This is a genomic window from Lelliottia nimipressuralis (genome assembly GCF_004115925.1).
GTDB lineage: Bacteria > Pseudomonadota > Gammaproteobacteria > Enterobacterales > Enterobacteriaceae > Enterobacter > Enterobacter nimipressuralis.
Genome location: NZ_SDDX01000033.1, coordinates 1 through 57671, shown reverse-complemented (window position 1 = coordinate 57671; position 57671 = coordinate 1). Strand labels below are relative to the sequence as shown.

Genomic DNA, 57671 nt, shown 5'->3' with positions numbered 1-57671 from the left:
TTGGCCGTAAGGGTAGGTTTTAGATTTAATCAAAAGAGAGAAAAACAGGCAGAGTAAGAAGAGGGGAAAAACTGTCGGGAGCGAATCCCCCGACAGTATGGCGAGAATGCAGTTACTCGACAGTCATCACACGCGTGGTGTTCGTTGAGCCGATGGTGCTCATTACATCGCCCTGGGTGACAATCACGATATCACCAGAGACCAGATAGCCTTTATCGCGCAGCAGATTGACGGCATCGTTGGCGGCGGCAACGCCGTCATTGGTGCTGTCGAAGTACACAGGCGTCACGCCACGGTACAGGGCTGTCAGGTTCAGAGTGCGCTCATGACGTGACATCGCGAAGATGGGCAGGCCGGAGCTGATACGGGATGTCATCAGCGCGGTGCGGCCAGATTCGGTCATGGTGATGATCGCGGTGACACCTTTCAGGTGGTTCGCCGCATACATGGCAGACATGGAAATCGCTTCTTCCACGTTATCGAACTGAATGTCCAGACGATGTTTAGAGACGTTAATGCTTGGGATCTTCTCAGCGCCCAGACACACGCGCGCCATCGCCGCGACGGTTTCAGCAGGATATTGGCCCGCTGCCGTTTCAGCAGAGAGCATTACCGCATCGGTACCGTCCAGCACGGCGTTTGCCACGTCCATCACTTCCGCACGGGTTGGCATTGGGTTGGTGATCATCGACTCCATCATCTGAGTCGCAGTGATCACGGAGCGGTTCAGCTGACGTGCACGACGGATCAGCGCTTTCTGGATACCGACCAGTTCTGGGTCACCGATTTCAACGCCCAGATCGCCACGGGCGACCATCACCACATCAGACGCGAGAATCACATCGTCCATCGCTTCCTGGCTGCAGACGGCCTCTGCACGCTCAACTTTCGCGACAATGCTCGCGTCGCAGCCTGCATCACGGGCCAGACGGCGAGCGTAGTTGAGGTCTTCGCCGCAGCGCGGGAAGGAGACAGCCAGATAGTCGACGCCAATCTGTGCGGCAGTGATGATGTCGGCTTTGTCTTTTTCGGTCAGGGCTTCAGCGGAGAGGCCACCGCCAAGTTTATTGATGCCTTTATTGTTGGAGAGCGGGCCGCCAACGGTCACTTCGGTGAACACTTTCATGCCCTGAACTTCAAGCACTTTCAGCTGTACGCGACCATCATCAAGCAGCAGGATATCGCCCGTTACAACGTCAGCAGGCAGACCTTTATAGTCAATACCCACACGCTCTTTATCGCCTTCGCCTTTACCCAGGTTGGCATCGAGGAGGAATTTATCACCGATGTTAAGGAAAACTTTGCCTTCTTTAAACGTCGAGACGCGGATCTTAGGACCCTGCAGGTCGCCGAGGATAGCCACGTGACGTCCCAGTTTTGCCGCGATCTCACGGACCTTGTCTGCACGTAATTTGTGATCTTCTGGCGTCCCGTGAGAGAAGTTCATGCGTACCACGTTGGCGCCCGCGGCGATAATTTTCTCGAGGTTATTATCGCGGTCAGTAGCCGGACCTAAGGTGGTAACGATCTTGGTTCTGCGAAGCCTTCTGGACATGTAATACTCCGTTGACTGAAACAACTTTGGTGTTGCGTGAACATAGATTCGGTGCTGTGTAGAAATTACCGAATACCGAAAAAAGTAACAACCTTATAACAACATTTAGGGTACATCGCCCTTAATGAGCAATTCTTTATCAAAACGCGATTCCTTGAGCGCTTCTTTGACACGCTTCAAGTTATCTCTGAATTTCGCGCCACGACGCAGCGTAAAACCCGTGGCCAGCACGTCGATGACGGTTAATTGCGCAAGCCGCGACACCATCGGCATATACATGTCGGTATCTTCCGGCACATCCAGCGTGATAGCGAGCGTTGATTCTCGTGCCAGCGGCGTGCCAGCGGTGGTGATCGCAATCACCATGGCATCGTTTTCACGCGCCAGCTGCGCCAGTTCCACCAGGCTTTTGGTCCGACCGGTGTGAGAGATCAGCACTACCACGTCATCTTCGTTACAATTCATACAGCTCATGCGTTGCAGCACTATGTCATCAGAGTAGATGACCGGGACATTGAAGCGGAAAAATTTGTTCATCGCATCGTGGGCAACCGCGGCGGAAGAACCCAGCCCGAAGAAGGCGATTTTTTTCGCCTGGGTCAGCAAATCGACAGCGCGATTGAGTGATGCTTTATCCAGCGATTGCCGCACATGGTCGAGCGTCGCCATTGCCGATTCAAAAATTTTGCCGGTATAGGCCTCTACGCTGTCGTCTTCATCGACATTGCGATTTACATAGGGCGTGCCGTTTGCCAGACTCTGGGCCAGATGCAGTTTAAAATCGGGAAAACCGCGCGTCTCAAGACTGCGACAGAACCGGTTGACGGTAGGTTCACTTACCCCCGACTCCTGCGCCAGAGCGGCGATGCTGGAATGGATGGCCTGAGTGGGCGAGGCGAGAATTACTTCAGCCACTTTACGCTCGGATTTGCTAAGGTGTTCCAGTTGAAACTGGATTTTTTCCAGCATGTTCATGATGACAAGACACTCATGGGTGGAAGCGATTTCATAAATTGATGAAATCGTGATTCGAATTAGGAAGAATATACCCCTCTGACCTGGTCAAAGGGTAATGAACAACAGCAAATGTTGTTGTTTTTTTTCATTACTTGATCGCGGTCGGGTTTTGGCAACGACCCGACGACACAAAGAATCATCGAATTTGTGGTCATTGCTGTCACTGAAGCGTGCAATCATCGAAAAATCGCGTTATCGCACGCGACGTTAAGCGCTAATGGTTTCGGGAATGACGTAAAAGCAGTACAGTGCATTGTAATAAAATTACAACGATATTCTGGCAAAAGCACCAGGATATCCAACTGAGGAGAATGACATGGCGGTAACGCAAACAGCCCAGGCATGTGACCTGTCATTTTCGGCGCGAAAGGCGATCTTGCACGCCGTAAATTGCTGCCTTCCCTGTATCAACTGGAAAAAGCAGGCCAGATCCACCCGGACACTCGCATCCTGGGTGTGGGCCGCGCTGACTGGGATAAAGACGGCTACACCAAAGTGGTGCGTGAAGCGCTCGAAACATTCATGAAAGAGAAAATTGATGAAAGTTTGTGGGATGCGCTGAGCGGTCGTCTTGATTTCTGCAACCTGGATGTCAACGACACCTCTGCGTTTGGTCGTCTCGGCGAGATGCTGGACCAGAAAAACCGTGTGACCATTAACTATTTCGCGATGCCGCCAAGCACCTTCGGCGCCATCTGTAAGGGCCTGGGCGAAGCCAAACTCAACGCCAAACCGGCGCGCGTAGTGATGGAAAAGCCGCTGGGCACCTCGCTTGCGACCTCTCGCGAAATTAACGACCAGGTGGGCGAATACTTCGAAGAGTGCCAGGTCTACCGTATCGACCACTATCTCGGTAAAGAGACGGTACTGAACCTGCTGGCGCTGCGTTTTGCGAACTCCCTGTTTGCCAACAACTGGGACAACCGCACCATCGATCACGTGGAAATTACCGTGGCCGAGGAAGTGGGCATCGAAGGCCGCTGGGGTTACTTTGACCAGGCCGGTCAGATGCGCGACATGATCCAGAACCACCTGCTGCAAATTCTCTGCATGATCGCCATGTCTCCGCCGTCTGACCTCTCAGCGGATAACATACGCGACGAGAAAGTGAAAGTGCTGAAATCTCTGCGCCGTATCGATCGCTCGAATGTGCGTGAGAAAACCGTCCGCGGTCAGTACACCTCCGGTTTCGCACAGGGCAAAAAAGTCCCTGGCTATCTGGAAGAAGAGGGCGCGAACAAGTCCAGTAACACCGAGACTTTCGTGGCGATCCGTGTCGATATCGACAACTGGCGCTGGGCGGGTGTGCCGTTCTATCTGCGCACCGGTAAACGTCTGCCGACCAAATGCTCTGAAGTTGTGGTCTATTTCAAGAACCCGGAACTGAACCTGTTTAAAGAGTCCTGGCAGGAGCTGCCGCAGAACAAGCTGACGATCCGTCTGCAGCCTGACGAGGGCGTGGATATTCAGGTGCTGAATAAAGTGCCGGGCCTGGATCACAAGCACAACCTGCAAACCACCAAACTGGATCTGAGCTACTCCGAAACCTTCAACGAAACGCACCTGGCCGATGCTTACGAGCGTCTGCTGCTGGAAACCATGCGTGGGATTCAGGCGCTGTTCGTGCGCCGCGATGAAGTGGAAGAAGCCTGGAAGTGGGTCGACTCCATTACTGAAGCCTGGGCTGCCGATCAGGATGCGCCAAAACCGTATCAGGCAGGCACCTGGGGACCGGTTGCGTCCGTGGCGATGATCACCCGCGACGGCCGTTCCTGGAACGAGTTCGAGTAAACCGGAAGCTAATCCAAACGGGTTATTTTACCGGTAACATGATCTAACACAGATTGTGGCACAATTTTTAATCATTTAAGCTCCACGTGGATTCACCCGTGGAGCTTTTTTTATTACACTGGCTGAAGCGATTTTGCCCCCGAGCTACGGACTGCAAGCGTTTCAGCCTTGTTAATACAAGCGATTCATCTTGTTAACTCCCGAGCCTGGACAGATAAATTAGAGGAGCTTTTATGAATCCTGTATTGTTACGCGTAACACAGCGCATTGTTGAGCGCTCAAAAGAGACACGTTCTGCCTACCTCGCCCGCATCCAGCAGGCGAAGACCGACACGGTACATCGTTCGCAGCTCGCCTGCGGTAACCTGGCCCACGGTTTCGCCGCCTGCCAGCCGGACGACAAAGCCTCGCTGAAAAGCATGCTGCGTAACAATATTGCGATCATCACCTCCTACAACGACATGCTCTCCGCTCACCAGCCGTACGAACACTACCCGGAAATTATTCGCAAAGCGCTGCACAGCGCTAACGCGGTCGGGCAGGTGGCGGGTGGCGTACCCGCCATGTGCGACGGCGTAACCCAGGGTCAGGATGGTATGGAACTCTCCCTGCTGAGCCGCGAAGTGATCGCCATGTCTGCGGCAGTAGGCCTGTCCCATAACATGTTTGACGGCGCCCTGTACCTTGGCGTGTGTGACAAAATTGTCCCGGGCCTGGCGATGGCTGCGCTCTCCTTTGGTCATCTGCCCGCGATTTTTGTGCCATCAGGCCCAATGGCGAGCGGTCTGCCAAATAAAGAAAAAGTCCGTATTCGCCAGCTGTATGCCGAAGGCAAAGTGGATCGTATTGCCCTGCTGGAAGCCGAAGCCGCGTCGTATCACGCCGCGGGAACCTGTACCTTCTACGGCACCGCCAACACCAATCAGATGGTGGTGGAATTCATGGGCATGCAACTTCCGGGTTCCTCTTTCGTACAGCCAGATGCTCCACTGCGCCAGGCGCTGACCGAAGCCGCTGCGCGTCAGGTCACGCGTTTGACCGGCAACGGCAACGAGTGGATGCCGCTCGGCAAAATGGTGGACGAAAAAGTGGTGGTGAACGGGATTGTTGCCCTGCTGGCAACCGGCGGTTCAACTAACCACACCATGCACCTGGTGGCGATGGCACGTGCGGCCGGTATTCTGATTAACTGGGATGATTTCTCTGAGCTGTCTGAGATTGTGCCGCTGATGGCGCGTCTCTATCCGAACGGCCCGGCGGATATCAACCACTTCCAGGCGGCGGGCGGTGTGCCCGTGCTTATCCGCGAGCTGCTAAAAGGCGGCCTGCTGCACGAAGACGTCAACACCGTAGCCGGTTTTGGCCTGCAGCGTTACACCCTGGAGCCATGGCTGAACGACGGCCAGCTCGACTGGCGCGAAGGCGCGCAGAGTTCTCTCGACGCACAGGTTATCGCCACGTTTGCGAAGCCATTCTCACATCACGGCGGCACCAAAGTGCTGAGCGGCAACCTGGGTCGCGCGGTGATGAAAACCTCCGCTGTGCCTGTTGAAAACCAGATTGTAGAAGCCCCTGCGGTGATTTTTGAAAGCCAGCACGACGTGCTGCCTGCGTTCGAGGCTGGCCTGCTGGACAAAGACTGCGTCGTCGTGGTTCGTCATCAGGGACCAAAAGCGAACGGCATGCCAGAATTACATAAACTTATGCCACCACTTGGTGTATTATTGGACCGCTGTTTCAAAATTGCGTTGGTCACCGATGGACGACTCTCTGGCGCATCAGGTAAAGTGCCATCAGCGATTCACGTCACCCCCGAAGCCTATGACGGTGGGTTACTGGCGAAAGTACGCGATGGCGATATCATCCGCGTCAATGGCCAGACAGGCGAGCTGACCCTGCTGGTGGATGAAGCCGAACTGGAAGCCCGTAAGCCGCATATTCCTGACCTGAGCGCGTCGCGTGTGGGAACAGGGCGCGAAATGTTCAGTGCACTGCGCGAGAAACTCTCCGGTGCTGAGCAGGGCGCAACCTGTATTACGTTTTAAGACGACAAGAATTATCGATCTGGCGAGAGAAAAACACTGATGAAAAACTGGAAAACAAGTGCAGAAGCAATCCTGACAACTGGCCCGGTAGTGCCGGTTATCGTGGTGAATAAACTGGAGCACGCTGTCCCAATGGCGAAAGCGCTGGTTGCAGGTGGTGTTCGTGTGCTGGAAGTGACGCTGCGTACCGCCTGCGCGATGGACGCGATCCGCGCTATCGCAAAAGAAGTGCCGGAAGCGATTATCGGTGCCGGTACCGTGCTGAACCCGCAGCAGCTGGCGGAAGTGACTGAAGCGGGTGCACAGTTCGCAATCAGCCCAGGCCTGACTGAGCCACTGCTGAAAGCGGCAACCGAAGGCACCATTCCGTTAATCCCGGGTATCAGCACCGTGTCTGAACTGATGCTGGGTATGGATTACGGCCTGAAAGAGTTCAAATTCTTCCCGGCTGAAGCTAACGGCGGCACCAAAGCTCTGCAGGCGATTGCAGGTCCGTTCTCTCAGGTGCGTTTCTGCCCGACTGGCGGCATCTCTCCGGCGAACTACCGTGACTATCTGGCCCTGAAAAGCGTGCTGTGTATCGGTGGTTCGTGGCTGGTTCCGGCCGATGCGCTGGAAGCGGGCGACTGGGATCGCATTACTAAGCTGGCGCGCGAAGCTGTGGAAGGCGCGAAGTAATTTTTGCAGTGGCGGGTGTGAACCCGCCCGACAAAACCGAAAATACTGGCCGGGCAAACACGTGTTGCCCGGCTTTTTTTATGCTTTCACACTCACGGCTTGCGCCGCATTGACCGCCCGCTCAACCGCTGTTTCCACGCTATCGCCGGTGGCTAACGCCACGCCCAGGCGACGAGTTCCGTCGATTTCGGGTTTACCAAACAGACGCAGCTGCAGACCCGCGCCGACGGCGGCATCCACATTACCAAACGTGACATTCTGGCTGGTCAGCCGGGGCAAGATCACCGCAGAGGCCGCCGGGCCATACTGACGAATCCCGCCCACCGGCAGCCCCAGAAACGCGCGAACGTGCAGGGCGAACTCCGAGAGATCCTGGGATATCAGCGTCACCATTCCGGTATCGTGAGGACGCGGAGAGACTTCGCTGAAAATCACCTCATCGCCGCAGACGAACAGTTCCACGCCAAACAGACCGTAACCGCCCAGCGCCAGCACCACTTTGCGGGCAATCTCCTGCGCGCGCTCCAGCGCCAGCGCGCTCATCTGCTGCGGCTGCCAGGATTCACGGTAATCACCGTCTTCCTGACGATGGCCAATGGGATCGCAGAAGTGAACACCGTCAACGGCGCTGACCGTCAGCAGGGTGATTTCGAAATCAAACTTCACAACGCCTTCGACAATGACCCGCCCGGCGCCCGCGCGGCCACCCTGTTGAGCATAGTCCCACGCCTTATCAAGCGTGGTTTCGTCGCGGATAAAGCTCTGGCCTTTACCGGAGGAGCTCATCACCGGCTTAATGATGCACGGGTAGCCAATTTGTTCGACGGCTTGCAGGAAATCCTTTTTTCCATCGGCAAAACGATAGCTGGAAGTCGGTAGCGCCAGCTCTTCGGCCGCCAGGCGACGAATGCCTTCGCGGTTCATGGTCAGTTTGGCTGCGCGGGCACAGGGCACCACACGCTGACCTTCCTGCTCAAGGGCAATAAGCGTGTCGGTGGCAATCGCTTCGATTTCCGGGACCACAAAGTCAGGCTTTTCCTGTGCAATCAGCGCGCGAAGTGCGTCGCCATCGAGCATATTGATGACATGCGCGCGGTGCGCGACGTGCATTGCCGGTGCATTCGCATAACGATCAACGGCAATCACTTCAATGCCGAGACGCTGGCACTCAATGGCCACTTCTTTTCCCAGCTCGCCAGAACCCAGCAGCATGACGCGCGTCGCAGATGGACGCAAAGCAGTTCCTAAAAGAGTCATCATATTCCCCCTAAAAAAGTTGCGCGCAGTATAAACGAAAACGTTTGCGTCTGTCTTCCACCAGGCGCAGATGTCCTGAGCGCAGGGGGAAATTTGCGCTTCTTTAGTGCGGGCAGACATTTCCTGACATCGCCTCGCATAGGCTGTAACCATAACGAACCGTAGAGTGAGGAATATTATGTCAGGCTGGTTGAATCAACTGCAGTCCATGTTAGGTCAGAAAGCGTCGTCGTCCAGTGAGCAAGGACTGAGCAAGCTGCTGGTGCCGGGGGCGCTCGGCGGGCTGGCGGGTCTGCTGGTCGCCAATAAATCCTCCCGCAAACTGCTGGCGAAATACGGCACTGGCGCACTGCTGGCGGGCGGCGGGGCAATCGCCGGAACGGTTTTGTGGAACAAGTACAAAGACAGAGTACGCACTGCCCATCAGGACGAGCCGCAGTTTGGTCAACAGGCCTCGTCGCTGGATGTGCGCACTGAACGGTTGATCCTGGCGCTGGTGTTTGCCGCCAAAAGTGACGGTCATATCGACGATAATGAACGCGCCGCCATCGAGCAGCAGATGCGGGAAGCGGGCGTTGAGGCGCAGGGACGGGCGCTGGTGGCGCAGGCGATTGAACAACCGCTCGACCCGATGCGTCTGGCGCAGAGCGTGAAAAACGAGGAAGAGGCGCTGGAGCTCTATTTCCTGAGCTGTGCGGCCATCGATATCGATCACTTTATGGAGCGCAGCTATCTGAACGCGCTCGGCGACGCGCTGAAAATTCCGCAGGACGTACGCGACGGGATTGAACAGGATATTAAGCAGCAAAAACAGGCATTACCGGGCTAGTAATATTCGGCGGTTGTCACGTTTCGCTTGCATCGTGCGTGTGTTTTGCCACCCTTATAGGGTGTAAAACCAAAAAGAAAAACTGACATGCTGCCAAAAGCCCGACGAATTCCCAAAGCGATCACCACTCATGGTGATACGCGCATCGATAATTACTACTGGCTGCGGGACGACGATCGCTCGCAGCCGGAAGTGCTTGATTACCTGCATCAGGAAAATGACTACGGCCGAAAGGTGATGTCTTCACAGCAGGCGCTTCAGGACAGCCTGCTCGGTGAAATGGTGGCGCGCGTGCCACAGCGCGATATTTCCGCCCCCTGGACCAAAAACGGCTACCGCTATCGCCATCTCTACGAGCCGGGCAGTGAGTATGCGATTTACCAGCGTCAGTCTGTGCTGAGCGCCGAATGGGATGAGTGGGAGACGCTGCTCGATGCCAATCAGCGCGCGGCGCACAGTGAGTTCTATACGCTCGGTGGGCTAGGTATTTCGCCTGATAACACCATTATGGCGCTGGCAGAGGATTATCTGTCACGCCGCCAGTACGGTCTGCGGTTTCGTAATCTGGAAAGCGGAAACTGGTATCCGGAAATGCTGGATAACGTCTCGTCTGATTTCGTCTGGGCGAACGACTCCGAAACCGTCTATTACGTTAAAAAGCACGCCTCAACGCTGCTGCCTTATCAGGTCTGGCGGCACACGGTGGGGACATCTTCAGGCAACGATGAGCTGGTGTACGAGGAGAAAGACGAGACTTTCTACGTCAGCCTGCATAAAACCACTTCGCGCCACTATGTGATTATCTCCCTGGCCAGTGCGACGACCACCGAAGTCTTGCTGCTGGACGCCGAACTGCCCGACGCGCAGCCGCTCTGTTTCCTGCCGCGCCGCAAAGATCACGAGTACAGCCTCGACCATTTCCAGCACACCTTCTACCTGCGCTCTAACCGCGAGGGCAAAAACTTTGGCCTGTATAAAACCAAAGTGCGCGATGAACGCAAATGGGAAGTGCTGATCCCGGCGCGCGAGCAGGTGATGCTTGAAGGTTTCACCCTGTTTACCGACTGGCTGGTGGTGGAAGAGCGCCAGCGTGGGCTGACCAGTATTCGCCAGATCAACCGCAAAACCCGCGAAGTGGTGGGCATAGCCTTTGACGATCCGGCCTATGTCACCTGGATTGGCTACAACCCGGAGCCGGAGTCTTCGCGGCTGCGCTACGGCTATTCGTCAATGACCACTCCCGACACGCTGTTTGAACTCGATATGAATACTGGGCAGCGGCGCGTGCTGAAACAGGCTGAAGTGGCCGGTTTCGATGCCAGCTGCTATCGCAGCGAACACCTGTGGATCACTGCGCGCGACGGCGTAGAAGTGCCGGTGTCGCTGGTGTATCACAAAGATCATTTTCACAAGAGTAAAAATCCGCTGCTGGTGTACGGTTACGGCTCGTACGGCGCCAGCATGGACGCGGATTTCAGCAGCAGCCGGCTGAGCCTGCTCGACAGGGGATTTGTCTTCGCCATTGCCCACGTGCGCGGCGGCGGCGAGCTGGGGCAGCACTGGTACGAAGAGGGGAAATTCCTGAAGAAGAAAAATACCTTTAACGACTATCTCGACGTGTGCGACGGGCTAATTGCGCAGGGTTACGGCGATCCGCACCTGTGCTTTGGCATGGGCGGTAGCGCAGGCGGCATGCTGATGGGGGCGGTCATTAACCAGCGTCCCGAGCTGTTTAAAGGCATCGTCGCGCAGGTGCCGTTTGTCGACGTCGTCACGACCATGCTCGACGAATCTATCCCGCTAACCACCGGTGAATTTGAAGAGTGGGGCAATCCGCAGGACGAAACCTATTACCGCTACATGAAGGAATACAGCCCCTACGACAACGTCGAAGAGAAAGCCTATCCGCACATGCTGGTGACGACGGGCCTGCACGATTCGCAGGTACAGTACTGGGAACCGGCAAAATGGGTGGCAAAACTGCGGGAGCTGAAAACGGACGATAATCTGCTGCTGCTGTGTACGGATATGGATTCCGGCCACGGCGGGAAATCGGGGCGATTTAAATCTTATGAAGGGGTGGCACTGGAATATGCCTTTCTGATTGGCCTGGCGCAGGAGACGCTGCCAGGCCATGTTGCGACAGATTAAGCGTCGTCAAGGTAGTGACGAAGCGTAAGGCGCAGCTCCGGGCTCATGCGGTCGAGGTTATTGTATAACCAGCGCAGATAGCCCGGATCGCGCTCAGCCACTTCGGACACCGGTTTGCCGCGGTATTTACCAAAGGTAAACGTGGTCAGCAGCGCCGGACGGCCGGTAATGGTCGCCATATCATCCGGCGTCCAGCCGGTGGTATTCATGATATCAATGAGCAACGCCGCCGTGATATAGCAGTCATACAGGGCACGGTGGTGGTGCAACCCTTCCGGCGTTTTCACACTGAGCTTACGGGATTTATACAGTGCCATATTGCTGTATTTAATCCCCGGCCACGCCCGACGCGCCAGTTTCATGGTGCAAATCCACTCGCCTGGCATCTCCGGCAGCACGCGCCGGTCGAAACTGGCGTTATGTGCCACGTACCACTGGCTGCCGAAATAGTTCGGGATGACATCCTCAATCCAGGGTTTATCGGCCACCATCGATTCTGTGATGCGGTGGATAGCCATCGCCTGCGCGCTGATAGGGCGGTCAGGCCGAACCAGATGGCTCATGGGGTTGACGATCTGTCCGTCAATAACGTCAACAGACGCCACCTCTACAATCCCGCCCTGAAGGTCACAGGTTTCGGTGTCGATTACACGCAGCATGGCTCACTCCTGGCCGTAAAAACGTTAGCGTAATGGAATGATATCACCTTGCCAACCCTGCTTACCCCATGTTCCGGTTAATAACAGCTCGCCCCGATCTGCGCGAACAATGAGCTGGCCGCTCGAATCCCACAGCGCGCTGTGCCCGTCTGAATTCGCCATCAGTACCGTGATCGCATATTTATGCGCAAAGCATTGCAGGCGGTTGATAGCGTCTCGCCAGCGCGTTTCGCCTACCGCCTGGCTGCAGGTATACAGCGCAGCCAGCGGATCGATATTCAGCAGCTCCGTTTTCCCCTCAACAATCGTCAGCTGCGGATCGCCGGGGATCAGACATGCGCCGCTGCCCTGCGGGTAACGCATGGGCTGGCGCTGATTAGGACAAAATAGCGCCAGACCTTTCTTACGTGCGCCGTCAGTCTCAAGAGTAATACCTGCAATCACCGTGATTGCCAGGGCGTGCGCGGCGTCAGCTATCGGCTGCAGGGCCAGCTCGCTGGGCGGTTCGGGTAAGGTAGTGTTATCGGTGGCTGGGCCGGTCAGTGAAAGCTCAGGGAAAACCAGCAGATTGCACTGCTGGCGGGCAGCAGCGTCGATAAAGCGAAGATGATGCTGCACGTGGGCATCGATGCAGTTATGCCGGGAGGCATACTGCGCGGCGGCAATATTCCATTGGGACATCGTGACTTCCTTATACACTAGTCGCAGGGTTATTGATAATACACCTGAATACTTCAGGGTTTTCTTATCCTGCCATAATCCATGTAAGGAAATGTAACGACGCGCCGGGTTTACTTAACTTTAGGTTCGTAAGGCAAACGCGACAGGGTCACGGATTTCAGGCGATGGGCGATCAAGCGCTCGCGAAACCAGTCGCGCAGATGAGGGGGCTGTTCGCGCTCAACCACTTCGGCGATCACCGGCATGTTATAGCGCTCTTTAAATGCCACGCCCGCAGCGGCGAGATCGACATTCACTTTGTCCATCTCATCCTGGGGGAGGGTAGCCAGATTAATGTTCATTGCCTTCTCCTGTTTATGCGGCGCCAACGTTACCGCGGTTACCCTGCGTTGACAAGCCCGCACAGGATCATCCTCGACTCCGATATTATACAGCGTTATCCTCTGTCATATAGACATAACCAAAAGGAATGATTGATATGGTATTCACCGCATCCCGCGCGGCTTGCGCTCTGGCATTTCTGCTTTCCGTCGCAACGGCTCCTGCTGCACTGGCTCATGCCCACCTGAAACATCAGTACCCGGCCGCCGATGCGGCGGTGACGGCTGCGCCGCAGGCGTTGACGCTCAATTTCTCGGAAGGCATCGAACCGAAATTTAGCGGCGTGTCGATCACCGGCGATAAACAGCAGATCGTTAAAACCGGTGTCGTGAAGCGCGCAGAGAATGACAATACCCAGCTGATTGTTCCCCTCGAACAGGCATTAACGCCGGGGACCTATTCCGTGGACTGGCATGTGGTCTCAGTCGACGGCCACAAAACCAAAGGCAGCTATCACTTTAGCGTGAAGTAACATGCTGGCGTTCAGTTACGTCGCCCTGCGCTTTATCCATTTTGCGGCGCTGATGCTGATTTTTGGCAATGCGTTTTACAGCGCGTGGCTGGCTCCCTTTTCCCTGCAACGGCTGATGACGCGCCGCTTCCAGTGGCAGCAAAAGATCGCGGCGCTGGTGAGTTTGGCGACGGCGCTGCTGATGCTGGCTGTGCAGGGCGGGCTGATGGGCGAAGGCTGGGGTGATGTTATCCAGCCGCAGATCTGGCACGCAGTGGCCAGCACCCGCTTTGGCGGCGTCTGGCTGTGGCAAATCGTCTTTGCGGTCCTGACCGCTTGTGCGGCGTGGATCGCACCTGCGAAAAGCGCGCGTCTACTGCTGTTGCTTGCTATCGGCCAGTTTATTTTGCTGGCGGGAGTCGGCCATGCGGCGATGCGTGACGGAGTTGCGGGGATCGTGCAGCGCCTGAACCACGCAGTCCATCTGCTCAGCGCAGCCACCTGGGTGGGCGCGTTGCTGCCACTCGTCTTTTGTATGCGGCTGGCGAAAGGGCGCTGGCGCGTTCCGGCTATCTATACCATGATGCGTTTTTCCCGCGTGGGACATTATGCCGTGGCGGGAGTGATCCTGACCGGAATCGTCAATATGCTGCTGATCCTCGGGCTGAACTGGCCGTGGCGCACGGAATACGGGCAACTGCTGTTGTTGAAATGTGCGCTGGTGGCGATGATGGTGGTAATTGCGCTGCTGAATCGGTATTTTCTGGTGCCACGATTTCGTACTGAATCGGGGCGCGAACAACAATTCTTTATCTGGATGACACAGGCTGAGGTGGTTCTGGGCGCGCTGGTGCTGGCAATCGTCAGTCTTTTCGCGACCTGGGAGCCTTTCTGACAAGGTTTAAAACGTATGAAAAAAACAGTCCTTTCTCTCGTATTGCTGGCGTGCGCCGGTTACGCGTTTGCCGCCCCGCAGGTGATTACCGTGAGTCGCTTCGAGGTGGGTAAAGACAAATGGGCCTTTAACCGTGAAGAGGTGATGCTGACCTGCCGTCCGGGCCATGCGCTGTACGCCATCAACCCGAGCACGCTGGTGCAGTATCCGCTGAATGACGTCGCCGAGAAGCAGGTCGCCAGCGGCAAAAGCAACGGTCAGCCTATCAGTATCATCCAGATTGACGACCCGCAAAACCCGAGTCAGAAGATGAGTCTTGCCCCCTTTATCGAGCGAGCTGAGACGCTCTGCTAGTCTCTGCTTTCCAATAAAAAAACCGCAGTCTTCTTACAGGAAGTACTGCGGTTTTTCGTTTCAGGATGCTCGAACGTGAAATTTTCCGGCCACTTTTGCTGCGGACTGGAAAACCTGGCGTCGTCATCTATTCTTAAAGTGTCAGGCGACTTGAGCCTGCATTAATGCCAACTTTTAGCGCACGGCTCTCTCCCAAGAGCCATTTCCCTGGACCGAATACAGGAATCGTATTCGGTCTCTTTTTATCTGCATGAAAGCAAAAGTCTTTTCCTGCTCTCACTCATGACAGATGAGGAACGTCCTGCGCCTCTGATTTAACCATACCACAATCAGACGGGCGAAAGTCCAGCGCTTTTTGGCGGTTTTGTTAAATTTTTGTGCGAAGGCGAACGCCACCACACAGATTAAAAGCGAGCGTTAATCGCATCGGCAATTTCATCCAGCAGGCCAAAACGGCGGCGATATTCTGCGCGTTTTTTGCTGGCAATCTCTTCCAGAGATTTACGCTCCATCTGCAGCGGCAACTGCCAGCGGAAGCTGGAGACTTTCTGCCCGTCGATGGAGGCCCAGAATTCGTCGTAGCTGGCGTGGAAATGGCGGCCTTTGCTCAGGCGATAGCGCAGGGCGCGGAAGACGTGCCCTTCGTCGCTGACGCCGTAAATGGATTTTATATCGCTATGAGCGGCGAGGTTAAAAATGACCTCCATCAGCACCCGTTTCGGGAACAGGCCGTGGCAGGCGCGGGTCGCTTTCTTGATCGTTTCACGCGTCACGCCGCGACGCGGGCCTTGCAATCCGCCAATGACCAGCGCCAAATGCTCGCCCTCAGGAACCACGCTGAAGGTCAGGCTTGCCAGTAGGGTGTCCTCTTCATCACGCAGCCACAGGGTGCTTTCGCCTTCGCGCTCCGCTTTGCTGGCGGATGAGGCATAAACGCAGTAGCGCGCGTCATCCTTGGCCTGGAAATGAACCACCGGCTGAGCCACCGGATGGGTGAAGGTATTGGCCAGACGGGTATCCGGCAGGGCATCGATCCACTCATAGTGGCGAACGATCGCCTCGGCACGCTGATTCGCATTTATCCCGCGCGTCAGGTACTGACGATGGGTTTTGCTCGGCAGGGTGACCTGCGCTGCCAGCAAACGGTCAAAATCGGCGCGATGAGCCAGCGCACTTAGCATGCGGTTTGTCGAAGACCAGAACAGCAGTGAGCGCAGAAAGAACTTAATCCGATAATCGCGCTTTCTCCAGATTGGGCCAGGGATAAGCTGACCCGTTGTCAGAGAGGAAATAATATTGGCAGGCTGTGCCTCTGGCACATCAATTTGCAGGCTGGTGTTCGACACGATGGTGACCTCTTTAGAATTCTGATTCTATTCTAAGGGCCAGGATGTAACGATTTAAGAGTTGCTAAACCTTTATTTCGGCTTCGTTTAATTTCGATTGAAGTTAGCAACATTATGACGCCAGATCCCGAAAATCGGGTATTCGCTATACTTCTTTATGGAGGGGCTATGTACCAAATACTTGATGGTCAACAGTGGCGTCATATCTGGGTCGTGAGCGACATTCATGGTTGCTACCACCCGCTTATGGATGAATTAAAACAGCGCCATTTTAATCCCTATGAGGATTTACTTATTTCGGTGGGCGACCTGATTGATCGCGGGCCGGAGAGCGTTAAATCTCTGCAACTCATACGCGAAAAATGGTTTCGCGCGGTGCGGGGGAATCATGAGCAAATGGCGATTGACGCGCTCAGTAATAACGATTTTGCTCTCTGGACCCTCAATGGAGGTATATGGTTTTCCCGTCTGACGAACCCGCAAAAATTAGACGCCATTGCATTGCTCGATGCGTGCCGGCAATTACCGCTTATTATTGAAATAATCTGCACCCGTGGGATAAATGTGGTGGCTCATGCCGATTACCCAGCGGACACTTATCTGCGCGGTAAGCCCGTCAGTCAGCACCGTGTGCTGTGGGATCGCTCGCGGTTAACGGGCCTGATGGCGGGCAACGGTGAAGGGATTAGCGGCGCGGATCATTTCTGGTTTGGTCACACGCCGCTTGCGAAGCGCTGTGATTTCGACAATCTGCACTATATCGACACCGGTGCCGTGTTTGGCGGCACGCTGACGCTCGCCCAGCTCCAGTAGCTAAAAGTCACTGTACTCCTGAGCCGGTGTCCAGAAGCTATCGATAAACTCCTCGACAGGGTAACAACCGCCGTGACGAATTCGCTGCTCTTTTTTCGAGGCAACGCACTGCATCTCGGTGTTGTAGACATCAATCACGATGTCGTCGCAGCCGCCGTCCAGGTAACAAACAAACAGTACCAGTGCGAACATCTCATCCTCTGAATCTGGCTTCCGAATGGTTAGTGTAGGGGAGGATTTGTCGCAGGGGAAATCGGGGGCATAAATAACCCGCCTTCGGGCGGGTTCTATTGGTGTCAGGCAAGGCGCATGACCCAGGCATCGGACTGCTGATCGTAATGTTCACGGTATAGCACGGAATGTTCGCCATCCAGGATAGCCGGAATGCTGGTGTCAGCGTCCCAGGCATCAAGCTGCATACATAAATCGGGATCGGATTTACAGGGAATGGTTAACGTTCGATCGCCCTGATTATCGCCGCGCAATTCTGCATCGTCGATCTCAAAAGCGCCAATACGCACGCTGGTTTTCGTCATAATGCTCTCCGCAGGTTTGCTGAAAATCTGGTACGACCAGTGTTGTCGCCCATTTTTCAGCGTAGTGCAGGAGAGCAAAAGTGCCAGTGAAAATGTGCTGTTTTTTAATCGCTGAGATCGTTACCGGTAAACAGGCGACCATCGCGAACCAGTTCACGCGGGTAGCTGTTCTTCAGGCGCGAGCCGACTTTTTTCGCCAGACCCAGCGGAAAGCCCTGATAAGTGACGATCATTTCGTCAGCCGGTGGCGTCTGTTCCGGGTAGACGTCGCGGCCGCGATACCACTCTTCTGCCTCTTTGTGGGTCAGTGCAAATGAATTGTCGCTACCGGCGAGGGCGATAACGGCCTCATGCTGCCAGCGATAGCCTTTGTTATGCACTTCGGCTAGGCGCATGCCGATACGGGAGAAGCGCACTTTGCCAATCAGCGGTTCGATCTCGACCGGGAAGAGCCAGATCTCTTTGTCGCGCTGCCACAGGCGAAGGTTTTCCTCCCACTGAAGGCCGACTTTTTGTGCCGCTTCGGTAATCTGCGCGGTTTCACGGCCCTTCAGCGGGGCGAACGGGAAATTGCCAACTTTAAATTTAGGTGCCGGTAAGGCGTCGATCGCCGCTGTTTTACGCAGTCGCGCGACGAAGAACCCTTCGCAGTCGAAAATCTGCGGAAAAACGTGCAGGAAACCTTCGGGAGTCAGCGCCGCTTTGGCACCCTCGAAAAGCGCATCCAGTGGCAGGAATTCGACGGCCTGCGGATACTGCTCTTTTAGCCACAGACATACGGATTCGTTTTCATCGCGGTTCAGGGTGCAGGTGGAGTAAATCAGTGTTCCACCCGGGCGCAGAGCATGAAAGGCGCTGTCAATCAGCTCGCGCTGGGTGGCGGCGATCTCAAGATTGCTGGCGACAGACCAGTTTTTAAGCGCATCGGGATCTTTACGCACTACGCCTTCGCCCGAGCACGGCGCATCCAGCAGGATGGCATCGAAAGATTCTGGCACGGCGGCACCAAAGACGCGGCCATCGAAGTGGGTCAGGGCGACGTTGCTGATCCCACAGCGGCTGATATTCGCATGCAGAACTTTAACCCTGCTCGCCGAAAACTCATTGGCGAGAATTGCGCCCTGATTGCCCATGCGGGCGGCGATCTGTGTGGTTTTAGACCCTGGTGCGGCGGCCACGTCCATCACGCGCAGCGGCTGATTTTCGTCGGCAAACAGCGCGGCAACGGGCAGCATGGAGCTGGCTTCCTGAATATAAAACAGCCCGCTTAGATGTTCGGCGGTGCTTCCCAGCGGCAGGGCATCTTCGTCATCACGCTCAATCCAGAATCCTTCCGCACACCAGGGCACCGGCGTCAGTTGCCAGCGGTAGGGCGAAACCAGTGCCAGGAAATCGGCCACGCTGATTTTAAGCGTATTGACGCGGATGCTGCGACGCAGCGGACGCTGGCAGGCGGCGATAAAATCATCCATTGAGAGATGAGTGGGAAGTGCCTCGCGCATGTGCGCCAGGAATTCGTCAGGAAGAAAAGCAGAATGTTGAGCCACGGGCGTACCACAGGGAGTAGATAAGGCGCGCAGTGTACCATAAAGGCTCCGGTGCGTTGACACCGGAGCTGATGATTAACGTGGCAGTGCGGTGCCCCATTCACGCCACTCTTTCGGTTCGCTTTCGAGCAACAGGAAATGTTTGCCCGGCTGCGCTTTCGGTGCGAGCGGTGTGCCTGGTGGGGTCGCAAAGGCGATCCCGCCGCGAATGAACTGATTAAAGGTCCCGGTTTTCACCACGCCGCCGGTCAGACCGAAATCGAGGGAATATCCCGATGCCAGCCAGAAGACGGAGTTGTTGCGCACCAGATGCTGGTAGCGCTCGCTGATGCGCAGACCCACCATCACACGATCTGACAGGGTTCCCAGCGTCAGGCCGGTGACGGTACCCACTTCAATTCCACGGAACAGCACCGGCGTGCCGATACTCATTGAACCGGCTTCCGGGACTTCGACCACAATGCTCAGCCCGTCCAGATAACGCGAGTCAGTGATGGTCGCTTCCTGCAGCTCAAAGTCGCGGCGCACGTTTCCGTTACCCGGCTCGACGTTAATGTACGGCTGGAGAATGGTATCGAGATGTTCAACGCCGGCGGCAGAGATCTGCGGTGTCACTACCGAGAAGCGCGTGCCGTTGCGGGCAAAGTTTTGCATGTACTCCGGATACAGCACCGCGGTGGCCTGCACTTCGTTACGCGCGGTAATCAAGGTCAGCTTCTGGAGCTGCCCGATATCAATGCCCAGATAGCGAATCGGCATCCCTTCAGAGAGCTTACCCGCATCAAAGGCGTGGAGCGTAATCTGGCCGCCCACTGCGCGCGCCGCCGTTTCTGATGGATAGAGAATGCGTTTATCGCCTTTACGCTGATTGGCCCCTGCGCCGCTTAAATTATCGAAGCTAATGGCACCCCGCAGCGCGCGGGAGAGGGGAGAGGCCTGCACGGTCAGGCCGCTGCCGTTAAGCTGCACTTTCGCACCGCCTTCGGCCCAGAAGACGCTGTTGGCGGTCAGCAGATTGCGGTACTCCGGCTTGATATGCAGTTCGATATCAAACGCGTCGGCGCGTGGGCGCACGGTGATCACTTCGCCCACCTCAAACTTGCGGTACAGCACCACGGACCCGGCCTGCACGTCCGGCAGCGTGTCGGCGCGCAGGGTGAGGGTGGTGGTCGGCATATCGCTTAAGCTGTTTTCAATCGCTTTGTCCAGATTGGCGTACAGCGGATAGCTGTCGCGCATCTCACCTTTCTGCCCTGGCAGAATACGAACGCCGCCGTTGATCCATTCGCTGGCGCTGGCCCCGAGGAACTCGACGCCGTCTAGCCCGACTTTAACGTCTACCCGGCTGTTAACCACAAATTTGCTGTCGCCGTGTACCAGATCCCGGTATTGCGGATCGATGGCGACGGAGAAGGTGACCCCTTTTTCCGTCAGCTTGCGTTCCAGAACCTGGCCGACCTGCACGCCGTGCAGAATCAGCGGCTGACCGGCTTCGATACCGTAGCTTTCAGGTGCCGTCAGGGTCAGTGTCATTACGCCGGGTTTTTGCAGTAAGGCTTTATCGGCGGGGGCGATGACGAAATTGTTGTTAGGCTGGCCTTCCCCTGGGATCAACTCAAAGGTGCTGCCCGTCAGCAGGCTGCTGATGCTGGCGTCACTCAACGAGATTTTCGGGTTCCGCAGCTCGATGCGCGTTTTTTCACGCAGAAGGTCGACCACGCTCGGGTCCACCGTCATTTCGCCGGTCACGGAGCCGCCAGGGTTCAGCGTCAGTTTGGTGAGCTGGCCCACCTGCAATCCCTGATACATTAATGGCGTTGAACCGGCGTTCAGCCCTTTGGCGTCTGAGAGGGCCAGTTTGACAATGACGCCGCGCTGGCTGTGGGCCAGATCGGCGTACAGCCCGAAGTTATCATCGGCAGTGGCTGCATCAGAGTTCTCCGGTGAGTCGAAGGCGATAGCCCCATTAACCAGCGCCGCCAGGCTTTCGAGCTTCACTTTCGCGCCGCTGAAACTGACGTCGGCATCCACGCCTGACACATTCCAGAAGCGGCTGCCTTTTTTCACCAGGCCGGTGAAGCGCCGCTCGATCAGGACGTCGATAGTCACGCCCTGTTTGTTGGGGTTAATGGCGTAGTCATACACGCGCCCAACCGGAATTTTACGGAAGTAGACGATCGATCCGCTGTTGAGCGAGCCTAAATCCGGCGAATGCAGGTGGATCATCAGATCGCCATTGTTCAGCCGGTATTTTGGCTGGGTGTCCAGCGCGGTGAAATGGTCCTGCGGCTCACCTTTACCGGGCATCATGCCGATATAGTTCCCGCCGACCAGCGCGTCCAGCCCGGAAACGCCCGCCAGAGAGGCTTTAGGTGTCACCAGCCAGAACTGCGTATCACTGCGCAGGGAGTCTTGCATATCGGCTTTAATACTGGCGCGAACCTGAATTTTGTTCAGATCTTTGCCGAGCCGGATATCCTCGACGGTTCCCACTTCGACGCCCTGGAAGCGCACAGGGGTACGCCCTGCGACGATGCCGTCCGCCGTCTGGAAGTCAATGGTGATGGTATTGCCGCGATCCTGATAGCTCGTCCAGATCAGCCAGCCCGCAATCATCAATGCGATGACAGGCAGCAACCAGAATGGCGAAATGCGGCGTTTTGTTTTAATTCTCGCTTCAGTCGTCGAAGCGGGCGTTTCCTGACTCATGTGCATCCCAAAGTAAGCGGCTATCCAGCCATTCCACTGCAAGAATAGTCAATATCACCGCAGAGCCGAAATAAAACGCCGCGGGTCCCATGGTAAAAGCGAGTAACTGATCGCGATTGATCAGCGACATCATCAACGAAATAACAAACAGATCGAGCATCGACCAGCGGCCAATCCAGGTCACAAACCGCAGTAACAGGATCCGCGTGCGTAACCCTTGCTCACACTTAAACTGAATGCTGATGAGCAAGGTGAACATAACCAGAACTTTGGTAAAGGGCACAAGGATACTGGCAATAAAGACCACTCCCGCCACGGCAAAGTTACTGCTCGCCAGTGACACAATCCCCGACATGATAGTGTCTTCCTGCCGCGCACCGTTAACGTAAATGATCGAAATCGGTAACAGGTTAGCGGGAAGCAGCAGCACGATGGAGGCAATCAGTGCGGCCCAGCATTTTTGCAGGCTTTGCTTACGGCGCAGACGTAACGGAATGTGACAGCGCGGGCAGCGACCCCGTGCGTCGGGCAGGCCGGTAAAATGGCAGCCGAGGCAGACGCGCAGACTGGGATCAGGCCGCGTCGCCGGGCGCTGAGGATAAAAGCGCTCCCAGAGTTGTTCCACATTCAGATGGATCAGCGTCATGATGCTCAGTAATACCAGCGCGACAAAGGCAAACAGGCCGATGCCGGGCTGTAAAAAAGCGTAGTCCTGTACCTTAATCGACGCCACGCCGATGCCGACCAGATAGATATCCAGCATCACCCACTCTTTGAGCTTCTCGAGCATCAGCAGCACCGGGCGGAGATTCATGCCCAGAATATTGCCAAACCAGAGATAGGCAATGGCAGCCACCAGCACTAACGGCGCGCGACGGTGCAAAACAGCACCATTGCGCCGGTCAGAGGATCGCCCTGCTGGGTCATTTGCCAGATCCCCATCAGCAGGTTGGCGTCGATGCGCACGCCGAGCAGGTACAATTTGAGCAGCGGTTCGCCCCATGCGAAGGGCATCAGCAGGAGCATGGTGACGGCCATCGCCGCCAGACGGGTGAGAGACCAGTCGCGTCCATCGCGAATTTTAGCGTCGCAGCGCGGGCAATACGCGCTCTGATGCGATTTCATCTTCGGCAACATAAAAAGCGTATCGCACTGCGGACAACGCTGATAATGTTCACGAGGCAGCGCATCGCTGACCGAGTGGACAGTGATCTTTTTTGCCGGCGTAATTCTTGGAGTATTGAGTGCCATCAGTCGCGCATTAAAGGATTAATTAACGTTATATTAACTCATCTTGGGATTCATCTTGAGAATGAGCGCATTTAATGTTTATTTTATTAGGCTATGCTCTCTTTTTTGTACGACAACCAAGTGATTGATTAATGAACAAAACAGAATTCTACGCGGATTTGAACCGCGATTTCCAGGCATTGATGACAGGTGAGACCAGTTTTTTAGCGACACTGGCCAACACCAGTGCGCTGCTGTTTGAGCGTCTGTCGGATGTGAACTGGGCTGGTTTCTACCTTCTGGAAGGGGAAACGCTGGTGCTCGGACCATTTCAGGGCAAGCTTGCCTGCGTGCGGATCCCTGTGGGGCGTGGTGTATGTGGAACTGCGGTGGCGCAAAATCAGGTTCAGCGTGTTGAAGATGTGCATGCCTTCGACGGGCACATTGCGTGCGATTCGGCGAGTAACTCCGAAATCGTTCTGCCGCTGACCGTGAAAAATCAGATTATTGGCATACTGGATATCGACAGCACGGTCTTTGGACGCTTTAGCGCCGAGGACGAACAAGGGCTGCGCGAACTGGTTGCTAATCTCGAAAACGTATTAAACGCGACCGATTATCAAAAATTCTTTGCGAGCGTCGCAGGATAATCAACGGATAACGTAGCATTTACTGATGGCGTCATTATAATGTCGCCTGTTCATGCCTGCGGCTAGTTGGCAACGTCCGTTGTAATCAGGAAATTTCATGGAAAATCAACCTAAGTTGAACAGTAGTAAAGAAGTCATTGCCTTTCTGGCTGAGCGTTTCCCACAGTGTTTCACTGCTGAAGGCGAAGCTCGTCCCCTGAAAATTGGTATTTTTCAGGATCTGGTAGCGCGCGTTGAGGGTGAGATGAATCTCAGCAAAACTCAACTGCGCTCTGCCTTACGTCTTTATACTTCAAGCTGGCGTTACCTTTACGGTATCAAGCTGGGCGCGACCCGTGTCGATCTCGACGGCAACCCTTGCGGTGAGCTGGACGAGCAGCACGTTGAGCACGCACGTAAGCAGCTTGAAGAGGCCAAAGCGCGTGTTCAGGCACAGCGTGCTGAGCAGCAGGCGAAAAAACGCGAAGCTGCTGCGGCAAATGGCCAAGAAGAAGCGCCTCGCCGTGAGCGTAAACCGCGTCCTGCTCCACGTCGTAGTGAGAACAGCGATCGCAAACCGCGTGCTGATAAACCAGCCGCTAAAGCACAGCGTGCGCCTCGCGAAGAACAACGCCACACTCCAGTTTCTGACATCAACGCCCTGAGCGTCGGTCAGGCTCTGAAGGTGAAAGCGGGTAACAATGCGATGGACGCCACCGTACTCGAAATCACCAAAGATGGCGTTCGTGTACAGCTGACTTCTGGTATGTCAATGATTGTACGCGCAGAACACCTGGTGTTCTGAAACGGAGGCCAAGCCTGGCATGAACACTCTTTTTAAGATCACCGCGCTGGCTGGCCTGTTTGCTATAACAGGCCACGCCTTCGCAGTGGACGATATAACGCGTGCGGATCAAATCCCGGTTTTAAAGGAAGAGACCCAGCACGCAACGGTCAGTGAGCGCGTCACTTCGCGCTTCACCCGTTCACATTATCGTCAGTTCGATCTCGATCAGGCCTTTTCGGCTAAGATTTTCGATCGGTATCTGAACCTGCTGGATTACAGCCACAACGTGCTGCTGGCCAGTGATATTGAACAGTTCGCAAAACGTAAAACCGACGTGGGCGATGAGCTGCGCAGCGGTAAACTCGACCTGTTCTACGATCTCTACAACCTATCCCAGAAGCGTCGTTTTGAACGTTATCAATACGCGCTGAAAGTGCTGGAACGTCCAATGGACTTTACCGGCAACGACAACTTTAATCTTGACCGCAGCAAAGCGCCCTGGCCGAAAGACGAAGCCGAGCTGAATGCGCTGTGGGACGGCAAAGTGAAATTCGATGAGCTGAGCCTCAAACTCACCGGTAAAGATGAGAAAGAGATCCGCGAAACGCTAACCCGTCGTTACAAATCAGCCATTCGTCGTCTGGCACAGACCAACAGTGAAGACGTGTTCTCCCTGGCGATGACCGCCTTTGCTCACGAAATCGACCCGCACACGAACTACCTCTCCCCACGCAACACTGAACAATTCAATACCGAGATGAGCCTGTCTCTGGAAGGAATTGGTGCGGTGCTGCAAATGGATGAAGACTATACGGTCATCAACTCCATGGTGGCAGGCGGCCCGGCGTCGAAAAGCAAAGCGATTAGCGTAGGCGATCGTATCGTCGGCGTCGGTCAAACGGGCCAGAACATGGTCGATGTGATCGGCTGGCGTCTGGATGACGTGGTCGCGCAGATCAAAGGCCCGAAAGGCAGCAAGGTTCGCCTTGAGATCCTGCCTGCGGGTAAAGGCACCAAAACCCGTATCGTGACCCTGACGCGTGAGCGCATTCGTCTTGAAGATCGCGCTGTGAAAATGTCCGTGAAAACCGTCGGCAAAGAAAAAGTCGGCGTGCTTGATATTCCGGGCTTCTACGTTGGCCTGACAGACGATGTCAAAGTCCAGTTGCAGAAGCTTGAAAAGCAGAATGTCAGCAGCGTGATTATCGACCTGCGTACCAATGGCGGTGGAGCACTGACCGAAGCAGTTTCGCTTTCTGGCCTGTTTATCCCATCGGGTCCGGTTGTTCAGGTTCGCGATAACAACGGTAAAGTGCGTGAAGACGCCGATACCGATGGCGTCGTGTACTACAAAGGTCCGCTGGTGGTGCTGGTCGATCGCTTTAGCGCCTCAGCATCAGAAATCTTTGCCGCGGCGATGCAGGACTATGGCCGTGCGCTGATTGTGGGTGAACCAACCTTCGGTAAAGGCACGGTGCAGCAGTACCGTTCCCTTAACCGTATTTACGATCAGATGCTGCGTCCTGAGTGGCCTGCGCTGGGTTCCGTACAGTACACCATTCAGAAGTTCTATCGTGTGAATGGCGGCAGTACGCAACGTAAAGGCGTGACCCCGGACATCATGATGCCGACCGGTACCGAAGAGACGGAAACAGGCGAGAAGTTTGAAGACAACGCGTTGCCGTGGGACAGCATTAATGCTGCCACCTTCGTAAAAGCGGGCGACATGACCCAGTTTGGTCCTGAGCTGCTGAAAGCGCATAACGATCGCATCGCGAAAGATCCGGAGTTCCAGTACATCATGAAGGACATTGCTCGCTTTAATGCCCTGAAAGAAAAACGGAATATCGTCTCGCTTAACTTCGCTCAGCGTGAAAAAGAGAACAACGAAGATGATGCCACGCGTCTGGCACGCATCAACGATCGCTTTAAACGTGAAGGCAAGCCGTTGCTGAAAAACCTGGACGACCTGCCGAAGGATTACCAGGAGCCCGATCCGTATCTGGATGAGACGGTGCATATCGCTCTCGACCTGGCAAACCAGGAAAAGAGCAAGCCCGCCGTTCAGCCCGCTCCGGCAAAATAACACCTCAACAGGCACAAGAAATTGTGCCTGTTTTTTTTAGTTCTGCATCCTCCCGTCAGCAAGCCCATAAACAATGTAAAGTTGTGTCTTTCTGGTGACTTACGCCCCCTGAATCCTTGAAAATGGCCACAATACCCATACGATGTGGGTAATCGCATAGTGCGTTTTGTTAAACAGAGGTTAAAAGAAAATTATGATGCGAATCGCGCTCTTCCTGGTCACCAACCTTGCGGTTATGGTGGTTTTCGGGCTTGTGCTAAGCCTGACAGGGATCCAATCGAGCAGCGTTCAAGGTCTGCTGATTATGGCGCTGCTGTTCGGTTTTGGTGGATCGTTTATTTCGCTGCTGATGTCCAAGTGGATGGCGCTGAAATCGGTCGGTGGGGAAGTGATCGAGCAGCCACGTAACGATATGGAACAGTGGCTGATGAACACGGTGGCACAACAGTCTCGCCAGGCGGGTATCGCTATGCCGCAGGTGGCGATTTACCACGCGCCTGACATTAACGCCTTTGCCACCGGTGCGCGCCGCGATGCCTCGCTGGTGGCCGTGAGCACCGGTCTGTTGCAGAACATGAGCCGTGACGAAGCGGAAGCGGTTATTGCCCATGAAATCAGCCACATCGCCAACGGTGACATGGTTACCATGACCTTGATTCAGGGTGTGGTAAACACCTTCGTTATCTTCATCTCTCGTATCCTGGCGCAGATTGCTGCCGGATTTATGGGCGGAAATCGTGATGAAGGTGAAGAGAGCAACGGCAACCCGCTGATCTACTTCGCTGTCGCGACAGTGCTGGAGCTGGTATTCGGTATTCTGGCGAGCATTATTACCATGTGGTTCTCCCGCCATCGTGAGTTCCATGCGGATGCGGGCTCGGCAAAACTGGTGGGCCGCGAGAAGATGATTGCTGCGCTGCAGCGTCTGAAAACCAGCTACGAACCGCAGGAAGCGACCAGCATGATGGCATTCTGCATCAATGGTAAATCGAAATCGCTGAGCGAACTGTTCATGACTCACCCGCCGCTGGATAAACGTATCGAAGCGCTGCGCAGTGGGGAATACATCAAGTAAGCGAGCAGTATGAGAAAGAAGCCGGGTTGAGCAGACATTGCCGCCCGGCTTTTTTTATGCCTGAGCTCGGGGTTGCGTCACGCGCAGGCCGCTGATAATGGCGGCGATAGTCGCCAGCGTTCCGGCGGTAAACAGGGCCAGATGCGTGCCATTCTGCCCGGCAAGGTTAAACATCAGCGCCACCAGTGCGGCACCAGAGCTTTGACCTAACAGGCGCGCGGTGCCGAGCATTCCACTGGCGCCGCCGCTGCGATGGCGCGGTGCGGCAGTAATGATGGTGTGGTTGTTCGGTGACTGGAACAGACCAAAACCGGCTCCGCACAGCACCATTCGCCAGATAATATCCAGATCCGTTGGCGCAGAAGGCAACATCGCCAGCGCGAATAGCCCGGTTGCCATCACCACCAGTCCTAACGCACCCAGCAAACCCGCATGAACGCGTTCAATGAGATAGCCCGCAAGCGGGGCCATCACCATGGTTGCCAGCGGCCAGGGGGTCAGCAGCAGCCCGGTCCCCACTTCCGTTCGTCCAATCACCCCTTGCAAGAAAAAGGGCAGCGAAACCAGCGCCAGCATCTGGGCGCAGAACGAGCAGATGGACGTCCCGATGGAAAGAGAAAAGAGCGGAATACGCAGCAGATCAACAGGCAAAAGAGGGACGGGCAACGCCAGCTGACGGCGCACGAAAAAGTAGCCGATGATCAGCATCGCAACGATTTCAGCCGCAATGAGCGTGAGCGATTGTCCCTGAGCAAATCCGCTCAGCGCCGTGATCAGCAGACCAAAGGTCAGGGCATTCATCACTGCGCTGGGAAGATCGAAACGCGGCATCGCGCTCTTAGCACTGTTTTCAGGCAAATAGCGCAGGGCAAAGAGCAGGGCGATAATCCCGAGCGGAACGTTAATCAGGAACAGCCATTGCCACGACGCCACCGAGAGAATCGCGGCCGCGATAGTCGGACCGGCGGCAGACGAGACTGCGACAATGAAAGAGTTGATCCCCATTCCGCGCCCAAGCTGGCGCTGAGGGTATATCAGGCGGATCAGTGCGGTATTGACGCTCATCAGCGCAGCCCCGCCGAAACCCTGCGCAATACGCGCAAATGTCAGGGTGTGCAGTGAGTCAGACAGGGCGCAAAAAAGGGAGGTCAGGGTAAAGACGACCAGCCCGCACTGGTAGACGCGGCGATAGCCGAACATGTCGCCGAGAAACGAGAACGAAAGCAGCGAAACTACGATGGCGATCTGGTAAGCATTGACCACCCAAATGGAGCTGGCGGGAGACGCGTGCAGGTCGCTGGCGATGGTCGGGAGCGCCACGTTGGCTATGGCACCATCAAGCACTGCCATTGAAATACCAATGATAATGGTCGCGATCGCGCCGTACCGTTGCGGTAAAGGCAAGCCATCAGAGGACAGTTTTTCCATGGGAAATGAAACGCTCAGAGTGATATTATTATCAGAATCACTATTTTAGCACTGTTAATTCGGTTTTATGTCGCAGATTTGTAACGAAGTAAACGCAGATTGATTGCAGCATCTCGGTCACGAATTTATAATAAAAACCGGTTCTGATTTTTATAAAACACTCTCAATGAGGTGATAAATGGCAATCGCAGATTTGGATAAGCAGCCAGATTCTGTTTCTTCCGTGCTGAAGGTGTTTGGCATCTTACAGGCGCTGGGTGAAGAGCGCGAAATTGGTATTACAGAGTTATCGCAGCGTGTGATGATGTCAAAAAGCACCGTTTATCGCTTTCTGCAAACCATGAAATCCCTGGGTTATGTCGCACAGGAAGGTGAATCAGAGAAATATTCTCTGACCCTGAAACTGTTCGAACTCGGTGCCCGCGCGCTGCAAAACGTCGATCTGATCCGCAGCGCCGATATTCAGATGCGCGAGCTTTCACGCTTAACGAAAGAGACCGTCCACCTGGGCGCGCTGGATGAAGACAGCATTGTCTATATCCATAAAATCGACTCTATGTACAACCTGCGCATGTATTCGCGCATTGGTCGTCGTAACCCGCTCTACAGTACCGCCATCGGTAAAGTGCTGTTGGCGTGGCGCGATCGCGAGGAAGTCAAAGAGATCCTTGAAGGTGTGGAATACAAACGCAGCACCGAGCGCACTATCACCAGCACTGAAGAGTTGCTGGCCGTGCTGGATCACGTGCGTGAGCAGGGTTACGGCGAAGACAATCAGGAGCAGGAAGAGGGGCTGCGTTGTATCGGCGTTCCAGTGTTTGACCGCTTCGGTGTCGTCATTGCAGGCCTGAGTATTTCGTTCCCGACGCTGCGCTTCTCTGAAGAGCGTCTGCATGAATATGTTGCCATGCTGCACACCGCAGCACGCAAGATTTCAGAACAAATGGGTTACAACGACTATCCGTTCTGAATCCGACAATAAAAAACGCCGCTGAAAATGCGGCGTTTCTGTATCTGTGAGTCAATCGACTTATCCGTTGTCGACTACTGTCTGGCTTTTGCGCAGAACCGGGCAGTTTGAGAAACCAATAATTCCGCTGTCGCTGTGTAAATATTGCGCGGTACTGGTGCCTCGGGCAGTCAGATATTTACACTGAATCCCCAGTCCTGCCGCATTTTCTGTGCTTCCCACCAGCACGCCGTATCCCGTCAGTAATAAACCAATCCATAAAATGGCCAGGACAATAATTGTCCGAATAATGATGCGCATGAATGCCTCATTTTTTTGCTAATAATGCTGTTAAGCGTAATAGTTTTACTCTATGAAACAAGTGCATGATTCCGAAAATTTTCTGATGCAGGTACAGTTAGCCCTTGTTTAAGATAACCGTGATAACCTGGTCATATCAGGTCAAAAGACGGAGTGTGGAGTGAAAAAGTTTCGCTGGGTAATTCTGGTTGTTGTACTGATTGCCTGTGTCATTTTGTGGACACAGACGATCAATGTCATGTGCGATCAGGATGTACAGTTTTTTAGCGGTATTTGCGCAATAAATCAATTCATCCCCTGGTAGTATTCATTTTTCTAACAGATGGTACCCTTCCTCTGCGTCAGTGCTAAAATGGCGTTTTTATTGAGGTGGTAAAATGGGTGAGTTACTGAATTCGGGGCTACTGAACGTAGCCTCACTGGCGATCTCTCTGGTCGTGATGATTATCGGCCTGGCGCTGTGGTTCTTTGTGAATCGCGCCAGTTCTCGCACGGATGAGCAGATTGAACTGCTGGAAGCCTTGCTTGATCAGCAGAAACGCCAGAATGCGTTGCTGCGCCGTCTGTGCGAAGCTAACGAGCCAGAAGAGAAAGACGAGCCAAAAGCCGCTGAAGCAGTGGTAAACGAAGACGAAGATGATTTCATTCGTCTGGTGGCTGAACGCTAACGGATGAGCGGGGGAGGTGGCTGTGGTCTGGAAAAATCCCTGGTATAACCCCTCCCTGAAACATCATGCTCCCGATGGGTTTCGCAACCTCGACTTTACTGGCCATCAGCCCGGCGACGTCGAGCGGTGGCGCAAGGAGCGCAAAGCGGCGGGATTACCCAAACCGCCCACGCAGGGTTATGACGAATTTATTCGCCAGTGGTGGCAGCCTGCCGAACTGAACGACCGGCCAGAAGATGGCGTCTGGTGGCTGGGGCATGCCAGTGTGCTGCTGCGTTTAAGCGGGCAATATTTGCTGACCGATCCTGTTTTTTCCCGACGCGCCTCGCCGCTCCCTTTTTTTGGACCGCAACGCAAGACACCCCCGGTTTTAACCGTCGACACGCTTCCACACATTGATGCGTTGGTGATTTCCCACAACCATTACGATCATCTCGATTCCGCTACTGTTCGTCACCTGTTGCGGCGTTTCCCTGAACTCACTGTGTGTGTGCCGCTGGGCCTCGGCGACTGGTTTCGTCGTCGCGGTGCTAAAAATATCCTTGAGCTGGACTGGTGGCAGACCGCTGTGTTTCAGGGGATTACGCTGACCGCCGTTCCGGCCCAGCACTGGAGTATGCGCACTTTCTGGGACAGAAATCGCTCATTGTGGTGCGGCTGGGTATGTGAAGGAGCAGATCAGCGTTTTTGGTTTAGCGGTGATACGGGTTATACGCCAGATTTGCTCGCCATCCCACAGCGCTTGGGGCAGATCACCGCCGCCGCGCTGCCCGCCGGGGCGTATGCACCACGCTGGTTCATGTCGGCCCATCATATGGATCCGCAATCTGCCATCAAGCTCTGGCAGCAAATGGGAATGCCGCTCGCATTTCCGATCCACTGGGGTGTGTTCGAGCTGGCCGACGAGTCCCTCGACGAGCCGGTGCAGGAGCTTACACAGGCGCTGGAAAATGAAGCGGGGATTAACGACAAGTTTAGAATATTGAAAATTGGTCAATATTTATCCCTGTGATCTAATACCGCCTCGCTGAATATATTCTCTATTCCAACCCTGTCCCTCAGATGTATTTCCATCGAAACGTTTTTCTTGCTTTCTTTTGCACCAGGATGAAAGACGTTTCATTATTTTGGTGCAATACACCAAACTGTCATCTCCGACATATATGATGAAGCCGCGCAATTTATAGCCGGTTTATTTCAGTGTAAAACTCAAACCCTTACGTTGATTTCAGCATAACTTTTCGCAAATTGTTCTAACTCAATCATTGCATTTATTAAACTTTCGGCACTGGCTGGATCTATATCAAAGATTGAGCTAAGGTAAAATTGCTTTAGATTACAGGCGCTACGCTGGCGCCTGTCTTGCGGTTCGCTTTGGTCTGGCGGCGGCAGTGCGCGCAAGCAGTTGTGCATAATGTCGCAGGCTGAGATCGGAGTTTGTGCGGCGGATCTAGACACGTTTAAAAATGGCTTGCCATAATTATCGTTGTATGTAATAACACGTTTTGGGTCAAACGAGGTACAGTTCTGTTTATGTGTGGCATTTTCAGTAAAGAAGTCCTGAGTAAACACGTTGTCGTTGAATACCGCTTCTCTGCCGAACCTTATATTAGTGCCTCAAGCAGTAATGTCTCAGTTTTATCTATGTCAATGCCTGCGGGCTAAGAAAACAATCTAAGGAATTTTGCAAATGGCAAAGATTAAAGGTCAAGTTAAGTGGTTCAACGAGTCTAAAGGTTTTGGTTTCATTACTCCTGCTGACGGCAGCAAAGACGTGTTCGTACACTTCTCTGCAATCCAGGGTAACGGCTTCAAAACTCTGGCTGAAGGCCAGAACGTTGAGTTCGAAATTCAGGACGGCCAGAAAGGTCCGGCTGCTGTTAACGTAACCGCTATCTGATCGAATCCCTGCTGACTTAGAAGCGCTACGGCGCCTCACACTCAGACATCAAGCCTCGCGTATGCGGGGCTTTTTTAATCCTCTTTTTTCAAAATGTTACCCCGTTCGCTTCTGTTCGTAGTTTGTTGCAAAGCTGCGAGATTAGAAGCATTGTTTTCGCACCTAATGTCACGTTTTTCCCGTTAAATCAGGGCGTTGTTAATCTGACCTGGAGTCCGGGTGAAAAAGAAAACCTCTGATCCTGCCGGAAACTTCACCCCGGCGCGTTTTGTCCTGCTGTGTATCGCCATTCTAGGTAGTCTTGCCTTTCTGCTGGGCCGCGTCGCATGGCTGCAAATCATCAAGCCTGACAACCTGGTAAAACAGGAAGATATGCGATCTCTGCGCGAAGTGGCGATTAACGCCCCGCGTGGGATGATCACCGATCGCGAAGGCCGTCCGCTGGCGGTGAGTGTGCCGGTACAGGCAGTCTGGGCCGATCCGAAAACGGTGCTGGCGAAAGGCGGCGTCGGTTTTGATGACCGCTGGCAGGCGCTTGCCAGTGCGCTGCATATTTCGCTGAGCAGCCTGGCTGCGCGGATCAACAGTACCCCTCAGGGGCGCTTTATTTACCTTGCCCGTCAGGTTGACCCTTCTCAGGCGCAGTGGATCGATAAACTTAACCTGCCGGGGATCAATCTGCGCGACGAATCGCGCCGTTTTTATCCCGCCGGGCATGTGGCGGCCAATTTGCTCGGATTCACTAACATCGACGGGCAGGGGATTGAAGGCGTAGAAAAGAGTTTCAACGCGCAGCTGACCGGTAAACCTGGCGTGCGGCGAGTCAGGGAAGATCGCTACGGTCACGTGATCGAGAATCTGACGGAGGTCTCGCCGGTTCCTGCGCACAATATCCAGCTGAGCATCGACGAGCGACTCCAGACCATCACCGAAGACGCGCTGGACAACGCCGTCGCGTGGAACAAAGCTGAGTCGGGCGCGGCGGTGTTGATCAACGTACAAACCGGGGAAATCCTCTCGATGGCGAGTTTTCCGGATTTCAACCCGAATAACAGGGAAGGGGCCACGCTGAATGATTTCCGTAATCGGGCGATCAGCGACACCTTCGAACCAGGCTCAACCGTCAAACCGCTGGTTTTGATGACCGCGCTACAGCAGGGCCTCGTCCAGCCCGACAGCGTGATTGATACCCATCCGTACACGCTCGACGGCCATCGCATTCGCGACGTCGGCTACTATCCGGAGCTGTCCCTCACCGGCATCCTGCAAAAATCGAGCGATACGGGCGTCTCCCGCCTGTCACTGGCGATGCCAATTCAGCATCTGCTGGATACCTATCAGGGTTTCGGTTTTGGGTCGTCTACCGGGCTGGGGCTGACTGGAGAGAGCAGCGGCCTGTTACCGCAACGTAAATTCTGGAGTCAGCTCGATCGCGCCACCTTTGCGTTTGGCTATGGTCTGATGGTTACGCCGCTGCAGCTGGCGCATGTGTATGCCACTATCGGCAGCTATGGCCTGGAGCGGCCGCTGTCGATCACGCGTATCGATCCACCGGTTATGGGGCACCAGGTGATGCCGGAAGAGATTGTGCATCAGGTGGAACATATGATGGAGAGCGTCGCGCTGCCGGGCGGTGGCGGGATTAAAGCGGCGGTACGCGATTATCGGGTGGCCATAAAAACCGGTACCGCGAAAAAGATTGGTGATGACGGAAAGTATGTCGATAAATATGTCGCTTACACGGCAGGCGTGGCGCCAGCCAGTCATCCGATGTTTGCCCTGGCTGTGGTGATTAACGATCCGCAAAACGGCAGCTATTACGGCGGGGCGGTCTCTGCACCGGTATTCAGCCAGATTATGGGAGATGTTTTGCGCATTGAAAACGTTGAGCCGGACGGTTTACCGCCTGATTCGAACCATCTTATCGTGATGCGTTAAGCCAGGCGTTTTATACCAGGGCGAATAGCGGTACACTTTCGCCCTTTGATATTGTCTGGAGTTACCATGTCATTCAGTTGTCCCTTATGCCACGCGCTGCTGACGCACGACGAAAATAGCTATACCTGTCCGCAGGGGCACCGGTTTGACAAGGCGAAAGAAGGGTATGTGAATTTGCTGCCCGTTCAGCACAAACGCTCCCGCGATCCGGGTGATTCCGCTGAGATGATGCAGGCGCGCCGTGCGTTTCTCGACGCCGGGCATTATCAGCCGTTGCGCTACGCTGTCGCTGAGTGGCTCGCCACAATGCTTGAGCAGAACGCCACTTCTGTACTCGATATTGGCTGCGGAGAAGGCTACTACACGGCGGCATTTGCCCAGGTAGCCAGCGAAAAAGGCGCGCAAACCGTCGGCCTGGATGTGTCGAAATCAGCGATCCGTGCGGCGGCGAAGCGCTATCCGCAGGTCACTTTCTGCGTCGCCTCCAGCCATCGTTTGCCGTTTGACGATGCCAGCCAGGACGCCATTATCCGTATCTACGCCCCGTGCAAGGCAGAAGAGCTGGCGCGAGTGGTTAAACCGGGCGGATGGGTCATCACTGTAACGCCAGGGCCGAAACACCTGATGGAAATGAAAGGGCTGATTTACGATGAGGTTCGCCTGCATGCGCCGCATTCTGAGCAGCTTAGCGGTTTTACGCTGCGCCACGCGCAGTCATTGGGCTATGAAATGAGCCTGACGGGTGAAGAGGCGGTGGCGCTGTTACAGATGACGCCATTTGCGTGGCGGGCCAAACCTGAAGTGTGGGAAACCTTAGGAAAACAAAATGTGTTCCGCTGCCAGACAGATTTTAGCCTTCACTGCTGGCAGCGCGAGAGTTAACCGTAGAAGTGCGACCAGAGAATCTGTCCGCCAATCCCGATTAAAACAATACCGCCCAGAATTTCGGCTCGCTTACCTAACAGCGGGCCGATAAATCGCCCGACCATCATTCCCAGCGTCGACATAATCAACGTCGCGCAGCCGATAGCCAGCGCTGTGGCGATAATATTGACCTGCAAGAATGCCAGACCGACACCGACCGCCATCGCATCCAGACTGGTGGCGATCGCGGTGGTGACCAGCAGCCAGAAGCCGTGGCGATGGATCGGCGCGTCATCTTCATCGGAATTACCGCGGCAGCCTTCGATAACCATTCGCCCACCGAGGAACGCCAGCAGAATAAAGGCAATCCAGTGGTTCCATTCCAGCACAAACTGACTGGCGAGCATGCCAAGCGCCCAGCCGATCAGCGGAGTGAGGGTTTCGATAGCGCCAAAGATAATACCTGTACGAAGGGCTTCTGAGAATTTAGGTTTGTGGAGTGTGGCACCTTTACCGATGGAAGCAGCGAAAGCGTCCATGGACATGCCGAAAGCGAGAAGGATCGTTGCAGAGATATTCATTTAAAGCGTCCAGACCGGGGATATCCATATGACACATCACTGCCCCCAGTAAACAGCAGTTGATGTCTCAATGGTCTCGCCTGATCTCAGTGCACATGAACTGACTGTGCAGAAAGCGATCCGTACGCACCACGTTTTTCAACGAGTATGTTGACACGTACATTTCCCGGGGACGGGAAATCGGCTACTCCCCAACGACGGCGCAACCTTAACATATTTTGAGAATATAAAACAACAACAGGAAGGTATTATTCTATTAACCAATTGATAACGATTTTCATTTAGATTTATTGGTGAGAATAACGTTAAGGAATATAAGTTAATTCTGAAGGGAATATAGCTGTGGCTATATATTGTTCGTGTGAGAGGGAGACAATATATAGCCATTGCTATAATGATAACCTATTGAGTTTTAACCATTAGTTTGTATATTTTCTCAAGGTCATCAATATTTTTCACCCGAATGAGCAACCGGCGCTGCTCTAATTGCATTACCAGTACGCCATCCTCGGATAAATTCATCTCTTTAATACGGTTATATTCTATCCATACATTGGCGAAGAAAAAGCCATGACTTTTGAAGAGGATCTTTGGCACTCTGATCCAGAAGAGATAAATCGCCATTAATGCCAGCGCACATAATAACCATGTGGTTAATAAAGCACCGTGGCTCATCGCATTGTTGTAAATCAGAATAGCGAGCAGACCGGCGAAGATAAACGCATCAACCCGACCGCGTCGCAGAAGAGGGATGGCAAGCAGTGTCTCGCCGTGGCGGCGCGGCATGATGAATTCGTCGTAAATGGCGTACGCCAGAAGGGCAACAATAAACAGAACCAGTACGATGTCCGTAACCGTCATTCGTCCTCCAGAATAAAAAAACCGGGGGCAAGCCCCCGGCGGATAAAGCAAAAACTTACAGACCCAACAGGCCGATAGCGTAGCCCACGATACCGATGACGAAGAAGCCAACGATAATCCACAGGGCGTTCACTTTCTTACGCAGCAGCCACATACAGGCGAAGGTCAGCAGCAGCGGCACCAGGCCCGGCATTAACTGGTCAAGGATGGTCTGCACGGTAGTCACACGCGTTTGTCCGTCCTGACCGGTAATGGTCGAGACGACAAGCGGGATGTTAACGTGCGTCCACTTGTTTACCAGTGCCCCCATGACAAACAGGCCGAGAATTGACGCCCCCTCAGTCAGTTTTTGCAGGAAGCCGCCGCCCATATCAGAAACGATATCGACACCTTTACGATAGCCGTAAGCGACGCCGTAGTACCGGGTAGCCAGACGAACGGCGTTAAACAGAATGAAGAACAGCAGTGGACCGAGCAGGCTGCCGCTCATCGCGATGCCCGCGCCGAGAGCCGCGAAGACCGGACGCACGGTACCCCAGAAGATTGGGTCGCCCACGCCTGCCAGCGGCCCCATCAGACCGACTTTGATACCGTTGATGGCACCATCGTCAATCTCTGCGCCGTTCGCACGCTGCTCTTCCATTGCCAGCGTTACGCCCAGAACCGGAGCTGCAACGTAAGGATGGGTGTTAAAGAATTCCAGGTGACGTTTAATCGCCTGGCGACGCGCTTCGTTATTTTCCGGATACAGGCGTTTGATGGCCGGTACCATGGAGAAGCAGAAGCCCAGCGCCTGCATACGTTCGAAGTTCCATGAACCCTGGAACAGGTTAGAACGCAGGAATACGCCACGAATATCACCCGGAGTGAGTTTTTTCTCAGTGGTAGTTTTTGTCATATCAACCATTTCGCTCACCTGCTAGTCCAGTTCGTTATCGAGATCGTTGTTACCAGCAGCCTGCGCTGGTGCACCCGCGACGCGGTTATATTTCGGGCTCAGCTGGATGTACAGAATCGCCATCACCGCACCAATCACACCCAGAGCAACCAGGTTGAAGTTAGTGAACGCCGCGGTAACAAAGCCGAGGTAGAAGAACGGCATCAGGTAGCCTGCGCGCATCATGTTGATGACCATCGCGTAACCGACTACCACGATCATGCCACCCGCGATGTTCAGACCGCCGGTCACGACTTCTGGAATCGCGTTGAGCATGCTCTGGACTTCGCTGGTACCCACAGAAATCGCCACGATAACCGCCGGGATAGCGATACGCATGGCCTGCAGGAACAGAGAGGAAACGTGGATCCACGAGAGGGCCGTCAGGTTGCCATTATCGGCCGCCTTATCCGCCGCATGCTGGAAGGCCACGGTGATAGTACGAACGATGATGGTCAGAACCTGGCCTGCTGCTGCCAGTGGGATAGCCAGTGCGATACCGGCACCGATGCTTTGGTGACCGGCAATAACCAGAACCGTTGAGATGATAGATGCCAGCGCTGCATCAGGTGCAACCGCCGCACCGATGTTCATCCAGCCCAGGGCGATCATTTCCAGCGTACCACCGATGATAATACCGGTTTTCATATCGCCAAGAACGGCGCCAATCAACGTACAGGCCACCAGAGGACGGTGGAACTGAAATTCATCAAGTACGGATTCCATACCCGCAATACACGCGACGATGAACACCAGCACAATCTGAAGAGTGGTAATCTCCATTGTACTTCTCCTATAACATAAGCTTTATGTGAAAAATCAGCGCCTGGGTTATTTCCCAACTTTGCCGATCAAATCCATCATTTTCAGTTTCTGATCCGTGGAAACCTTACGGGCTTCCAGCTCAATACCGCGTGCATTCAGCTTATTGAAGGCTTCGATATCTTTTTCATCGACTGAAATCGCGTTATTCACCTGCGTTTTGCCCTGACGGAACGCCATACCGCCAATGTTGACGGAGGTGATCTTCACGCCGCCTTCAACAATGCGCTCGACGTCTGTCGGGTTGGTGAACAGGAGCATCACACGCTCGCCCGCATATTTCGGGTTGTTATACACGCGGATCATCTTGGCGACGTCCACGACGTGTGCGGTAACGCCCGGAGGAGCAACCTGGGTGAGAAGGGTTTTACGCACGTGATCGGCAGCCACTTCGTCGCTGACGACGATAATGCGTTTCACGTTGGTCTCTTTGGTCCAGCGTGTTGCCACCTGGCCGTGGATTAAACGGTCATCGATACGTGCAAGCCCGATCACCATGTAATCGTTCGCGCCCATCGGTTTTGTCGGGACCGCTGCTTTCACTGCCGCTGCGACCGGAGCCGGTTTCTCAACCGGTTGTGCTTTCAGCGCTTTCACGCCTTCGCGACCGGTTTCGACTGCCAGAGCGACCAGTTCGTCAAAGCTCGGGTTATCGTCACGGGCCATCAGCGTTTCCACCAGCATCGGGATGTTTACGCCAGCGACAACTTCATGATGCTCTTTATCGACGACAATGCGGCTGGCGGCGTTAAACGGACTGCCACCCCATGTATCAACGAGAAACAGCACGCCTTTGCTGGTATCCAGTTTCTCCAGCTGAGCAGTGTATTTTTCAATCAGCGTTTCAGCGTTTTCGCCAGGGACGAAATCGATCCAGCCAACGTTTTCCTGCTCACCCAACAGCATTTCTGCGGTTTTGAGTAACTGCTCTGCAGCCCAACCATGTGTGCCTATCACAATAGCAATGGTCACTTGCTACCTCCTTTTATTATCATGAATACATCTGCCAGGCAGATGTACTGAGAATCTTCCCCGGCGTACCGAATCGATTCAGATAAAGGGTTAGAGTTAAATTAACGAAGACTTCCGTGAATTATTTTAGATAGTGAAAAAATAATTTATGTGATGAAGATCCGTAATTTAGCTTCACAGAGGAGATTTATCCCAAATGAAAATCGACTCTGTTACAGATCTTTGCAAAGGAAAGTAAATCTTTGCTAAAAAGCCATTGTCTCTGATATGTTTAGCCTCCGTTTAATTACCAGGAGTATAGGGCTACAGCCCACTGTATGGACCGTCACCGACGTCAGTCATCTTCCAGGCCATTTTGCGCCTCGCACGCCGGCGATCCTCGCCACTCGTTGAACATGTCTACCGCCATTTCGCCCACACTTTCCGGGGCGCCGTTTTGTCATTCCTTTAGCAGGAGCTTGTCATGGAATTCTTAATGGACCCGTCAATCTGGGTGGGATTACTCACGCTGGTTGTTCTCGAGATTGTTCTTGGTATCGACAACCTGGTGTTTATCGCCATCCTTGCGGATAAGCTGCCGCCTAAACAGCGCGACAAAGCGCGTTTAATCGGTCTTTCGCTGGCGCTGATCATGCGTCTTGCGCTGCTGTCCGTTATTTCGTGGATGGTTACCCTGACCAAACCGCTGTTTACCGTCTGGGATTTCACCTTCTCCGGTCGTGATTTGATCATGCTGGTGGGGGGGCTATTCCTGCTGTTCAAGGCCACCACCGAGTTGCATGAACGGCTGGAGAACCGCCAGCACGACGACGGGCACGGTAAAGGCTATGCGAGTTTCTGGGTTGTTGTCGCACAGATCGTGGTGCTCGATGCCGTGTTCTCCCTGGACGCGGTAATTACCGCCGTCGGTATGGTGAACCACCTGCCGGTGATGATGGCTGCGGTTGTGATTGCGATGGCCGTGATGCTGTTGGCCTCGAAGCCACTGACTCGCTTTGTGAACGAACATCCAACGGTGGTGGTGCTGTGTCTTAGCTTCCTGCTGATGATTGGTCTGAGCCTGGTCGCAGAAGGTTTCGGCTTCCATATTCCGAAAGGCTACCTGTACGCCGCGATTGGCTTCTCGATCATTATCGAACTGTTTAACCAGATTGCGCGTCGCAACTTCATTAAGCAGCAGTCGAATCAGCCGCTGCGCGCCCGTACCGCTGACGCCATCCTGCGTCTGATGGGCGGTCGCCGACAGACGACCGTCCAGCCGGAAAACGCGAACGGTAACCCGGTGCCGGTTCCGGAAGGGGCGTTCGTTGAAGAAGAGCGCTACATGATTAACGGCGTGCTGTCGCTGGCCTCCCGCTCATTGCGCGGCATTATGACGCCACGCGGAGAAATCAGCTGGGTCGATGCCAACCTGAGCGTCGATGAAATCCGCCAGCAGTTGCTCTCCTCACCGCACAGCCTGTTCCCGGTGTGTCGCGGTGAGCTGGATGAAATCATCGGTGTCGTGCGCGCCAAAGAGTTGCTGGTGGCGCTGGAAGAGGGCGTTAATGTCGAAGCGATTGCGGCGGCCTCACCGGCGATAGTGGTTCCGGAAACGCTGGACCCGATCAACCTGCTGGGCGTGCTGCGTCGTGCGCGCGGTAGCTTTGTGATCGTCACCAACGAATTTGGCGTAGTACAAGGCCTGGTCACGCCGCTGGACGTGCTGGAAGCCATTGCCGGTGAATTCCCGGACGCCGATGAAACGCCAGAAATCGTGGCGGATGGCGACGGCTGGCTGGTCAAAGGGACAACCGATCTGCACGCTCTGCAGCACACGCTGGGTCTCGATAACGTCATCAACGATGAAGAAGATATCGCGACCGTTGCCGGATTAGTGATTGCCGTGAACGGCCAGATCCCGCGCGTTGGCGATATCATTGAGCTGCCGCCGCTGCAAATCACCATCATGCAGGCAAATGATTACCGCGTAGACCTGGTGCGTATTGTTAAAGAGCAGTCCGCCCACGACGAAGAAGAGTAATCAGGCTTAGCGTAAGGGCATAATCGGAACGATATGCCCATTCCGCGGTGCTGGTGGAGGCGAGCTTTCCGCCAGCCACCGCGGAAAATCTTTCAGCGGCATCGGCCGCGCATACAAAAATCCCTGCAAAATCGTCACGCCGTGATCGCGCAAATAGCGCGCCTGCTCCTGCGTCTCCACCCCTTCCGCCACCAGTTCAAGATTCAGCCGCTGGCCCAGGGCGATAATCATATCCGTCACCGTCGAATTCACCGCATCCGTCCCGAGCGCCGTGGTGAAAGATTTATCGATTTTCAGCACGTCAGGGCGCAGTTTCTCCAGCCAGGAGAGCGAACTGCTGCCGGTGCCAAAATCATCAATCGCCAGTTTGACCTCTTTGCGATGCAGTTCTCGCACAATGCGATAATCCATGTCCAGCAGGGCATCCCGTTCGGTGAGTTCAACAATCAGCTGCTGTTTGGGATGCGCGCTGAACCAGTAGCGGTTCAAATCCTGTAACAACATTCCGTTGCGAAAATGGCTGGCCGCCACGTTAATCCCGATATGAAAGCCTTTATTAGCGGGAAAATAGCCAATCTGACGGACGGTTTCTGCGATCACGTAGCGCGTCAGAGGAACAATTAGATTGTGCTCCTCAGCCAGCGGAATAAAAACATCCGGGGAGATCCACCCCTGACGGGGATTATTCCAGCGCAGCAAGATCTCCACGCCGACGCATTTCTGCGTGCGGGCATTGAGTAACGGCTGGCAAAACAGCTCAAACTCGCGTGCAGCCAGGCCGAGATTAAGCTCCCATGTGAAGCTCATGCGACTGGCAGTGGCAAGCCAGGCGATATAGCCCAGCAGCAGGCTCAACAGCACCGCCAGCGGGAGCTGGGAGGGCAGATTTTTCAGCGCCAGCTGGCTCGCGCCAGGCCCGCTGACGGTAATGGTGAAGGGGAAGTGGGCCGAAGATTGACGCAGGATCATCGCGTCATCGGTATAGGTGAGCGTGTCGGTCACATTCTGACCGTAACGAAGAAATTTATTGCCCGCGCTTAAGCTCACGTCTGTGATCAGCGGAGGCTGCGGCTCAAGCATCATGCGGGTGATAAGCTCGATATTCACAACCTGCATCACGCCGTCTTCGCCGCTGTCAGAGACGGGATACCACTGGATTAAAATCGGGCTGCCTTTCAGCAGCGATTTATCCGTCGACAGCACCAGCTGCGGCTGGCTTGAGGGTAATGCCGGTTGTATCTGCCGGATCGGCACGTCGCGGATGCCAAAAATACTGGAGCAGTAGAGGATCCCGTCTTTGATCAGCCCAATAGAGCGTACGGTTTGCAGAGTTGCAGCCTGTTTTCGTAACGACAGATGGATATCAACGCAGGGGGCACCCACCAGGGATTGCAGTTTTTCGCGGCCACTCTCAAGGGGAATAAGGATACTGTCCAGCGCATTCACAGAGTGGTTTGCAAAGGCGTGAATACGGTCCTGATTGACATTACGCTGTGAAATAAACCGAAAGCTCAGGGTCAAAAAGAGCGTAAAAAGCGCCACCAGCACACAGACAATAATGCGGTTTCGGCGATAGCTTTTAATGATCCTTGCGCAGTTTGCATGAAAAGGACGCTCGATAAGCCGCCAGCACCAGGCGCCGGGGCAACACAGAAAGTGTAGTGGGGAAATGTTAAGGTGACGAGACAGCGGAGAAAATTCGCCCATCCGTTGCAGATGGGCATATCCCCGTCATACTTCACGCCGTATTACACGTCCTGCGGCGTGACATATTCAGGGGATAGTCGAAATGGTTAGTCGCACTGCACCTTGATCGCCAGGCCACCGCGAGAGGTTTCACGGTATTTGGCGTTCATGTCTTTGCCGGTTTCGTACATGGTCTCAATGACCTTATCCAGCGACACACGCGGCTCGCTGGTGCGGCGCATGGCCATACGCGAGGCGTTGATCGCTTTCACGGAGGCGATGGCGTTACGCTCGATGCACGGTACCTGCACCTGTCCTGCAACCGGGTCGCACGTCAGACCAAGGTTATGTTCCATCCCGATTTCCGCTGCCACGCAAACCTGTTCCGGGCTGGCACCTAGCAGTTCAGACAGGCCCGCCGCCGCCATGGAACAGGCTACGCCCACTTCACCCTGACAGCCCACTTCAGCACCGGAGATGGAGGCATTCATTTTGTACAATGCGCCCACGGCACCCGCTGCGAGGAAATAGCGGATGTAAATGTCAGGCGTCACTGGCTCGATAAAGTGATCGTAATAGGCCAGCACCGCCGGAACGATACCGCATGCGCCGTTAGTGGGTGCCGTCACCACGCGGCCACCGGCGGCGTTCTCTTCGTTCACCGCCAGCGCAAACATATTCACCCAGTCGACCACGTTCATCGGGTCGTTGGAGAATTTATCGGTCGTCACCAGCATACGGCGCAGGGCTGAGGCACGACGCGGTACGCGCAGTGGCCCAGGCAGAACGCCTTCGGTATTGATCCCACGGTCGATACAGGCCTGCATGGTCTGCCACACGTTAGCAAAATAGTCTTCGATCTCTTTTTTGCTGTGCAGCGCCAGTTCGTTTTGCATCACCATGCCGGAGAGCGACAGGCCGGTCTGTTTGCAGTAGTCGAGCATTTCCTGCGCAGACTTGAACGGATAAGGGACGTTAACGTCGCCTGCCGTGTCTTTGCCAAAGTGCTCTTCGTCGACGATAAAACCGCCGCCGATGGAGTAATAGGTTTTGCTGTAGATCACTTTGTCGCCGTTGAAGGCGTGGATCTGCATGCCGTTTTCGTGCAGTGACAGGTTATCACTGCGGAAACGCATGCCGTCGTCGTGGGGGAAATCCACTTCATGCTTGCCGTTAGCCAGCAGCAGGCGACCGCGTGTTTCAGTGTCGCGGATAAACGCCGGAATGGCGTCAATATCCACTGTGTCCGGCATGTTACCTGCCAGACCCATAATAATGGCGATATCGGTGTGGTGGCCCTTACCCGTTAAAGAGAGTGAACCGTAAACGTCAACGGCCACACGGGTAGTGCTTTCCAGTAATCCTTTTTCGACCAGATCATCGACGAACTGTTTACCGGCCTTCATCGGCCCTACAGTGTGGGAAGAAGACGGGCCAATCCCCACTTTGAACATGTCGAATATACTAATCACTTTCTTACTCCTGACAGGGTTACCGGGGTTCCAGTAACGATGTTATAACTGCGCATAGTGTAAGAGGGAAGTTACAGGTCGGCTGAACTATTCACATGAATTAAACTAATGAATAACCCCTGTTTTGCTAATGGTGCGACGCCCCTCGCAAACCCGAAGAAAAATTCAGAATGTAAAGTATAGTCAAGGCTTCAGGCCGATTTGCAGCGCCAGTTCACGAATAATGCCCGCCGTCATGCCCCAGACAAAATAATGCTGATACCACGACAGCCACACCCGGTGATCGTGTCCACGCCGTTGAATATCCAGCGGATGATATCGGCTAAGTCGCAGGGCTTCCGCCAGCGGCATTTCGAACACCGCCGCCACTTCATCTTCGCAGGCGTGATAGTGGAGATTGGGCGGGATAATCCCGACGACCGGCGTTACCTGAAAGCCGGTCACACTGTCCACCGGCGGTAACACGCCAATCACCTCAACGGATTCTGGCGGGATCGCCACCTCTTCATGGGCTTCGCGCAGGGCAGCGGCAATCAGTGAGGCATCGGAGGCATCGACTGCACCCCCGGGAAACGCCACCTGGCCTGCGTGCTTACGTAAATGCGACGAGCGTTTGGTCAGCAACAATCCTGGCTGCTCGCGGCGTACCACCGGGATCAACACCGCCGCCTGGCGGCTGTTCAGCGCATCACGATTCACCTGCGGGCGCAAAAGCTGAAAGCGCGACAGAAAATCATCCAGGGTCAGATCGTGGGTATCCAAATGTTAGCTCTCCAGTTGATGCAGGATGCGGTTAACTTTATCAAACGTTTCCTGATATTCCGCGTTTGCCTGGCTGTCGGCCACAATCCCGCCGCCTGCTGAACAGTAGAGCTGCCCGTCGCTGGCGGTCAGGGTTCGGATGGTTATGCTGGTATCCATCGTGCCACACCGGCTCAGATAGCCAATGCTGCCGCACCAGGCGTTACGGCGTTGCGGTTCCAGTTCGTCAATGATCTGCATGGCGCGCACTTTCGGCGCGCCGGTGATCGACCCGCCAGGAAACGCCGCACGCAGCAGATCGCAGGCAGAGCGGTTCGCCGGGAGGCGTGCGGTAATCGTGCTCACCAGATGATGCACCGCCGGAAATGGCTCCACCACGAACAGCTCGGGAACGCGCACGCTGCCCGGTTCCGCGACGCGGCCAATATCGTTACGCATCAGATCGACAATCATCAGATTTTCGGCGCGATCTTTTGGCGAGGCAGCGAGTTTCTCCGCCTGCAGCCGATCGGCGTCAGGGTCCGTGAGGCGCGGCAGGGTGCCTTTAATCGGGCGCGTCTGGATAGTGCCATCGGCGAGATGAATAAAACGCTCCGGCGACAGGCTCAGGACTGCGCCCTGTTCCAGACGCAGGAAGGCGCTGAACGGCGCGCGATTACTGGCGTTCAGGCGCGTAAACGCCTGCCACTCATCGCCCGCGTAAGTCGCCTGAAAACGCTGGGCGAGGTTCACCTGATAGCAGTCACCGCTGTGCAGATACGCCTGCACCTGCGCAAACTTCTGCGCGTACTCATCCGCGCTCATATTGGAACGCCACGCGGAGGTGAGCGTAAAATCGATGGCCGGAACGGGCTGCTGCGTGTCGAGCCACGCCAGCCGCGCGTCAGCGTCGCTGTGGCTGAGCAGTGAAACCCGTTGTTTATGGTGATCAACAATCACCGCCCAATCGTACAGCCCAACGGCCATATCCGGCAGCGTAATATCCTTCTGTGCGTGCTCTGGCAGCGTTTCAAATCGGCGGCCCAGGTCATAGCCAAACAGCCCCAGCGCTCCCCCCTGGAAAGGCAGATCAGGATCCGTTGCAGCGCTGAACGGTAGGGCGTTCAGTTCGCGCTCAAGCAGGGCGAGCGGATCGTCAGTGGATGTGACAACGTCACTTGACGATATCTGCGTGGAATCACCGCGGGTCGTCAGGGTGGTGAGCGGATCGGCGACCAGAATATCAAAGCGGCTGTAAGGGTGATCGGCATGCCCGGAGTGCAGCAGCATCGCCCACGGGAGATGGCTTAAGCGCGCAAACCAGAATTCGGCGGCGTCATGACGCCAGGGTAATGAAATGACAGTAGGGGGTAACGGGTTCATGTGTGGCATACTACCGGGCAGCGTGAATTTATTAGCGCAGATAATTTAGCAGGAGTTGATAATGTTTGCAGGTTTACCTTCCCTCAGTCATGAACAGCAGCAAAAAGCCGTCGAGCGTATTCAGGAACTGATGTCCCAGGGAATGAGCAGCGGACAAGCGATTACGACCGTAGCCCAGGAAATTCGCGCCACCCATACCGGCGATCGGATTGTGGCGCGTTTCGAGGATGACGAAGACGACGAATAATCGTCTTACACCGCCGCGATTATCTTGATTTCAACTTTATACTGCGGCTTCATCAGCGTGGCCTGTACCGTACAGCGTACAGGCGCGTGACCCGCTACCACCCACGCATCCCAGGCTTTATTCATCGCAGCAAAATCGTCTTTATTCGCCAGGAAAATGGTCGCATCCAGAATGCGGGATTTATCGCTGCCCTGTTTTTCCAGAATCGCGTCAATTTGCGCCAGCGTATTGGCCGTTTGCTCGAACGCATCAGCGTCCAGGTTTTCGGGGACACCCGTGTAGTAGAGCGTCTGATTATGAATCACAACGTCAGACCAGCGGGCTTCCGCATCAATGCGCACAATTGTCATAAACCTTTCCTCATAAATGGTTTCAGGCCGCAAGACTGCCATAATGTTCCGTCAACGTCTATTTCGACTGGCACAGGAGAGGGCGGGCTGACATAATCCCTGTGCAAAAATACAGTGAGAGAGCAACGTGGCAGACGATTTTTCAGCAGACGGTCAGTTAGCGCAGGCGATTCCCGGTTTTAAACCGCGCGAGCCGCAACGACATATGGCGGAAGCGGTCACCCGCGCCATCAAAAATACCCAGTCGCTGGTGGTCGAGGCAGGCACCGGGACGGGCAAAACTTACGCCTATCTCGCCCCTGCGCTGCGCGCGAAAAAGAAAGTGATCATCTCAACCGGCTCGAAAGCGTTGCAGGATCAGCTCTACAGTCGTGACCTGCCGACGGTGGCAAAAGCCCTGAGCTATAAAGGCCGCCTGGCACTGCTGAAAGGGCGCTCAAACTATCTCTGTCTGGAGCGTCTCGAACAGCAGGCGCTGGCTGGCGGCGATTTGCCGGTTCAGACCCTGAGCGATGTGATCATCCTCCGCGCCTGGGCGAATCAAACCATCGACGGGGATATCAGCACCTGCGCCAGCGTCGCCGAAGACTCTCAGGCATGGCCGCTGGTAACCAGCACCAACGACAACTGCCTCGGCAGCGACTGCCCGCTGTATAAAGATTGTTTTGTCGTCAAAGCGCGTAAAACCGCGATGGATGCCGACGTGGTGGTAGTGAACCACCATCTGTTCCTGGCGGATATGGTGGTTAAGGATGGCGGTTTTGGTGAGTTAATTCCGGAAGCGGAAGTGATGATCTTCGATGAAGCCCATCAGCTGCCGGATATCGCCAGCCAGTATTTTGGTCAGTCGCTCTCCAGCCGTCAGCTCCAGGATCTCGCCAAAGATTTCACCATTGCCTATCGCACCGAACTGCGCGACACCCAGCAGCTGCAGAAATGCGCTGACCGGCTGGCGCAAAGCGCGCAGGATTTTCGTATGCAGCTGGGTGAACCCGGCTATCGCGGAAATCTGCGCGAACTGTTAGCCGACAGCAATATCCAGCGCGCACTGCTGCTGCTCGATGATGCGCTGGAGCTGTGTTATGACGTGGCTAAACTGTCTCTCGGGCGCAGCGCCTTGCTCGACGGCGCTTTTGAGCGCGCCACGCTGTACCGCACGCGCCTGAAACGTCTCAAAGAGATCAACCAGCCCGGCTTTAGCTACTGGTATGAATGCACCGCGCGCCAGTTCACTCTGGCGCTCACGCCGCTGACCGTGGCCGATAAATTCAAAGAGGTGATGGCGCAGAAACCGGGGAGCTGGATATTTACCTCCGCGACGCTCTCCGTGAACGACGATCTGCACCACTTCACCGAGCGACTGGGGATTGAAGAGTCAGATTCACTGCTGCTGCCCAGCCCGTTCGATTATGAAACCCAGGCGCTGCTCTGCGTGCCGCGCAACTTACCGCTGCCGAATCAGCCGGGCGCGGCGAAAAACCTGGCGGCAATGCTCAAGCCGATGATCGAGGCCAACAATGGCCGCTGCTTCATGCTGTGCACCTCCCACGCCATGATGCGCGATCTGGCCGAACAGTTTCGCGCCACCATGACCTTACCCGTGCTGTTGCAGGGGGAAACCAGTAAAGGCCAGCTGTTGCAGCAGTTTGTGACTGCCGGTAACGCGCTGCTGGTGGCAACCAGCAGTTTCTGGGAAGGGGTGGACGTGCGGGGGGATGCGCTCTCACTGGTGATCATCGACAAACTGCCCTTTACCTCTCCGGACGATCCGCTGCTCAAAGCGCGCATGGAAGACTGCCGCCTGCGTGGGGGCGATCCTTTTGACGACGTACAGCTCCCGGACGCGGTTATCACCCTGAAGCAGGGCGTCGGGCGTCTGATCCGTGATACGGACGACCGCGGCGTGCTGGTGATCTGCGACAATCGCCTGGTGATGCGCCCTTACGGCGCGACATTCCTCGCCAGCCTGCCACCCGCGCCCCGCACGCGGGACATTAATCGCGCGGTGCGTTTCCTGGCGAACCCAACGGCGGAGTAATTTGCCCTGGAGTGTGCTAAGATGCGCGCCATTTTGTGACTACCCATTGCGAGAGCGCGAGACCCATGCGAATTCTGGCTATTGATACCGCTACAGAGGCCTGCTCCGTTGCCCTGTGGGATAACGGTACCCTCTTTGCCCATTTTGAAGAGTGCCCCCGGGAACATACCCAACGTATTCTGCCGCTGGTGAAAGAGATCCTTCACCGGGGCAACTCCACTTTAACTGAACTCGACGCGCTGGCCTTTGGCCGTGGGCCGGGCAGCTTTACCGGCGTGCGTATCGGCATTGGTATCGCGCAGGGCCTGGCGCTGGGCGCCGATCTGCCAATGATTGGCGTTTCCACACTCGCAACCATGGCGCAGGGCGCATGGCGCACCACTGGCGCGACGCGAGTGCTGGCCGCGATTGATGCGCGCATGGGCGAAGTCTACTGGGCCGAGTACACGCGCGATGAGCAGGGCGTCTGGCACGGTGAAGAGACCGAGTCGGTGCTCAAACCGGACGCCGTTGCTGAACGGTTGAAACAACTTTCCGGCGAGTGGGCTACTGTGGGTACAGGCTGGCCAGCCTGGCCGGATATGGCAAATGACAGCGGTCTGACGCTGGTCGATGGTCAGGTGTTACTCCCCCATGCTGAAGATATGCTGCCGATCGCCTGTCAGCTGCTGAGCGCGGGAAAAACCGTGGCCGTTGAACACGCTGAGCCGGTTTATTTGCGAAATGAAGTGGCCTGGAAGAAACTTCCGGGCAGGGCGTGAATCTCAGTAATAAGCACTGAGAAAAGGGAGTCGCATCATGGCGGTTCAAACAAAGGTTGTACGCCTCTTCATAGCGGGCGCTATCGCTGTGGCATTAAGTGGATGTGTCACCGTTCCTGACGCGATCAAAGGAAGCAGTCCAACACCGCAGCAGGATCTGGTGCGGGTGATGAATGCGCCTGAGCTTTACGTTGGCCAGGAGGCACGCTTCGGCGGCAAAGTGGTGGACATCCAGAACCAGCAGGGCAAAACCCGTCTGGAAATTGCGACGGTGCCGCTGGACAGCGGGGCGCGGCCAGTTCTGGGCGAACCTTCGCGTGGGCGAATTTATGCAGATGTGAACGGTTTCCTCGATCCGGTCGATTTCCGTGGCCAGCTGGTGACGGTCGTTGGGCCAATCACCGGCACGGTACAGGGGAAAATCGGTAACACGCCGTATAAATTTATGACCCTACAGGCCACCGGCTACAAACGCTGGCACCTGACCCAACAGGTCATGCTGCCACCGCAGCCTATCGACCCGTGGATGTGGGGACCGCACCCGTATCGTTACGGCGGCTACGGTGGATGGGGCTGGTACAATCCTGGCCCGGCTCAGGTTCAGACCATCGTTACAGAATAACTTACTGTTATTATTAGATAAGAGACAGCGGCTCAGCCGCTGTCTCTGTTTTTTACGGATATAACACAAAAAAAAGAGTGACGCGCTTCGCAACCTTAAATTCGAACAATTAATAAACTGGTACGCTGAGTTAATATAATGTTAACGAACTGTTTATTATCGGGGTTGTGATGACGACGAACACTCATTTCAGAGGTGATGCATTGAAAAAGGTTTGGCTTAACCGTTATCCCGCAGATGTTCCTGCGGAGATCAATCCTGACCGTTATCAATCCCTGGTTGAATTATTTGAGCACTCGGTCGCGCGCTACGCGGATCAGCCTGCGTTTGTGAACATGGGCGAAGTGATGACCTTCCGCAAACTGGAAGAGCGCAGCCGGGCCTTTGCCGCCTATTTGCAGGAAGGCCTGGGCCTGAAGAAAGGGGACCGCGTCGCACTGATGATGCCAAACCTGCTCCAGTATCCGGTAGCGCTGTTCGGTATTTTGCGGGCGGGGATGATCGTGGTTAACGTCAACCCGCTCTATACTCCGCGCGAGCTGGAGCACCAGTTGAATGACAGCGGCGCGGCGGCGATTGTGATTGTCTCCAACTTTGCCCATACGCTGGAAAAAGTGGTCGATAAAACTCAGGTCCGCCACGTGATCCTGACCCGCATGGGCGATCAGCTGTCGACCGCCAAAGGGACGCTGGTTAACTTTGTCGTCAAATATGTGAAGCGTCTGGTGCCGAAATACCATCTGCCGGATGCCATCTCCTTCCGCCGCGCACTACAGAGCGGCTATCGCATGCAGTATGTGAAGCCGGAAGTGGTCTCAGACGATCTGGCTTTCCTGCAGTACACCGGTGGTACGACCGGCGTTGCGAAAGGGGCGATGCTGACCCACCGCAATATGCTGGCGAACCTTGAGCAGGTGAATGCGACCTACGGCCCGCTGCTACACCGCGGCAAAGAGCTGGTGGTCACGGCGCTGCCGCTGTATCACATTTTTGCTCTGACCATGAACTGCCTGCTGTTTATCGAGCTGGGCGGACAGAATTTACTGATTACCAACCCGCGTGATATTCCGGGGCTGGTGAAAGAGCTGGCGAAATATCCGTTCACCGCCATGACCGGGGTGAACACGCTGTTTAACGCACTGCTCAACAACAAAGAGTTCCAGCAGCTCGACTTCTCCACGCTGCACCTCTCTGCGGGCGGCGGCATGCCGGTTCAGCAGGCGGTGGCCGACCGCTGGGTGAAACTCACCGGGCAGTATCTGCTGGAGGGTTACGGCCTCACAGAGTGCGCGCCGCTGGTCAGCGTTAACCCGCATGATATCGATTATCACAGCGGCAGCATTGGTCTGCCGGTGCCGTCAACGGAGGCCAAACTGGTCGACGACGCAGGCAACGAAGTGCCTCACGGTGAGCCGGGCGAACTGTGCGTCAAAGGCCCGCAGGTGATGCTCGGCTACTGGCAGCGCCCGGATGCGACGGATGAAATCATCAAAGACGGCTGGCTCTACACGGGCGACATCGCGGTGATGGACGACGAAGGTTTCCTGCGCATTGTCGATCGCAAAAAAGACATGATTCTGGTCTCCGGTTTTAACGTCTATCCTAACGAGATCGAAGACGTGGTGATGCAGCACGATGGGGTGCAGGAAGTGGCCGCCGTCGGTGTGCCGTCCGGCAGCAGCGGCGAAGCGGTGAAGATATTCGTGGTCAAAAAAGACCCCTCGCTGAACGAAGATGAACTGATCGCGTTCTGTCGTCGTCAGCTCACCGGTTACAAAGTGCCGAAGCTGGTGGAGTTCCGCACGGAGCTGCCGAAATCAAACGTCGGGAAGATATTACGACGAGAATTACGTGACGAAGCGCGTTCCAAAGTGGACAATAAAGCCTAAGCTTCGAGTGAGTCGCCATCACACGCCGGTTAGCCGGCGTTTTTTATGGGCGCAAACCAGAGAGAAACCGTTTTGAATTACCAGATGATCACAACCAACGACGAGCTGGCAACGCTGTGCAACGTCACCCGCGACTTTCCCGCCATTGCTCTGGATACCGAGTTTGTTCGCACGCGAACCTACTATCCCCAGTTGGGTTTGATCCAGATGTACGATGGCAAAAAAGTCTCGCTGATTGACCCGCTGGGTATCACGGACTGGGCGCCGATGCGTGAACTTCTGCTCAATACCGCCGTGACCAAATATCTGCATGCGGGTAGTGAAGATCTGGAGGTGTTCCTCAATACCTTTGGCGTGATGCCGGAACCCCTGATTGATACGCAAATTCTCGCCGCTTTCTCCGGCCGTCCGCTCTCCTGGGGCTTTGCCGCGATGGTCGAAGAGTATACCGGCATTGCGCTGGATAAGAGCGAGTCGCGCACCGACTGGCTGGCGCGTCCACTGACTGAACGTCAACTGGACTACGCCGCTGCCGATGTCTTTTACCTGCTGCCGATTTGCGGCCAGCTGATGAAAGAGGCTGAAGACGCCGGCTGGCTGGATGCGGCGCTCAACGAATGCCGTATGACACAGCAGCGCCGTCAGGAAGTGGTCGACCCGAAAGACGCTTGGCGCGATATCACCAACGCCTGGCAGCTGCGTACCCGTCAGCTTGCCTGCCTGCAGCTGCTGGCCGACTGGCGTCTGCGCAAAGCGCGCGAGCGCGATCTGGCGGTCAATTTTGTCGTACGCGAAGAGCATCTGTGGGCGGTTGCGCGCTATATGCCGGGCAGCATGGGCGAACTGGACAGTATCGGATTATCGGGCAGTGAAATTCGCTTCCACGGCAAAACGTTGCTGGCACTGGTCGCTAAAGCCCAGCAGTTGCCGGACGATGAACTGCCGGAGCCACTGTTGAACCTGATGGATATGCCAGGCTATCGCAAAGCGTTTAAAGAGATTAAAGCGCTGGTGCTGGAAGTGGGAACGGAAAACAAGATAAGCCCAGAGCTGCTGGCGTCACGTCGTCAGATCAATCAGCTGCTGAACTGGCACTGGAAGTTAAAACCGCAAAATGGCCTGCCGGAACTGATTGCGGGCTGGCGCGGGGAGTTGATGGGCGAACGTCTGAAAACCCTGCTGGCAGACTATCCACAGTAAGAAAATTGCCGGGTAAGCGAAGCGCTACCCGGCATTGATACGTTCATAATGCTATGGACGTGACTCTTCCGCTTCTGGCAGCGTCACGTTCAGCTCCAGAATCGAAATATCCCCATCCTTCTGCTCCAGCTGCACGGTGACCATCTCCGGGTCGATCTGCACATACTTACAAATCACTTCCAGGATGTCTTTGCGCAGCTGCGGCAAATAGTGTGGTTCAGCATCGCTGCGGCGACGTTCCGCAACGATAATTTGCAGTCGCTCTTTCGCGATGTTGGCGGTGCTTTTTTTCCGCGAGAGAAAAAAGTCCAGTAATGCCATAACTTATCCTCCGAACAGGCGTTTGAGGAAACCTTTCTTCTCTTCTTCAATGAAGCGGAAAGGACGTTCTTCTCCCAGCAGACGGTCAACGGTATCAGCGTAGGCTTTACCCGCGTCTGCCATCGTATCGAGGATCACCGGCTCACCCTGGTTAGAGGCGCGCAGCACGGACTGATCTTCCGGAATGACGCCAACCAGTTTGATGCGCAGGATCTCCAGCACGTCTTCCATGCTCAGCATGTCACCCTTGTTAACGCGACCCGGATTGTAACGGGTCAGCAGCAGGTGCTCTTTAATCGGGTCCTGACCATTTTCCGCGCGACGAGATTTAGACGCCAGAATGCCCAGAATACGGTCAGAGTCACGTACAGAGGAGACTTCCGGGTTGGTGGTGATAATGGCTTCGTCAGCGAAATACAGCGCCATCAGCGCGCCCGTTTCGATACCGGCAGGGGAGTCGCAGACCACAAAGTCGAACTCCATCTTTTTAAGTTCGTCGAGCACTTTCTCCACGCCTTCGCGGGTCAGCGCATCTTTGTCGCGCGTCTGAGAAGCAGGAAGAATAAAGAGGTTTTCCGTGCGCTTATCTTTAATCAGCGCCTGGTTAAGGGTGGCATCGCCCTGAATGACGTTAACAAAGTCATACACAACGCGACGCTCACAGCCCATGATCAGGTCGAGGTTACGCAGGCCGATATCGAAATCGATAACAACTGTCTTCTTTCCCTTCTGGGCCAAACCAGTAGCGATGGCCGCGCTGGAGGTGGTCTTGCCAACGCCTCCTTTACCCGAAGTCACAACAATAATGCGTGCCATAGAAATTCCTTGTTAAAAAGGGATCAATTCAACGGTTGAACAGTCAAAGCGTTCTCTGCGAGTCGCAGGCGTGCCGCTTTGCCATAAAATTCGGCTGGGATCTTGTCACTCAGCCAATATTCACCTGCGATGGAAACCAGTTCCGCCGTCAGATGGGTACAAAATATTTGTGCTTCCCGATCGCCACTGGCACCGGCCAGCGCGCGTCCTCTCATCATACCGTAGACGTGAATATTGCCATCGGCAATCAGCTCAGCGCCAGCGCTGACGTGGCTTGTCACAATCAGATCACAGTTTGGTGCATAAATGCGCTGACCGGAACGAACCGGCACATCAATCATTCGCGTTTTTGTGATAGGAGTAACAGTTTGCGCGGGCGGTGGAGGCGTCGGGGCGGCTTTCGCCGGAGAACGGACGGTTTTTTCTTTGCCTTCAGTCAGAAGGGGCAGACCGGCACGCTCGATTTCATCTTTAAGACGGGCATCTTTGCAGCCGCTAATGCCAACAATACGCAGCCCGGTCGAGGCGACCGCCTGCTGAAGATGCTGCCAGTTCACAGGCGCGTCGAGACCGCTGACATTCACCACCACTGGGGCGTGTTTCAGAAAAGCGGGTGCCTGCGCGATTTTGTCTTCTAACGCCTGACGAATAACCTCGGGTTTTGCATCATGCAAATGAACCACTGATAAGGTGAAGCTACTGCCTTTAAGCTCGATGGGCGTGTTTGACATCCTGGCCTTACTCAATTTGCTGTTAATCGCAGCACATTCGTTGCGATATTCCGAAGAGTATCAGGCATGTTATAGTCACTGGTATATTGAGGCAAGCAACCACCGATAATTCAGAGTAAAAACATGTTTTGTGTGATCTACAGAAGTACTAAACGCGACCAGACCTATCTTTATGTCGAGAAAAAAGACGATTTTTCCCGCGTTCCGGAAGAATTAATGAAAGGCTTCGGCGCGCCGCAGCTGGCGATGCTATTGCCGCTGGACGGTCGTAAAAAACTGGTGAATGCCGATCTGGATAAAGTGAAAACCGCCCTGAAAGAACAAGGCTATTATTTACAGCTTCCGCCACCTCCTGAGAATTTATTAAAACAGCATCTCGCAGGTGACGGAAAAAAATAACCCCGGCCAACTCCGTGGGTGACATATCAACCGTGTAGGGGACGAGCATGTATCAACATCACAACTGGCAAGGCGCATTACTGGATTACCCTGTAAGCAAAGTGGTCTGCGTAGGCAGCAATTATGCGAAGCACATTCAGGAAATGGGCAGTGCCGTGCCAGAAGAGCCTGTGTTGTTTATCAAGCCGGAAACCGCTATTTGCGATATTCGCCAGCCGCTGGCGCTACCGCAGGGGCTGGGTTCGGTACACCATGAAGTCGAACTGGCGGTGCTGATTGGCGGCACGCTGCGTCAGGCATCCGAGGATCACGTGCAGAAAGCCATCGCTGGCTACGGAGTTGCGCTGGATCTGACCCTGCGCGATGTGCAGGGCAAAATGAAAAAAGCCGGCCAGCCGTGGGAAAAAGCCAAAGGCTTTGATAATTCCTGCCCGATCTCTGGTTTTATTCCGGCCGCCGAATTCAACGCCGATCCGCAAAATACCCCGTTGAGCCTGAAAGTGAACGGCGAAATTCGCCAGCAGGGCAATACGTCTGACATGATCCATAAGATCCTGCCGCTTATCGCCTACATGAGCCGTTACTTCACCCTCAAGCCGGGTGATGTGATCCTCACCGGTACACCAGAAGGCGTTGGGCCACTGCTGAGCGGTGACGAACTGGAAATCGGTTTTAACGGACAATCCGTTAAGACGCGCGTGCTGTAAAATGCCGTTGCCGCTGTTAATCGGCGGCGAAACTTGCATCCACGTGCCAGACTGGTTATAAGGTGCGCTTTCTTTTGACGTGTGGACATCCTTATGAGCGAAACCCCTTTCTGGCAAAGCAAGACTCTCGACGAAATGACCGACGTGGAGTGGGAATCGCTGTGCGACGGCTGCGGGCAGTGCTGCCTGCATAAGCTGATGGACGAAGACACGGACGAAATCTACTTCACCAACGTCGCCTGCAAGCAGCTGAACATCAAAACCTGCCAGTGCCGCAACTACGAGCGCCGTTTCGAGTACGAGCCGGACTGCATCAAGCTGACCCGCGACAATCTCCCGACGTTTGAATGGCTGCCTCACACTTGCGCCTATCGCCTGCTGGCGGAAGGGAAAGGGCTGCCGGACTGGCATCCGCTGCTGACCGGCTCAAAAGCGGCGATGCACGGCGAGCGCATTTCGGTGCGACATATCGCGGTGAAAGAATCCGAAGTGCAGGACTGGGAAGACCATATTCTCAACCATCCCAAACACGCATAAAAAAA

At 55.0% G+C, this 57671-nt stretch carries 55 protein-coding genes and 4 pseudogenes; 32 read left to right on the top strand and 27 right to left on the bottom strand.

Features of this window, described 5'->3' with window-relative positions; genetic code table 11:
• Window positions 1-112: 112 nt before the first annotated feature.
• Complete coding sequence (pyk, locus tag ETG88_RS21375; RefSeq protein WP_100779785.1) at window positions 113-1555, bottom strand: pyruvate kinase; 1443 nt, start codon at window positions 1553-1555, stop codon at window positions 113-115.
• Window positions 1556-1660: 105 nt separating this feature from the next.
• Window positions 1661-2530 carry a MurR/RpiR family transcriptional regulator gene (locus ETG88_RS21370; RefSeq protein ID WP_100779786.1) on the bottom strand — a complete coding sequence of 290 codons (870 nt, stop codon included), beginning with the start codon at window positions 2528-2530 and terminating at the stop codon, window positions 1661-1663.
• Between the two features lie 358 nt (window positions 2531-2888).
• On the opposite strand from ETG88_RS21370, the pseudogene zwf reads away from it, so the two are divergent.
• The 3 genes and pseudogenes from zwf (at window position 2889) to kdgA (ending at window position 7086) form a co-directional block, all read left to right on the top strand.
• Window positions 2889-4363: pseudogene (gene zwf / locus ETG88_RS21365) on the top strand (glucose-6-phosphate dehydrogenase).
• Window positions 4364-4596: 233 nt separating this feature from the next.
• Window positions 4597-6408 carry a phosphogluconate dehydratase gene (gene edd / locus ETG88_RS21360; protein ID WP_100779788.1) on the top strand — a complete coding sequence of 604 codons (1812 nt, stop codon included), beginning with the start codon at window positions 4597-4599 and terminating at the stop codon, window positions 6406-6408.
• Between the two features lie 39 nt (window positions 6409-6447).
• The gene (gene kdgA, locus ETG88_RS21355) at window positions 6448-7086 is read left to right on the top strand and encodes a bifunctional 4-hydroxy-2-oxoglutarate aldolase/2-dehydro-3-deoxy-phosphogluconate aldolase (protein WP_102103979.1); all 639 of its coding nucleotides are present in this window, start codon (window positions 6448-6450) and stop codon (window positions 7084-7086) included.
• 78 nt (window positions 7087-7164) lie between these two features.
• Here kdgA and purT read toward each other — a convergent pair whose 3' ends face one another.
• Window positions 7165-8343 (bottom strand): formate-dependent phosphoribosylglycinamide formyltransferase, encoded by a 1179-nt coding sequence (gene purT / locus ETG88_RS21350; RefSeq protein ID WP_129036353.1) that lies wholly within the window; start codon window positions 8341-8343, stop codon window positions 7165-7167.
• A gap of 178 nt (window positions 8344-8521) precedes the next feature.
• Here purT and ETG88_RS21345 point away from each other — a divergent pair, with 178 nt between their 5' ends.
• Window positions 8522-9172 (top strand): tellurite resistance TerB family protein, encoded by a 651-nt coding sequence (locus ETG88_RS21345; RefSeq protein ID WP_102103977.1) that lies wholly within the window; start codon window positions 8522-8524, stop codon window positions 9170-9172.
• A gap of 87 nt (window positions 9173-9259) precedes the next feature.
• A complete protein-coding gene (gene ptrB / locus ETG88_RS21340) occupies window positions 9260-11323 on the top strand; it encodes an oligopeptidase B (RefSeq protein WP_100779792.1) in 2064 nt (687 codons plus the stop codon).
• Here the strand turns inward: ptrB and exoX are convergent.
• From exoX to ETG88_RS21325, 3 genes are all read right to left on the bottom strand, one after another.
• Window positions 11320-11982: an exodeoxyribonuclease X gene (exoX, locus tag ETG88_RS21335; RefSeq protein WP_100779793.1), complete on the bottom strand. Its 663-nt coding sequence runs from the start codon at window positions 11980-11982 to the stop codon at window positions 11320-11322. The two genes, ptrB and exoX, sit on opposite strands and share 4 nt — an antisense overlap.
• 24 nt (window positions 11983-12006) lie before the next feature.
• Window positions 12007-12663, bottom strand: coding sequence for a carbon-nitrogen hydrolase family protein (locus tag ETG88_RS21330; RefSeq protein WP_129036344.1), 657 nt, complete (start codon window positions 12661-12663; stop codon window positions 12007-12009).
• A 110-nt stretch (window positions 12664-12773) separates the two neighbouring features.
• Window positions 12774-13004 carry a DNA polymerase III subunit theta gene (locus ETG88_RS21325; protein WP_100779795.1) on the bottom strand — a complete coding sequence of 77 codons (231 nt, stop codon included), beginning with the start codon at window positions 13002-13004 and terminating at the stop codon, window positions 12774-12776.
• Window positions 13005-13141: 137 nt separating this feature from the next.
• On the opposite strand from ETG88_RS21325, the gene yobA reads away from it, so the two are divergent.
• From yobA to ETG88_RS21310, 3 genes are read left to right on the top strand one after another with little or no spacing between them, the layout of a single operon-like run.
• Window positions 13142-13516 carry a CopC domain-containing protein YobA gene (gene yobA / locus ETG88_RS21320; protein ID WP_100779796.1) on the top strand — a complete coding sequence of 125 codons (375 nt, stop codon included), beginning with the start codon at window positions 13142-13144 and terminating at the stop codon, window positions 13514-13516.
• Between the two features lies 1 nt (window position 13517).
• Window positions 13518-14390 carry a copper homeostasis membrane protein CopD gene (gene copD / locus ETG88_RS21315; RefSeq protein WP_129036343.1) on the top strand — a complete coding sequence of 291 codons (873 nt, stop codon included), beginning with the start codon at window positions 13518-13520 and terminating at the stop codon, window positions 14388-14390.
• A 15-nt stretch (window positions 14391-14405) separates the two neighbouring features.
• Window positions 14406-14744: a YebY family protein gene (locus ETG88_RS21310; RefSeq protein ID WP_129036342.1), complete on the top strand. Its 339-nt coding sequence runs from the start codon at window positions 14406-14408 to the stop codon at window positions 14742-14744.
• Window positions 14745-15148: 404 nt separating this feature from the next.
• Here ETG88_RS21310 and ETG88_RS21300 read toward each other — a convergent pair whose 3' ends face one another.
• Entirely contained in the window at window positions 15149-16090 is a 942-nt protein-coding gene (locus ETG88_RS21300) for a VirK/YbjX family protein (protein WP_129036341.1), read from the bottom strand.
• Window positions 16091-16258: 168 nt separating this feature from the next.
• On the opposite strand from ETG88_RS21300, the gene pphA reads away from it, so the two are divergent.
• Window positions 16259-16903, top strand: coding sequence for a protein-serine/threonine phosphatase (gene pphA, locus ETG88_RS21295; protein ID WP_129036340.1), 645 nt, complete (start codon window positions 16259-16261; stop codon window positions 16901-16903).
• Here pphA and ETG88_RS21290 read toward each other — a convergent pair whose 3' ends face one another.
• The 5 genes and pseudogenes from ETG88_RS21290 to yebS form a co-directional block, all read right to left on the bottom strand.
• Window positions 16904-17095: a YdfD/YebW family protein gene (locus ETG88_RS21290; RefSeq protein ID WP_100779801.1), complete on the bottom strand. Its 192-nt coding sequence runs from the start codon at window positions 17093-17095 to the stop codon at window positions 16904-16906.
• 104 nt (window positions 17096-17199) lie between these two features.
• A complete protein-coding gene (locus ETG88_RS21285; protein WP_100779802.1) occupies window positions 17200-17439 on the bottom strand; it encodes a YebV family protein in 240 nt (79 codons plus the stop codon).
• A 104-nt stretch (window positions 17440-17543) separates the two neighbouring features.
• On the bottom strand, window positions 17544-18986 hold the full coding sequence (gene rsmF / locus ETG88_RS21280) for a 16S rRNA (cytosine(1407)-C(5))-methyltransferase RsmF (protein ID WP_129036339.1): 1443 nt from the start codon (window positions 18984-18986) through the stop codon (window positions 17544-17546).
• A gap of 75 nt (window positions 18987-19061) precedes the next feature.
• The gene (locus tag ETG88_RS21275; protein WP_100779804.1) at window positions 19062-21695 is read right to left on the bottom strand and encodes a PqiB family protein; all 2634 of its coding nucleotides are present in this window, start codon (window positions 21693-21695) and stop codon (window positions 19062-19064) included.
• Window positions 21664-22946: pseudogene (gene yebS, locus ETG88_RS21270) on the bottom strand (membrane integrity lipid transport subunit YebS). Before yebS ends, ETG88_RS21275 begins: the two are co-directional and overlap by 32 nt.
• Before the next feature lie 131 nt (window positions 22947-23077).
• Here yebS and ETG88_RS21265 point away from each other — a divergent pair.
• From ETG88_RS21265 to htpX, 4 genes are all read left to right on the top strand, one after another.
• Window positions 23078-23575 (top strand): GAF domain-containing protein, encoded by a 498-nt coding sequence (locus ETG88_RS21265; RefSeq protein WP_129036338.1) that lies wholly within the window; start codon window positions 23078-23080, stop codon window positions 23573-23575.
• Window positions 23576-23672: 97 nt separating this feature from the next.
• A complete protein-coding gene (gene proQ, locus ETG88_RS21260; protein ID WP_100779807.1) occupies window positions 23673-24359 on the top strand; it encodes an RNA chaperone ProQ in 687 nt (228 codons plus the stop codon).
• A 19-nt stretch (window positions 24360-24378) separates the two neighbouring features.
• Window positions 24379-26427 (top strand): carboxy terminal-processing peptidase, encoded by a 2049-nt coding sequence (gene prc / locus ETG88_RS21255; protein WP_100779808.1) that lies wholly within the window; start codon window positions 24379-24381, stop codon window positions 26425-26427.
• Window positions 26428-26620: 193 nt separating this feature from the next.
• Window positions 26621-27502 carry a protease HtpX gene (gene htpX, locus ETG88_RS21250; RefSeq protein WP_100779809.1) on the top strand — a complete coding sequence of 294 codons (882 nt, stop codon included), beginning with the start codon at window positions 26621-26623 and terminating at the stop codon, window positions 27500-27502.
• A 54-nt stretch (window positions 27503-27556) separates the two neighbouring features.
• On the opposite strand, the gene ETG88_RS21245 is transcribed toward htpX, so the two are convergent.
• A complete protein-coding gene (locus ETG88_RS21245; RefSeq protein WP_129036337.1) occupies window positions 27557-28930 on the bottom strand; it encodes an MFS transporter in 1374 nt (457 codons plus the stop codon).
• 178 nt (window positions 28931-29108) lie between these two features.
• Here ETG88_RS21245 and kdgR point away from each other — a divergent pair, with 178 nt between their 5' ends.
• Window positions 29109-29900, top strand: coding sequence for a DNA-binding transcriptional regulator KdgR (kdgR, locus tag ETG88_RS21240; protein WP_100779811.1), 792 nt, complete (start codon window positions 29109-29111; stop codon window positions 29898-29900).
• A 60-nt stretch (window positions 29901-29960) separates the two neighbouring features.
• Here kdgR and ETG88_RS21235 read toward each other — a convergent pair whose 3' ends face one another.
• Window positions 29961-30200, bottom strand: a complete 240-nt coding sequence (locus ETG88_RS21235; RefSeq protein WP_129036336.1) for a YobH family protein — start codon at window positions 30198-30200, stop codon at window positions 29961-29963.
• Window positions 30201-30360: 160 nt separating this feature from the next.
• Between ETG88_RS21235 and mgrB the strand changes: the two genes are divergently transcribed.
• The 7 genes and pseudogenes from mgrB to rlmA all read left to right on the top strand — a co-directional run bounded on the left by mgrB (window position 30361) and on the right by rlmA (window position 35588).
• Complete coding sequence (gene mgrB / locus ETG88_RS21230; RefSeq protein ID WP_100779813.1) at window positions 30361-30504, top strand: PhoP/PhoQ regulatory lipoprotein MgrB; 144 nt, start codon at window positions 30361-30363, stop codon at window positions 30502-30504.
• 73 nt (window positions 30505-30577) lie between these two features.
• On the top strand, window positions 30578-30868 hold the full coding sequence (locus ETG88_RS21225) for a YebO family protein (RefSeq protein WP_129036335.1): 291 nt from the start codon (window positions 30578-30580) through the stop codon (window positions 30866-30868).
• A 22-nt stretch (window positions 30869-30890) separates the two neighbouring features.
• Window positions 30891-31880: an MBL fold metallo-hydrolase gene (locus tag ETG88_RS21220; protein WP_129036334.1), complete on the top strand. Its 990-nt coding sequence runs from the start codon at window positions 30891-30893 to the stop codon at window positions 31878-31880.
• A 521-nt stretch (window positions 31881-32401) separates the two neighbouring features.
• Window positions 32402-32546 (top strand): annotated as a pseudogene (locus ETG88_RS21215) (DUF2627 domain-containing protein).
• Window positions 32547-32558: 12 nt separating this feature from the next.
• The gene (gene cspE, locus ETG88_RS21210; protein ID WP_001062678.1) at window positions 32559-32768 is read left to right on the top strand and encodes a transcription antiterminator/RNA stability regulator CspE; all 210 of its coding nucleotides are present in this window, start codon (window positions 32559-32561) and stop codon (window positions 32766-32768) included.
• A gap of 219 nt (window positions 32769-32987) precedes the next feature.
• Window positions 32988-34706 carry a peptidoglycan glycosyltransferase FtsI gene (gene ftsI / locus ETG88_RS21205; RefSeq protein WP_129036333.1) on the top strand — a complete coding sequence of 573 codons (1719 nt, stop codon included), beginning with the start codon at window positions 32988-32990 and terminating at the stop codon, window positions 34704-34706.
• Window positions 34707-34772: 66 nt separating this feature from the next.
• Window positions 34773-35588, top strand: coding sequence for a 23S rRNA (guanine(745)-N(1))-methyltransferase (gene rlmA, locus ETG88_RS21200; RefSeq protein ID WP_129036332.1), 816 nt, complete (start codon window positions 34773-34775; stop codon window positions 35586-35588).
• Here rlmA and mntP read toward each other — a convergent pair.
• The 5 genes from mntP to manX form a co-directional block, all read right to left on the bottom strand.
• Window positions 35585-36151 (bottom strand): manganese efflux pump MntP, encoded by a 567-nt coding sequence (mntP, locus tag ETG88_RS21195; protein ID WP_129036331.1) that lies wholly within the window; start codon window positions 36149-36151, stop codon window positions 35585-35587. The two genes, rlmA and mntP, sit on opposite strands and share 4 nt — an antisense overlap.
• A 402-nt stretch (window positions 36152-36553) precedes the next feature.
• Window positions 36554-37012, bottom strand: coding sequence for a DUF986 family protein (locus ETG88_RS21190; protein WP_100779819.1), 459 nt, complete (start codon window positions 37010-37012; stop codon window positions 36554-36556).
• 55 nt (window positions 37013-37067) lie between these two features.
• The gene (locus ETG88_RS21185) at window positions 37068-37919 is read right to left on the bottom strand and encodes a PTS mannose transporter subunit IID (protein WP_154125742.1); all 852 of its coding nucleotides are present in this window, start codon (window positions 37917-37919) and stop codon (window positions 37068-37070) included.
• A 12-nt stretch (window positions 37920-37931) separates the two neighbouring features.
• Window positions 37932-38732 carry a PTS mannose transporter subunit IIC gene (gene manY / locus ETG88_RS21180; protein ID WP_022648448.1) on the bottom strand — a complete coding sequence of 267 codons (801 nt, stop codon included), beginning with the start codon at window positions 38730-38732 and terminating at the stop codon, window positions 37932-37934.
• A 48-nt stretch (window positions 38733-38780) separates the two neighbouring features.
• The gene (manX, locus tag ETG88_RS21175) at window positions 38781-39743 is read right to left on the bottom strand and encodes a PTS mannose transporter subunit IIAB (protein WP_102103961.1); all 963 of its coding nucleotides are present in this window, start codon (window positions 39741-39743) and stop codon (window positions 38781-38783) included.
• Between the two features lie 317 nt (window positions 39744-40060).
• Between manX and ETG88_RS22675 the strand changes: the two genes are divergently transcribed.
• Both ETG88_RS22675 and yoaE read left to right on the top strand, forming a co-directional pair.
• Window positions 40061-40219 (top strand): protein YoaL, encoded by a 159-nt coding sequence (locus ETG88_RS22675; RefSeq protein ID WP_371923348.1) that lies wholly within the window; start codon window positions 40061-40063, stop codon window positions 40217-40219.
• Complete coding sequence (yoaE, locus tag ETG88_RS21170; protein ID WP_129036330.1) at window positions 40207-41766, top strand: CNNM family cation transport protein YoaE; 1560 nt, start codon at window positions 40207-40209, stop codon at window positions 41764-41766. Before ETG88_RS22675 ends, yoaE begins: the two co-directional genes overlap by 13 nt.
• Window positions 41767-41772: 6 nt before the next feature.
• Here yoaE and ETG88_RS21165 read toward each other — a convergent pair.
• From ETG88_RS21165 to pabB, 4 genes and pseudogenes are all read right to left on the bottom strand, one after another.
• A pseudogene (locus tag ETG88_RS21165) lies at window positions 41773-43370 on the bottom strand (EAL domain-containing protein).
• A gap of 189 nt (window positions 43371-43559) precedes the next feature.
• A complete protein-coding gene (gene sdaA, locus ETG88_RS21160) occupies window positions 43560-44924 on the bottom strand; it encodes an L-serine ammonia-lyase (RefSeq protein WP_100779824.1) in 1365 nt (454 codons plus the stop codon).
• Window positions 44925-45107: 183 nt separating this feature from the next.
• Window positions 45108-45686 carry a CoA pyrophosphatase gene (locus ETG88_RS21155; protein ID WP_129036328.1) on the bottom strand — a complete coding sequence of 193 codons (579 nt, stop codon included), beginning with the start codon at window positions 45684-45686 and terminating at the stop codon, window positions 45108-45110.
• Window positions 45687-45689: 3 nt separating this feature from the next.
• Window positions 45690-47048 (bottom strand): aminodeoxychorismate synthase component 1, encoded by a 1359-nt coding sequence (gene pabB / locus ETG88_RS21150; protein WP_129036327.1) that lies wholly within the window; start codon window positions 47046-47048, stop codon window positions 45690-45692.
• Between the two features lie 61 nt (window positions 47049-47109).
• Here pabB and ETG88_RS21145 point away from each other — a divergent pair, with 61 nt between their 5' ends.
• Window positions 47110-47295: a YoaH family protein gene (locus ETG88_RS21145; RefSeq protein ID WP_100779827.1), complete on the top strand. Its 186-nt coding sequence runs from the start codon at window positions 47110-47112 to the stop codon at window positions 47293-47295.
• A gap of 5 nt (window positions 47296-47300) precedes the next feature.
• On the opposite strand, the gene ETG88_RS21140 is transcribed toward ETG88_RS21145, so the two are convergent.
• Window positions 47301-47645, bottom strand: a complete 345-nt coding sequence (locus ETG88_RS21140; RefSeq protein ID WP_095282339.1) for a RidA family protein — start codon at window positions 47643-47645, stop codon at window positions 47301-47303.
• A gap of 127 nt (window positions 47646-47772) precedes the next feature.
• On the opposite strand from ETG88_RS21140, the gene yoaA reads away from it, so the two are divergent.
• The 5 genes from yoaA (at window position 47773) to rnd (ending at window position 54155) form a co-directional block, all read left to right on the top strand.
• Complete coding sequence (gene yoaA, locus ETG88_RS21135) at window positions 47773-49683, top strand: DNA repair helicase YoaA (RefSeq protein ID WP_129036326.1); 1911 nt, start codon at window positions 47773-47775, stop codon at window positions 49681-49683.
• A gap of 65 nt (window positions 49684-49748) precedes the next feature.
• Window positions 49749-50444, top strand: a complete 696-nt coding sequence (gene tsaB / locus ETG88_RS21130) for a tRNA (adenosine(37)-N6)-threonylcarbamoyltransferase complex dimerization subunit type 1 TsaB (protein WP_129036325.1) — start codon at window positions 49749-49751, stop codon at window positions 50442-50444.
• 37 nt (window positions 50445-50481) lie between these two features.
• Complete coding sequence (locus tag ETG88_RS21125; protein WP_100779831.1) at window positions 50482-51066, top strand: Slp/YeaY family lipoprotein; 585 nt, start codon at window positions 50482-50484, stop codon at window positions 51064-51066.
• 203 nt (window positions 51067-51269) lie between these two features.
• Window positions 51270-52955, top strand: a complete 1686-nt coding sequence (fadD, locus tag ETG88_RS21120) for a long-chain-fatty-acid--CoA ligase FadD (RefSeq protein ID WP_129036324.1) — start codon at window positions 51270-51272, stop codon at window positions 52953-52955.
• A 72-nt stretch (window positions 52956-53027) separates the two neighbouring features.
• Window positions 53028-54155 (top strand): ribonuclease D, encoded by a 1128-nt coding sequence (gene rnd / locus ETG88_RS21115; protein ID WP_129036352.1) that lies wholly within the window; start codon window positions 53028-53030, stop codon window positions 54153-54155.
• A 51-nt stretch (window positions 54156-54206) separates the two neighbouring features.
• Here rnd and minE read toward each other — a convergent pair whose 3' ends face one another.
• The 3 genes from minE to minC are packed head-to-tail and all read right to left on the bottom strand — an operon-like array spanning window position 54207 to window position 56023.
• Complete coding sequence (gene minE / locus ETG88_RS21110; RefSeq protein ID WP_010432714.1) at window positions 54207-54476, bottom strand: cell division topological specificity factor MinE; 270 nt, start codon at window positions 54474-54476, stop codon at window positions 54207-54209.
• Between the two features lie 3 nt (window positions 54477-54479).
• A complete protein-coding gene (gene minD / locus ETG88_RS21105; RefSeq protein WP_100779834.1) occupies window positions 54480-55292 on the bottom strand; it encodes a septum site-determining protein MinD in 813 nt (270 codons plus the stop codon).
• 23 nt (window positions 55293-55315) lie between these two features.
• Complete coding sequence (gene minC / locus ETG88_RS21100; protein ID WP_102103953.1) at window positions 55316-56023, bottom strand: septum site-determining protein MinC; 708 nt, start codon at window positions 56021-56023, stop codon at window positions 55316-55318.
• A 123-nt stretch (window positions 56024-56146) separates the two neighbouring features.
• Between minC and ETG88_RS21095 the strand changes: the two genes are divergently transcribed.
• The 3 genes from ETG88_RS21095 to ycgN all read left to right on the top strand — a co-directional run bounded on the left by ETG88_RS21095 (window position 56147) and on the right by ycgN (window position 57666).
• A complete protein-coding gene (locus ETG88_RS21095; RefSeq protein WP_123427625.1) occupies window positions 56147-56422 on the top strand; it encodes a YcgL domain-containing protein in 276 nt (91 codons plus the stop codon).
• Between the two features lie 47 nt (window positions 56423-56469).
• A complete protein-coding gene (locus tag ETG88_RS21090; RefSeq protein WP_129036323.1) occupies window positions 56470-57129 on the top strand; it encodes a fumarylacetoacetate hydrolase family protein in 660 nt (219 codons plus the stop codon).
• A gap of 93 nt (window positions 57130-57222) precedes the next feature.
• On the top strand, window positions 57223-57666 hold the full coding sequence (gene ycgN, locus ETG88_RS21085) for a cysteine cluster protein YcgN (protein ID WP_100779838.1): 444 nt from the start codon (window positions 57223-57225) through the stop codon (window positions 57664-57666).
• Window positions 57667-57671: the final 5 nt, after the last annotated feature.

Coding starts and splice junctions, on each gene's coding strand:
- ETG88_RS21325 (WP_100779795.1), bottom strand. CDS start 13,004: ATGAACATTAATCTGGCTACCCTCCCCCAGGATGAGATGGACAAAGTG.
- pabB (WP_129036327.1), bottom strand. CDS start 47,048: ATGAACCCGTTACCCCCTACTGTCATTTCATTACCCTGGCGTCATGAC.
- minC (WP_102103953.1), bottom strand. CDS start 56,023: ATGTCAAACACGCCCATCGAGCTTAAAGGCAGTAGCTTCACCTTATCA.
- ETG88_RS21310 (WP_129036342.1), top strand. CDS start 14,406: ATGAAAAAAACAGTCCTTTCTCTCGTATTGCTGGCGTGCGCCGGTTAC.
- ETG88_RS21125 (WP_100779831.1), top strand. CDS start 50,482: ATGGCGGTTCAAACAAAGGTTGTACGCCTCTTCATAGCGGGCGCTATC.
- ETG88_RS21185 (WP_154125742.1), bottom strand. CDS start 37,919: ATGGTTGATATGACAAAAACTACCACTGAGAAAAAACTCACTCCGGGT.
- ptrB (WP_100779792.1), top strand. CDS start 9,260: ATGCTGCCAAAAGCCCGACGAATTCCCAAAGCGATCACCACTCATGGT.
- ETG88_RS21140 (WP_095282339.1), bottom strand. CDS start 47,645: ATGACAATTGTGCGCATTGATGCGGAAGCCCGCTGGTCTGACGTTGTG.
- minE (WP_010432714.1), bottom strand. CDS start 54,476: ATGGCATTACTGGACTTTTTTCTCTCGCGGAAAAAAAGCACCGCCAAC.
- ETG88_RS21225 (WP_129036335.1), top strand. CDS start 30,578: ATGGGTGAGTTACTGAATTCGGGGCTACTGAACGTAGCCTCACTGGCG.
- pphA (WP_129036340.1), top strand. CDS start 16,259: ATGTACCAAATACTTGATGGTCAACAGTGGCGTCATATCTGGGTCGTG.
- htpX (WP_100779809.1), top strand. CDS start 26,621: ATGATGCGAATCGCGCTCTTCCTGGTCACCAACCTTGCGGTTATGGTG.
- ETG88_RS21330 (WP_129036344.1), bottom strand. CDS start 12,663: ATGTCCCAATGGAATATTGCCGCCGCGCAGTATGCCTCCCGGCATAAC.
- tsaB (WP_129036325.1), top strand. CDS start 49,749: ATGCGAATTCTGGCTATTGATACCGCTACAGAGGCCTGCTCCGTTGCC.
- ETG88_RS21190 (WP_100779819.1), bottom strand. CDS start 37,012: ATGACGGTTACGGACATCGTACTGGTTCTGTTTATTGTTGCCCTTCTG.
- exoX (WP_100779793.1), bottom strand. CDS start 11,982: ATGCTGCGTGTAATCGACACCGAAACCTGTGACCTTCAGGGCGGGATT.
- rlmA (WP_129036332.1), top strand. CDS start 34,773: ATGTCATTCAGTTGTCCCTTATGCCACGCGCTGCTGACGCACGACGAA.
- ETG88_RS21265 (WP_129036338.1), top strand. CDS start 23,078: ATGAACAAAACAGAATTCTACGCGGATTTGAACCGCGATTTCCAGGCA.
- mntP (WP_129036331.1), bottom strand. CDS start 36,151: ATGAATATCTCTGCAACGATCCTTCTCGCTTTCGGCATGTCCATGGAC.
- kdgR (WP_100779811.1), top strand. CDS start 29,109: ATGGCAATCGCAGATTTGGATAAGCAGCCAGATTCTGTTTCTTCCGTG.
- edd (WP_100779788.1), top strand. CDS start 4,597: ATGAATCCTGTATTGTTACGCGTAACACAGCGCATTGTTGAGCGCTCA.
- yoaE (WP_129036330.1), top strand. CDS start 40,207: ATGGAATTCTTAATGGACCCGTCAATCTGGGTGGGATTACTCACGCTG.
- ETG88_RS21285 (WP_100779802.1), bottom strand. CDS start 17,439: ATGACGAAAACCAGCGTGCGTATTGGCGCTTTTGAGATCGACGATGCA.
- ETG88_RS21290 (WP_100779801.1), bottom strand. CDS start 17,095: ATGTTCGCACTGGTACTGTTTGTTTGTTACCTGGACGGCGGCTGCGAC.
- manY (WP_022648448.1), bottom strand. CDS start 38,732: ATGGAGATTACCACTCTTCAGATTGTGCTGGTGTTCATCGTCGCGTGT.
- ETG88_RS21235 (WP_129036336.1), bottom strand. CDS start 30,200: ATGCGCATCATTATTCGGACAATTATTGTCCTGGCCATTTTATGGATT.
- ETG88_RS22675 (WP_371923348.1), top strand. CDS start 40,061: ATGGACCGTCACCGACGTCAGTCATCTTCCAGGCCATTTTGCGCCTCG.
- minD (WP_100779834.1), bottom strand. CDS start 55,292: ATGGCACGCATTATTGTTGTGACTTCGGGTAAAGGAGGCGTTGGCAAG.
- pyk (WP_100779785.1), bottom strand. CDS start 1,555: ATGTCCAGAAGGCTTCGCAGAACCAAGATCGTTACCACCTTAGGTCCG.
- prc (WP_100779808.1), top strand. CDS start 24,379: ATGAACACTCTTTTTAAGATCACCGCGCTGGCTGGCCTGTTTGCTATA.
- ETG88_RS21370 (WP_100779786.1), bottom strand. CDS start 2,530: ATGAACATGCTGGAAAAAATCCAGTTTCAACTGGAACACCTTAGCAAA.
- ETG88_RS21090 (WP_129036323.1), top strand. CDS start 56,470: ATGTATCAACATCACAACTGGCAAGGCGCATTACTGGATTACCCTGTA.
- purT (WP_129036353.1), bottom strand. CDS start 8,343: ATGACTCTTTTAGGAACTGCTTTGCGTCCATCTGCGACGCGCGTCATG.
- cspE (WP_001062678.1), top strand. CDS start 32,559: ATGGCAAAGATTAAAGGTCAAGTTAAGTGGTTCAACGAGTCTAAAGGT.
- kdgA (WP_102103979.1), top strand. CDS start 6,448: ATGAAAAACTGGAAAACAAGTGCAGAAGCAATCCTGACAACTGGCCCG.
- ETG88_RS21245 (WP_129036337.1), bottom strand. CDS start 28,930: ATGGAAAAACTGTCCTCTGATGGCTTGCCTTTACCGCAACGGTACGGC.
- proQ (WP_100779807.1), top strand. CDS start 23,673: ATGGAAAATCAACCTAAGTTGAACAGTAGTAAAGAAGTCATTGCCTTT.
- ETG88_RS21095 (WP_123427625.1), top strand. CDS start 56,147: ATGTTTTGTGTGATCTACAGAAGTACTAAACGCGACCAGACCTATCTT.
- copD (WP_129036343.1), top strand. CDS start 13,518: ATGCTGGCGTTCAGTTACGTCGCCCTGCGCTTTATCCATTTTGCGGCG.
- ETG88_RS21275 (WP_100779804.1), bottom strand. CDS start 21,695: ATGAGTCAGGAAACGCCCGCTTCGACGACTGAAGCGAGAATTAAAACA.
- yobA (WP_100779796.1), top strand. CDS start 13,142: ATGGTATTCACCGCATCCCGCGCGGCTTGCGCTCTGGCATTTCTGCTT.
- ETG88_RS21145 (WP_100779827.1), top strand. CDS start 47,110: ATGTTTGCAGGTTTACCTTCCCTCAGTCATGAACAGCAGCAAAAAGCC.
- ycgN (WP_100779838.1), top strand. CDS start 57,223: ATGAGCGAAACCCCTTTCTGGCAAAGCAAGACTCTCGACGAAATGACC.
- ETG88_RS21345 (WP_102103977.1), top strand. CDS start 8,522: ATGTCAGGCTGGTTGAATCAACTGCAGTCCATGTTAGGTCAGAAAGCG.